This window comes from Catellatospora sp. KI3, from assembly GCF_029948125.1.
GTDB lineage: Bacteria > Actinomycetota > Actinomycetes > Mycobacteriales > Micromonosporaceae > Catellatospora.
Genome location: NZ_JASAMB010000023.1, coordinates 1 through 57,671, shown reverse-complemented (window position 1 = coordinate 57,671; position 57,671 = coordinate 1). Strand labels below are relative to the sequence as shown.

General features: G+C 72.4%; 45 protein-coding genes, 1 tRNA gene and 1 pseudogene (1 of these 47 running past the window's edge). 20 read left to right on the top strand and 27 right to left on the bottom strand.

From position 1 onward, the window contains the following. The 3 genes in view from QEZ54_RS29390 to QEZ54_RS29380 are tightly spaced (at most 50 nt apart) and all read left to right on the top strand, a layout consistent with a single transcriptional unit that may run on beyond the window. On the top strand, positions 1 to 325 hold the final stretch of the coding sequence (locus QEZ54_RS29390; RefSeq protein ID WP_281308037.1) for an MFS transporter. It extends 1,433 nt beyond the left edge of the window; the window shows 325 of its 1,758 coding nt (coding positions 1,434–1,758); the start codon falls outside the window, past its left edge; it ends in the stop codon at positions 323 to 325. A gap of 50 nt (positions 326 to 375) precedes the next feature. Continuing rightward, positions 376 to 849, top strand: coding sequence for a hypothetical protein (locus QEZ54_RS29385; RefSeq protein ID WP_281307983.1), 474 nt, complete (start codon positions 376 to 378; stop codon positions 847 to 849). Next, entirely contained in the window at positions 846 to 1,988 is a 1,143-nt protein-coding gene (locus QEZ54_RS29380; protein WP_281307982.1) for a M23 family metallopeptidase, read from the top strand. Before QEZ54_RS29385 ends, QEZ54_RS29380 begins: the two co-directional genes overlap by 4 nt. A gap of 611 nt (positions 1,989 to 2,599) precedes the next feature. On the opposite strand, the gene QEZ54_RS29375 is transcribed toward QEZ54_RS29380, so the two are convergent. Then, positions 2,600 to 3,109, bottom strand: a complete 510-nt coding sequence (locus QEZ54_RS29375; protein ID WP_281307981.1) for a hypothetical protein — start codon at positions 3,107 to 3,109, stop codon at positions 2,600 to 2,602. 154 nt (positions 3,110 to 3,263) lie between these two features. Beyond that, the gene (locus tag QEZ54_RS29370) at positions 3,264 to 3,422 is read right to left on the bottom strand and encodes a hypothetical protein (RefSeq protein WP_281307980.1); all 159 of its coding nucleotides are present in this window, start codon (positions 3,420 to 3,422) and stop codon (positions 3,264 to 3,266) included. Positions 3,423 to 3,513: 91 nt separating this feature from the next. Here QEZ54_RS29370 and QEZ54_RS29365 point away from each other — a divergent pair, with 91 nt between their 5' ends. The 3 genes from QEZ54_RS29365 to QEZ54_RS29355 all read left to right on the top strand — a co-directional run bounded on the left by QEZ54_RS29365 (position 3,514) and on the right by QEZ54_RS29355 (position 6,498). Further along, positions 3,514 to 3,795, top strand: a complete 282-nt coding sequence (locus tag QEZ54_RS29365; protein ID WP_281307979.1) for a hypothetical protein — start codon at positions 3,514 to 3,516, stop codon at positions 3,793 to 3,795. A gap of 232 nt (positions 3,796 to 4,027) precedes the next feature. Beyond that, positions 4,028 to 5,881 carry an FtsK/SpoIIIE domain-containing protein gene (locus tag QEZ54_RS29360; RefSeq protein ID WP_281307978.1) on the top strand — a complete coding sequence of 618 codons (1,854 nt, stop codon included), beginning with the start codon at positions 4,028 to 4,030 and terminating at the stop codon, positions 5,879 to 5,881. Beyond that, entirely contained in the window at positions 5,878 to 6,498 is a 621-nt protein-coding gene (locus QEZ54_RS29355) for a hypothetical protein (protein WP_281307977.1), read from the top strand. The genes QEZ54_RS29360 and QEZ54_RS29355 overlap by 4 nt, the downstream gene beginning before the upstream one ends. 4 nt (positions 6,499 to 6,502) lie before the next feature. Here QEZ54_RS29355 and folE read toward each other — a convergent pair whose 3' ends face one another. The 4 genes from folE to QEZ54_RS29335 form a co-directional block, all read right to left on the bottom strand. Further along, on the bottom strand, positions 6,503 to 7,147 hold the full coding sequence (gene folE / locus QEZ54_RS29350; protein WP_281308036.1) for a GTP cyclohydrolase I FolE: 645 nt from the start codon (positions 7,145 to 7,147) through the stop codon (positions 6,503 to 6,505). Then, positions 7,144 to 9,162: an ATP-dependent zinc metalloprotease FtsH gene (ftsH, locus tag QEZ54_RS29345; protein WP_281307976.1), complete on the bottom strand. Its 2,019-nt coding sequence runs from the start codon at positions 9,160 to 9,162 to the stop codon at positions 7,144 to 7,146. Before ftsH ends, folE begins: the two co-directional genes overlap by 4 nt. A gap of 295 nt (positions 9,163 to 9,457) precedes the next feature. After that, a complete protein-coding gene (gene hpt / locus QEZ54_RS29340; protein ID WP_281307975.1) occupies positions 9,458 to 10,021 on the bottom strand; it encodes a hypoxanthine phosphoribosyltransferase in 564 nt (187 codons plus the stop codon). Positions 10,022 to 10,025: 4 nt separating this feature from the next. Further along, entirely contained in the window at positions 10,026 to 10,148 is a 123-nt protein-coding gene (locus QEZ54_RS29335; protein WP_281307974.1) for a hypothetical protein, read from the bottom strand. 141 nt (positions 10,149 to 10,289) lie between these two features. On the opposite strand from QEZ54_RS29335, the gene QEZ54_RS29330 reads away from it, so the two are divergent. Next, the gene (locus QEZ54_RS29330) at positions 10,290 to 11,240 is read left to right on the top strand and encodes a helix-turn-helix domain-containing protein (RefSeq protein ID WP_281307973.1); all 951 of its coding nucleotides are present in this window, start codon (positions 10,290 to 10,292) and stop codon (positions 11,238 to 11,240) included. A gap of 217 nt (positions 11,241 to 11,457) precedes the next feature. Here the strand turns inward: QEZ54_RS29330 and QEZ54_RS29325 are convergent, their stop codons facing one another. Both QEZ54_RS29325 and QEZ54_RS29320 read right to left on the bottom strand, forming a co-directional pair. After that, positions 11,458 to 14,613, bottom strand: a complete 3,156-nt coding sequence (locus tag QEZ54_RS29325; protein ID WP_281307972.1) for a S8 family serine peptidase — start codon at positions 14,611 to 14,613, stop codon at positions 11,458 to 11,460. Between the two features lie 176 nt (positions 14,614 to 14,789). After that, positions 14,790 to 16,382, bottom strand: a complete 1,593-nt coding sequence (locus tag QEZ54_RS29320) for a gamma-glutamyltransferase family protein (RefSeq protein WP_281307971.1) — start codon at positions 16,380 to 16,382, stop codon at positions 14,790 to 14,792. Positions 16,383 to 16,450: 68 nt separating this feature from the next. Here QEZ54_RS29320 and QEZ54_RS29315 point away from each other — a divergent pair, with 68 nt between their 5' ends. Next, on the top strand, positions 16,451 to 17,497 hold the full coding sequence (locus QEZ54_RS29315; protein ID WP_281307970.1) for a zinc-dependent metalloprotease: 1,047 nt from the start codon (positions 16,451 to 16,453) through the stop codon (positions 17,495 to 17,497). A 164-nt stretch (positions 17,498 to 17,661) separates the two neighbouring features. Next, the gene (gene tilS, locus QEZ54_RS29310) at positions 17,662 to 18,693 is read left to right on the top strand and encodes a tRNA lysidine(34) synthetase TilS (protein ID WP_281307969.1); all 1,032 of its coding nucleotides are present in this window, start codon (positions 17,662 to 17,664) and stop codon (positions 18,691 to 18,693) included. A 55-nt stretch (positions 18,694 to 18,748) separates the two neighbouring features. Here the strand turns inward: tilS and dacB are convergent, their stop codons facing one another. Beyond that, positions 18,749 to 20,314, bottom strand: coding sequence for a D-alanyl-D-alanine carboxypeptidase/D-alanyl-D-alanine-endopeptidase (gene dacB, locus QEZ54_RS29305; protein ID WP_281307968.1), 1,566 nt, complete (start codon positions 20,312 to 20,314; stop codon positions 18,749 to 18,751). 391 nt (positions 20,315 to 20,705) lie between these two features. Between dacB and QEZ54_RS29300 the strand changes: the two genes are divergently transcribed. Beyond that, entirely contained in the window at positions 20,706 to 21,209 is a 504-nt protein-coding gene (locus QEZ54_RS29300; RefSeq protein ID WP_212828232.1) for an inorganic diphosphatase, read from the top strand. A gap of 71 nt (positions 21,210 to 21,280) precedes the next feature. Here the strand turns inward: QEZ54_RS29300 and eccCa are convergent, their stop codons facing one another. After that, positions 21,281 to 25,306, bottom strand: coding sequence for a type VII secretion protein EccCa (gene eccCa, locus QEZ54_RS29295; protein ID WP_281307967.1), 4,026 nt, complete (start codon positions 25,304 to 25,306; stop codon positions 21,281 to 21,283). Positions 25,307 to 25,441: 135 nt separating this feature from the next. Here eccCa and eccD point away from each other — a divergent pair, with 135 nt between their 5' ends. Both eccD and mycP read left to right on the top strand, forming a co-directional pair. Then, positions 25,442 to 26,890 carry a type VII secretion integral membrane protein EccD gene (gene eccD, locus QEZ54_RS29290; protein ID WP_281307966.1) on the top strand — a complete coding sequence of 483 codons (1,449 nt, stop codon included), beginning with the start codon at positions 25,442 to 25,444 and terminating at the stop codon, positions 26,888 to 26,890. A 120-nt stretch (positions 26,891 to 27,010) separates the two neighbouring features. Next, entirely contained in the window at positions 27,011 to 28,207 is a 1,197-nt protein-coding gene (gene mycP, locus QEZ54_RS29285; protein WP_281308035.1) for a type VII secretion-associated serine protease mycosin, read from the top strand. A 123-nt stretch (positions 28,208 to 28,330) separates the two neighbouring features. Here the strand turns inward: mycP and QEZ54_RS29280 are convergent, their stop codons facing one another. From QEZ54_RS29280 to QEZ54_RS29260, 5 genes are read right to left on the bottom strand one after another with little or no spacing between them, the layout of a single operon-like run. Then, complete coding sequence (locus QEZ54_RS29280) at positions 28,331 to 29,509, bottom strand: MarP family serine protease (protein ID WP_281307965.1); 1,179 nt, start codon at positions 29,507 to 29,509, stop codon at positions 28,331 to 28,333. A 4-nt stretch (positions 29,510 to 29,513) separates the two neighbouring features. Further along, positions 29,514 to 30,212, bottom strand: a complete 699-nt coding sequence (locus tag QEZ54_RS29275) for a CoA pyrophosphatase (protein ID WP_281307964.1) — start codon at positions 30,210 to 30,212, stop codon at positions 29,514 to 29,516. Next, complete coding sequence (locus tag QEZ54_RS29270) at positions 30,212 to 30,787, bottom strand: TlpA disulfide reductase family protein (protein WP_281307963.1); 576 nt, start codon at positions 30,785 to 30,787, stop codon at positions 30,212 to 30,214. The genes QEZ54_RS29275 and QEZ54_RS29270 overlap by 1 nt, the downstream gene beginning before the upstream one ends. Further along, the gene (gene nth, locus QEZ54_RS29265; RefSeq protein WP_281307962.1) at positions 30,784 to 31,530 is read right to left on the bottom strand and encodes an endonuclease III; all 747 of its coding nucleotides are present in this window, start codon (positions 31,528 to 31,530) and stop codon (positions 30,784 to 30,786) included. Before nth ends, QEZ54_RS29270 begins: the two co-directional genes overlap by 4 nt. Positions 31,531 to 31,540: 10 nt before the next feature. Then, entirely contained in the window at positions 31,541 to 32,683 is a 1,143-nt protein-coding gene (locus QEZ54_RS29260) for a CapA family protein (RefSeq protein WP_281307961.1), read from the bottom strand. Between the two features lie 313 nt (positions 32,684 to 32,996). Here QEZ54_RS29260 and QEZ54_RS29255 point away from each other — a divergent pair, with 313 nt between their 5' ends. Both QEZ54_RS29255 and QEZ54_RS29250 read left to right on the top strand, forming a co-directional pair. Next, positions 32,997 to 33,674 (top strand): Crp/Fnr family transcriptional regulator, encoded by a 678-nt coding sequence (locus tag QEZ54_RS29255; protein WP_120317442.1) that lies wholly within the window; start codon positions 32,997 to 32,999, stop codon positions 33,672 to 33,674. Between the two features lie 259 nt (positions 33,675 to 33,933). Next, a complete protein-coding gene (locus tag QEZ54_RS29250) occupies positions 33,934 to 35,109 on the top strand; it encodes a chaplin family protein (protein WP_281307960.1) in 1,176 nt (391 codons plus the stop codon). A 497-nt stretch (positions 35,110 to 35,606) separates the two neighbouring features. Here QEZ54_RS29250 and QEZ54_RS29245 read toward each other — a convergent pair whose 3' ends face one another. The 7 genes from QEZ54_RS29245 to QEZ54_RS29215 form a co-directional block, all read right to left on the bottom strand. Further along, on the bottom strand, positions 35,607 to 37,631 hold the full coding sequence (locus QEZ54_RS29245; protein ID WP_281307959.1) for a biotin carboxylase N-terminal domain-containing protein: 2,025 nt from the start codon (positions 37,629 to 37,631) through the stop codon (positions 35,607 to 35,609). Continuing rightward, positions 37,628 to 38,884, bottom strand: a complete 1,257-nt coding sequence (locus QEZ54_RS29240; RefSeq protein ID WP_281307958.1) for a carboxyl transferase domain-containing protein — start codon at positions 38,882 to 38,884, stop codon at positions 37,628 to 37,630. Before QEZ54_RS29240 ends, QEZ54_RS29245 begins: the two co-directional genes overlap by 4 nt. Before the next feature lie 154 nt (positions 38,885 to 39,038). Then, positions 39,039 to 39,977, bottom strand: a complete 939-nt coding sequence (locus QEZ54_RS29235; RefSeq protein ID WP_348650586.1) for a serine/threonine-protein kinase — start codon at positions 39,975 to 39,977, stop codon at positions 39,039 to 39,041. 3 nt (positions 39,978 to 39,980) lie between these two features. Then, a complete protein-coding gene (locus tag QEZ54_RS29230; RefSeq protein WP_281307957.1) occupies positions 39,981 to 43,625 on the bottom strand; it encodes an adenylate/guanylate cyclase domain-containing protein in 3,645 nt (1,214 codons plus the stop codon). Positions 43,626 to 43,632: 7 nt separating this feature from the next. After that, the gene (locus QEZ54_RS29225; RefSeq protein ID WP_281307956.1) at positions 43,633 to 44,334 is read right to left on the bottom strand and encodes an MBL fold metallo-hydrolase; all 702 of its coding nucleotides are present in this window, start codon (positions 44,332 to 44,334) and stop codon (positions 43,633 to 43,635) included. Positions 44,335 to 44,478: 144 nt separating this feature from the next. Further along, entirely contained in the window at positions 44,479 to 44,940 is a 462-nt protein-coding gene (locus tag QEZ54_RS29220) for a RidA family protein (RefSeq protein ID WP_281307955.1), read from the bottom strand. Between the two features lie 55 nt (positions 44,941 to 44,995). Then, entirely contained in the window at positions 44,996 to 45,154 is a 159-nt protein-coding gene (locus QEZ54_RS29215) for a DUF4177 domain-containing protein (protein ID WP_281307954.1), read from the bottom strand. Between the two features lie 195 nt (positions 45,155 to 45,349). On the opposite strand from QEZ54_RS29215, the gene QEZ54_RS29210 reads away from it, so the two are divergent. Genes QEZ54_RS29210 through QEZ54_RS29200 form a run of 3 tightly spaced genes read left to right on the top strand, consistent with a single transcriptional unit; the run spans position 45,350 to position 48,615 of the window. Next, positions 45,350 to 46,486 (top strand): hypothetical protein, encoded by a 1,137-nt coding sequence (locus QEZ54_RS29210; RefSeq protein ID WP_281307953.1) that lies wholly within the window; start codon positions 45,350 to 45,352, stop codon positions 46,484 to 46,486. A 26-nt stretch (positions 46,487 to 46,512) separates the two neighbouring features. Further along, on the top strand, positions 46,513 to 47,496 hold the full coding sequence (locus tag QEZ54_RS29205) for an ArsA-related P-loop ATPase (RefSeq protein ID WP_281308034.1): 984 nt from the start codon (positions 46,513 to 46,515) through the stop codon (positions 47,494 to 47,496). A gap of 9 nt (positions 47,497 to 47,505) precedes the next feature. Beyond that, positions 47,506 to 48,615 carry an ArsA-related P-loop ATPase gene (locus QEZ54_RS29200; protein ID WP_281307952.1) on the top strand — a complete coding sequence of 370 codons (1,110 nt, stop codon included), beginning with the start codon at positions 47,506 to 47,508 and terminating at the stop codon, positions 48,613 to 48,615. 67 nt (positions 48,616 to 48,682) lie between these two features. On the opposite strand, the gene QEZ54_RS29195 is transcribed toward QEZ54_RS29200, so the two are convergent. After that, a complete protein-coding gene (locus QEZ54_RS29195; protein ID WP_120317452.1) occupies positions 48,683 to 48,979 on the bottom strand; it encodes a WhiB family transcriptional regulator in 297 nt (98 codons plus the stop codon). Between the two features lie 491 nt (positions 48,980 to 49,470). Here QEZ54_RS29195 and QEZ54_RS29190 point away from each other — a divergent pair, with 491 nt between their 5' ends. After that, positions 49,471 to 51,993 carry a transglycosylase domain-containing protein gene (locus tag QEZ54_RS29190; RefSeq protein ID WP_281308033.1) on the top strand — a complete coding sequence of 841 codons (2,523 nt, stop codon included), beginning with the start codon at positions 49,471 to 49,473 and terminating at the stop codon, positions 51,991 to 51,993. Positions 51,994 to 52,060: 67 nt separating this feature from the next. Here QEZ54_RS29190 and QEZ54_RS29185 read toward each other — a convergent pair whose 3' ends face one another. Then, a complete protein-coding gene (locus tag QEZ54_RS29185) occupies positions 52,061 to 52,513 on the bottom strand; it encodes a GatB/YqeY domain-containing protein (protein WP_281307951.1) in 453 nt (150 codons plus the stop codon). 87 nt (positions 52,514 to 52,600) lie between these two features. On the opposite strand from QEZ54_RS29185, the gene QEZ54_RS29180 reads away from it, so the two are divergent. Next, positions 52,601 to 53,476, top strand: coding sequence for a metallophosphoesterase (locus QEZ54_RS29180; RefSeq protein ID WP_281307950.1), 876 nt, complete (start codon positions 52,601 to 52,603; stop codon positions 53,474 to 53,476). Positions 53,477 to 53,534: 58 nt separating this feature from the next. After that, positions 53,535 to 53,611: transfer RNA gene (locus QEZ54_RS29175), tRNA-Pro, on the top strand. A 99-nt stretch (positions 53,612 to 53,710) separates the two neighbouring features. Here QEZ54_RS29175 and QEZ54_RS29170 read toward each other — a convergent pair. The 3 genes and pseudogenes from QEZ54_RS29170 to QEZ54_RS29160 form a co-directional block, all read right to left on the bottom strand. Next, a complete protein-coding gene (locus tag QEZ54_RS29170; protein ID WP_281307949.1) occupies positions 53,711 to 55,240 on the bottom strand; it encodes a LacI family DNA-binding transcriptional regulator in 1,530 nt (509 codons plus the stop codon). A gap of 685 nt (positions 55,241 to 55,925) precedes the next feature. After that, positions 55,926 to 57,503, bottom strand: a complete 1,578-nt coding sequence (locus QEZ54_RS29165; protein WP_348650585.1) for a hypothetical protein — start codon at positions 57,501 to 57,503, stop codon at positions 55,926 to 55,928. Further along, positions 57,500 to 57,671 (bottom strand): annotated as a pseudogene (locus QEZ54_RS29160) (DNA primase); the annotation flags it as partial. The gene QEZ54_RS29165 and the pseudogene QEZ54_RS29160, both read right to left, overlap by 4 nt.

Sequence of the window (57,671 nt, the reverse complement as noted above, 5' to 3'; positions counted from 1 at the left end):
CCAAGCCGCCGACCGCAGCACGTCAGGCGTCTCGGCCGCGCCCGGCAGCACCACCAGCAGCTCCGTTCCAGAGGCCAGGCCTGAGCTCGCGGTGGCCGCCGAAGACAACGCCGCTACGGTCAGAGCCGAGGCCCGAGGGGGCACCGACCCGGTTCGGGTCGAGGCCTGGCGATCGGCGGATGTTCCGGACCACGAGCCGAGTTACTCGGTGTACCGGCCCGCCAGCGTCCCGCAGCAGGCCACGACCAGGTCGGAAGCTCGCACCGAGCCGTCCAGTGAGCCCGTTCGGCCCAGTCGGGCCGAGACCAGGTCCGAGTCGAGGTAAAAATGTCTTCCCGGATTCCTCTGCGGCCCCGCACCGTGGTGGCGCTCGGGTTGGCCGCAGTCGTCGCCCTCATCGTGATCATCGGAAAGCTTGTCGGTGGGTCGCCCGCTCCGCTTGCGAACGACCCACCGCCTGCCACCCAAGCTCCCGTCGACTCGGACGCCGGCGATGACGGGGTGGTGAGAATCGACCCCACGCCGAGTGCGCTCAAACCGAGCAGCGGCCCACAGGTTGTCTCTCTTGCCACGTCATTCGCGAAGAACTGGATACAGCACGACCGCTCCGCCGACGACTGGCTGGAAGCACTACGGCCCATGTGCACCGAGACGCTGACCGCCGAGCTCGACGGAGTGGATCCCGTAAGCGTGCCCGCCAGCCGCATCACCGGTGCCGCACATGTGGAGGCGCTAGCCGACTCCTACGTCGAGGTGGCCATTCCCATCGACGCGGGAACACTCCGGCTGCGCCTGGTCGCACCAGGCGGCAAATGGCTGGTGGACGGCATCGACTGGGAGCGCACATGAGTATCCCGCCGATCATCACCAACCCGATACGCGAGGGCAGCCGCCGACTTCTGCGACCATGGATCATCATCGCGGCGACCGCCACATTGGCCCTGCTGTGCTGCGGTGGGGCCATCACGGCTGTGATCTTCGGCGATTTCGCCACCAGCCAGTCCCCGCTTACCAACTCGCTGAACTGCGGTAGCACCAAGGCCGTCACCATCACGGGTCAGTTCCCGCGCATCGGCCCGTACGGCGAAGAGAAGATCCGGAACGCGGCCATCATCATCAAGACCGGTCAGCAGCTGAAGGTGTCACCTCGAGGCTGGGTGATCGCGGTGGCGACCGCCATGCAGGAGAGCAGCCTGACGAATCACGGCTTCCTCGGTAAGCGCAACGATCACGATTCGCTCGGCCTCTTCCAGCAGCGTCCCAGCCAGGGTTGGGGAACGCCGGAGCAGGTCATGGATCCCGTCTACGCGGCGACGAAGTTCTACACGAAGCTTATGAAGGTCAAAGGCTGGGAGTCGCTGCCCCTCACCGTCGCGGCGCAACGGGTGCAGATCAGCGCGTACCCGAACGCGTACGCGAAACACGAGCCCCTTGCTACCCGGATCGTCAACGAGTTGACCGACGGTGCTGCGCGGGCGGTCCTCGTCGACAACAAACTCCGCTGTGCCTCATTCGGGCAGATCGCCGCATCTGGCTGGACCGCACCTGTCAAAGCGTCGCTCAACTCACGCTTCCGCACGGCAGAGAGGCCCGCGCACAACGGAGTCGACCTGGGCGCCGCACGTCACACGCCGATTCGGGCAGCTGCCGCTGGCGTGGTCATCGTCAGCAAGTGCGACTTGGGCAACTGTGACCGGGATGGCTCGCTGAGTACCCCCGGGTGTGGCTGGTACGTCGACATTCTCCACGCGGACCAGGTGATCACCCGCTACTGCCATATGCAGAGTCGGCCTCTCGTTCGCGTGGGTGACCGGATCTCACCTGGGCAGATCATCGGAAATGTCGGTAACAGCGGCCACTCGACCGGGCCGCACCTGCACTTTGAAGTGCACCTTGACGGCGACCGTTCGCGCAACGGGGCCGTCGATCCCATCCCGTTCATGGCAGGAAAGGGCGCCGCGCTAGGCGATGGAGGTAAGGACGCATGACCGAAGCCGACTTCGCAGCATGGGCGGCCGAGTGGCGTACTCCTCCCGCACCGATCGTTCCCGTCCCCGCCATGTCCCTCCTCGGGAGCGGGGGCTCACTCCGCGGTGCACGCGTGATGATCGGACTGCCTGGACACGGGTGGCGTACCGAGATGCGCGGCGACGAGATCATTCGACAGGGTGCCCGGAGCCTGGTCCCCGTCCTTCCTGAGGCGGAGTGGTACCGGGCGGAGCGGGAACGCGTCGAGGTCTTCGCGGCCTTGGTGCCGGTGGAACGCGTCTGGGTAGAGACCATCAGTACAGCCGCCGAAAGACCGGCACCAGTTGACGGCCTACCGCTCGTATCACTCGACAATCCGCCCACCCGGGTCGCCGTTTCCGCCGAGACACTGGCTTCTCAGGCACCTGGCCAGCTGACAGGTCGTCGCGTGGTCCAGACCGGAAACGACGGCGAGCAGCGCGGCCTCCGCGCGGTTACCGAAGCCCACGTGGGAGCAGATGGATCAGCGCAGGTCAGGGTCGCTCAGGAACACGAATGGTACCGCTGGGCCGCCACTGGACAGGCCCCGGCGACGCGCGCCGTACCACTCGCTGAGCTCTGGCTCGAATAGTCACGGAACCAGGCTTGCCGATGGGCTCGGTTGTGCGCTTGGCTCGACGCCTCGTTCCGCAGAACAGACGCGCCAGCCGTCCTCATCCTTCAGGCCGAAGATCCAGCGCTGTCGACTACTGCTCTCCTCGGAGCCGTCCTTCAGCGCGGTGACTGACAGATCGGTCTGGATCCGCACCTCACCAGACTGGTCGACCCGCGTCAGAGCGCCCCAGCTGATGACGATCTGAACATTGAAGTCGTGTTCTCGCTGCGTCAGCTCTTGGACCAGAGAGTTGATCGGCGAAAGCGCACTCGCATCCTCGCACGCATACAGCTCGATGCCGACTGCATCCTTGTTCTGAAGCGCGGCCCGCAGATACTCGGCGACCACGACCTCAGGAACGGAACGGTCGATCTTGGTCGCCTGGTGATAGGTCACTACTGCGGCGACGCCCGCACCGACGCCACCGACGACAACCAGGATCAGTAGGCCCAGAAGGACCCTGCGCCAACCCCTCTGTCGCTCCATCGCACCACTCTCACTCGCAGCATCCACTCATATGAGTGCATGTCAGCCTGGCACACCGGGACAACAGACCGCTATCCACATAGCGAGGACGATCGCCGTCCACTCAACTGATGCGCGGCGTGCGATCGCATCGGCGGTCAGCATCCGTGACGACTCAGACCGACCCGCGGTTGAGCGACCCGGCCGCCCACAGTCCGCAGCAGCACATGACCACCAGCACCAGCGCGACCGCGACCGCCGCGAGCACCAGCCCCGCTGGCTTCTTAAGGAATCCGAGCAGTCGCGACGGCGGCTTCGGCGGCTGAGGCTGCATGACCGTCACCCTATGGCCAAACCGCCCCGCCGCATAGCGATCTCCCAACACACACCGATGTGTCCCCAGCACCTCCCGGTACGCTGGCACGGTGACCGATTTCGCCGAACTGGACGCCCTGTCGACCGAGCAGCTGCGCGAGCGCGCGTTCGCGAAGGCCCGCGAGGAGCGTGACCTCGGTTTCTTCTGGGACCTGTTCCGCCACCTCCCGACCGCCCCCGAGACCGAGGAGCGCGAACTCGCCGACATCGGCGCCGCCGTCGACGACGCCGTCTCGCTCTGGCGCGAGTTCACCGGCCACGACTACGGCGACAACGAGCCGCTGATCCGCGCCCGTTTCATCGACTACCTGTCGAAGAACGGGGCCGAGTAGCCGCCGCGCGGCCCTACTCCACCCCGTACCTGCGCGCAGCCTTTTCGGGATGTCGATCTGTCGCAAGTATGTGAAAGCCCTCCGCGCGTATGTGCGACGGGTGTAGGGTGCGCTGCGCTAACCTCCCCCGGGGGAGGACGCAGCGGAGGGCTTGGCGTTGGCAGGATGGAACGCGCGCATCGACCAGGCCGCTGGTCTGCACCGGCATGCGGCGGCTGTGGTTCAGGCGGCGATGTCGGCTTTGGACAGCTATCTACCGCCGCCGCGGACGGATCTGGCTGAGCAGCATGATCTGGCGGAGCGCCTGCGTGGCGCGGCCGCGAGACTGGCACCGGGCTGGCTGGGCGCGAGGCTGGACGGGATCTCCTCCGGCACCCCGCTGGGCGACCAGCGCCGGCCGGAGTTCGTCCGGGTCGGCACCGCCCGGCCGCTTGACGACGATCAGTTTCCGCTGGTGGTGCCGTTGCTGGGTACCGGCCATCTGACCTTCGGCGCGGACTCGCGCGACCCCCGGGTCGCCGGGGCGCTGCGGTCGGTGCTGCTGCGCCTGCTGGCGACCGCACCGTCGGGCACCCTGGTGGTACGGGCGGTGGACGCCGTCGGCGGGGCTCTGTTCGCGCCGTTCGGGGCGCTGGCGGACGCGGGTCTGATGCCGCCGCCGGTGCACGATCTGGCCGGGCTGCAGGCGGTGCTGGCCGAGGCGGAGCACTGGGTGCGGCCGAGCCGGCCGATCGCGCAGCGGCGGCCGACGGCGCGGCCGCGGCGGCGGGACTGCACGATGCTGCTGCTCATCGCGGCGCTGCCGTCGAACGTCGAGGGCGCCGAGCTGACCCGGATCACGGCGTTGGCGCAGGCCGGCCCGGCGGCGGGGCTGCACCTGATCGTGGCGGGCTGGCCGCCGCCGCCGCTGTCGCCGCACACCTCGCAGCCGTCGGCGCAGGCGCCTCTGCCGACGAGCACGCAGATCGTGCTGCGCAACCCGTACGCGCTGGTGGGGGGTGGTCCGTTCGCCACCCAGCCGCCGGGTGACGCGCCGAGCCCGACCTCGACGTGGCCGGGCCTGTCGGTGCCGGTGGAGTTGGACCCGGATCCGCCCGCGGACCTGGTGCACCGGGTGTGCCGCGAGCTGGCGGCGCGCTATGCGGCCTCGGGCCAGGTGCATCTGATGGACCTGCTGCCGGACCCGGACCAGTGGTGGGCGGAGTCGTCGGCGGCGGGCCTGTCGACGACCGTGGGGTTGGCCGGGGAGGCGCCGATCCCGCTGAGCTTCACCGAGCTGACGCCGCACTGGCTGGTCGCGGGTCGCGCGAGCGCGGGCAAGACCGCGTTCCTGACCAATGTGCTGTACGGCCTGTGCACCCGCTACGACCCCGACGAGCTGGCCCTGTACCTGCTCGATTTCGCGCGCGACGGCGCGTATGCGGAGTTCGCGCCCAGCGGCACCGATCCGGCCTGGCTGCCGCACGCGCGCGTGATCGGGGGCCGCTGCACCCGCGAGGCCGGGTTGGAGGTGCTGCGGGGCCTGACGGCCGAGCTGGACCGGCGGGTGGACCTGTTCGGGCAGGAGGGCGTGCCGCGCTTCGGCCAGTTCCGCGAGCTGGCGCAGCTGCCCCGGGTGGTGTGCGTGCTGGAGGAGTTCCCGGTGCTGCTCGCGGGCGACGATCCGGTCGCGAAGGAGGCGGTGGGGCTGCTGGAATCGCTCGCCCGCCGCGCCCGGGGGTACGGGATGCACCTGATCCTCAGTTCGCGCTCGGTGCGCGCGGTGGCGGACCTGCACGCGCGCCGGGATTCGGCGTTCGGGCAGTTCCCGGTGCGGGTGGCGCTGCCCGGCGGCGCGGACGTGCTGGAGGCGACCAATGACGCGGCGGCGTCGCTGCCGGTGGGCTGCGCGGTGGTGAACACGGCCGGGGGCCTGGGCGGCCCGCGCAACGCCACCCGGGGCCACGAGAAGACGGTGCGCTTCCCCGACCCGCACACCGATCTGCAGGTGCTGACGGCGCTGCGGCAGCGGCTTTGGCAGGCCCGGGACCTGGATTCGGATCCGCCGGTGGTGCTGATCGGCTCGAGCAGCGAGGAGATGGCATGAGCGAGCGGAGCGCTGCCTGGACCGAGTACCTGGCCGCGGCGCAGCGGCTGGACACGGTTCGGCGGGAGGCGGCCGATGTCGCGTCGGCGGAGGCGGCCGCGCTGGCCGCGGCCCGCGATGAGCTGCCGACGGTGCAGGCGCAGCTGAGCCTGCAGGCGAACCGGCTGGTGGCCAGCGCGGGCCGGGTCGGTGCCCCGGCTCCGGTGCTGCTGCCGGGCCCGTCGGAGCAGCATGTGGCGGCGCAGGCGGTGACGGGCGGTCCGGCGGTGGCGCTGGCCGCGCTGCGCCAGGCGCGGGCGACGCTGGAGGTCACGGACGGTTCGCTGGCGCGTTTCGGGGGTACGACCGGACGCGGGCTCCCGCGCAACCTGCTCATCTACGCCCCGCTCAGCCTGACCGTACTGGTGGTGCAGCTGGCCCTGGCGGGGTTGGCCGACGCCGGGGCGCGCCTGTTCTACCTGCTGGTCGGCGGGTTGTCGCTGGCGCTGCTGGCGTTCGCGACGGGCTGGGTGCTGGTGGGGCTGGTCTTCCCGAAGGGTTCGCGTACGGCGCCGCTGGGCGCGGTCACCTGCTTCGCACCGGTGCTGCTGGCGGCGGCGCTGTACGCGCTGGGCTGAGGCGTCAGCGGGCGTTGATGAGGGCCAGCGCCTCGGCGCGGGTCTTCGGGTCGGTCTTGCACAGGCCGCGCAGCGCGCTGGTGACCGTGCGGGCGCCGGCCTTGCGGATGCCGCGCATCTCCATGCACATGTGCTCGCACTCCAGCACCACGATCACGCCGCGCGCGGCGAGCTGCTGCTGGAGCAGGTCGGCGATCTGCGAGGTGAGGCGCTCCTGGACCTGCGGGCGGCGCGCGTACACCTCGACGAGGCGGGCGAGCTTGGACAGGCCGGTGATGCGGCCGTCGGTGCCGGGCAGGTAGCCGACGTGGGCGACGCCCTTGAACGGCAGCAGGTGGTGCTCGCAGAGGCTGAACACCTGGATGTCGCGGACCAGCACGAACTCGTCGTGGTCGGCCTCGAACGTGGTGGTCAGCACGTGCGTCGGGTCGACCCGCAGCCCGGCGAAGAGTTCGGCGTACGCGCGGGCGACGCGGGCGGGGGTGCGCTGCAGGCCGTCCCGGTCGGGGTCCTCGCCCAGGGCGATCAGCAGTTCGCGGATCGCCTTCTCGATCCGCCCGAGGTCGACGGCCTCCTCCACCGGAACACCGGTGAGGGAGCCGTCGACCAGACGGGCGGCGAGGTGGTCGAGTCCCTGCTCGCCGTTCAGTTCGTGCCCTCCGCGGCCGAGCCGACGGTGACCTCACCGTCGTTGCTGGCGGCGCCGTTCTCGCTGGCCTTCTTCTCCAGCTCGGCCGGGGTGAGCACCGGCGGCTGGGTGGAGGGCGTGCGCTTGCCGAAGCCGTTGAACGGGGCCATCGGCGGCCGCTTGACGACGCGGGCGCAGACGCGCGCCATGTCGGCGGTCGAGATGGTCTCCTTCTCGATCAGCTCCAGCACGAGCGCGTCGAGGACGTCCCGGTACTCCACCAGGATCTCGTACGCCTCGTCGTGGGCGAGCTCGATCAGGTGGCGCACCTCGGCGTCGATCTCGGCGGCGACGGAGTCGGAGTAGTCGCGCTCGTGGCCGTAGGACCGGCCCAGGAACGGCTCGTCGCCGCTGGTGCCGTACTTGACGGCGCCGAGCTTGGAGCTCATGCCGTACTGCGTGACCATGGCACGGGCCAGGGCGGACGCCTTCTCGATGTCGTTGCCGGCACCGGTGGTGGGCTCGTGGAAGACGAGCTCCTCGGCGGCCCGGCCGCCCAGCGCGTACGCCAGGGTGTCGATCATCTCGGCGCGGGTCTGGGTGTACTTGTCCTCGGTCGGCAGCACCAGGGTGTGGCCCAGCGAGCGGCTGCGGGACAGGATGGTCACCTTGTGCACCGGCGCGGAGTGCGGCAGCGCCCAGGCCACCAGGGCGTGCCCGCCCTCGTGGTACGCGGTGATCTTCTTCTCGTGGTCCGACATGACCCGGGTGCGGCGCTGCGGGCCGGCCACCACGCGGTCGATCGACTCCTCGAGCGAGTCGTTGCTGATGGCGCGCTTGTCCTGGCGCGCGGTCAGCAGCGCGGCCTCGTTGATCACGTTCGCGAGGTCGGCACCGGTGAAGCCGGGCGTGCGGCGGGCGACGGCGTCGAGGTCGACGTCGGGCGTGAACGGCTTGCCCTTGGCGTGCACCCGCAGGATCGCCTTGCGGCCGGTCATGTCCGGGGTGTCGACCGCGATCTGGCGGTCGAACCGGCCGGGACGCAGCAGCGCCGGGTCGAGGATGTCGGGGCGGTTGGTGGCGGCGATCAGGATGACGCCGCCCTTGGCGTCGAAGCCGTCCATCTCGACCAGCAGCTGGTTGAGGGTCTGCTCGCGCTCGTCGTGGCCACCGCCCAGGCCGGCGCCGCGGTGGCGGCCGACGGCGTCGATCTCGTCGACGAAGACGATGGCCGGGGCGTTCGCCTTGGCCTGCTCGAACAGGTCGCGGACACGCGAGGCGCCGACACCCACGAACATCTCGACGAAGTCCGAACCCGAGATGGAGTAGAACGGCACCCCGGCCTCGCCGGCGACGGCGCGGGCCAGCAGGGTCTTACCGGTTCCGGGCGGGCCGAACAGCAGCACGCCCTTCGGGATCTTGGCGCCGAGCGCCTGGTACTTCGCCGGGTTCTGCAGGAAGTCCTTGATCTCGTGCAGTTCCTCGACGGCCTCGTCGGAGCCGGCCACGTCCGCGAAGGTGGTCTTCGGGGTGTCCTTGCTGACGAGCTTGGCCTTCGACTTGCCGAAGTTGAGCACCCGGGAGCCGCCGCCCTGCATCTGCGACATGAACAGCAGCAGCAGGATGACCAGGATGGCGATCGGCAGCAGGCTCACCAGCAGGGAGAGGAAGACGCTCTCCTCGGTGACCTCGGTGTTGAAGTTCCCCGAGATCTTGCCGGCCTTCTTGGCCTCTTCGAGTCGATTGAACACCTGCAGCCCGGCCTCGGCCGGGTACTGCGCCTCGATCTTGTCGGTCTCCACATCGTCGAACTTGGCCTTGTCGGCCAGGTCGATGCGGATCGTCTGCTCCTTGTCGCGCAGCTCCACCTTCTTGATGGCACCCGCGCCGGCCTGGTCGATGGTGCTCAGGGCAACTGAGGTGTCCACCGGCTGGTAGCTCGGGCCGCTGGTGAAGAGCTGGCTGAGCAGGATCGCGCAGATGGCCACGATGAAGATCCAGAAGATCGGCCGGCGGAAGATACGCGTACGCTCCATGCTGTTACCGGACGCTTGATCGCGCCCGTGTCCTCCTGATCGATAGAGGCGGTCAGCTCACCGGGCGCGGCCCGGTCACTCGACGGTACACCGTAGAAACCTTCGGTTGAGTGATGCGTGGTGCCGATCGCACAACGTTCAGCGTTTTCTCAGCTCAGCTACCCACTATTACGGACAAATAGTACCGCTGTTCGCTGAGAGCGAATACGGGCACAAAGCATGATCGCCGATCCCGGTCCGAACCCGTGCGCAGACAGCAGGATTCGACCGCGAACGGCGATCGGCACCGCACCACTCAGCGCTGGTAGACCTCGGGCTTGAGGATGCCGACGTACGGCACCTCGCGGTAGCGCTCGGCGTAGTCCAGGCCGTAGCCGACGACGAACTCGTTGGGGATGTCGAAGCCGACGTACTTGACCGGCACCGGCACCTTGATCGCCTCGGGCTTGCGGAACAGGGCCACCACGTCGACCGACTTCGCCGACCGGGACTCCAGGTACTTCAGCAGCCAGCTCAGGGTCAGGCCGGAGTCGACGATGTCCTCCACCACGACCACGTGCTTGCCGGCGATGTCGCGGTCCAGGTCCTTGAGGATGCGCACCACACCGGAGGAGGTGGTGCCCTGCCCGTACGACGAGACGGCCATGAACTCCAGCTCCGCCGGCGGACCGCCGACGCGGCCCAGCTCCCGGGCGAAGTCCGCCATGAACATGACCGCACCCTTGAGGACGCAGACGAGAAGCAGGCCGTCGACCGACGCGTGGTCGGCGGCGACCTGCTTGGCGAGCTCGGCGGTCTTAGCGCGGAGCTCCTCTTCAGTGATGATCACACGGTCAATGTCCGCGTCGTACCAGCCCATGTGCCTAAGCGTGCCCGATAAAGGACCTCTGCCGCACGTCGGGGTCGGAATTGGTGACGATCATCCCCAGCTGGCCCGCGACACCGAGGACCAGCCAGAACACTACGACGAAGACGAAGATCTCCATGACGGCCTCACCGTTTCGAGAACTTTGATCAAGATGTGCACCGGTGTCGGTATCCAGTCTCCGCCGCAGGCCGCGCCGCCGACAGTGGCAGAGATGCCACTGAACATCGAATTACTGCCAATCGTGGGGTAGCGTGAAGGGATGCTGACGCGCGTCGCCGTGCTGGCGCTGGACCAGATCGCACCGTTCGAGCTCGGGGTGCTGTGCGAGGTGTTCGGCACCGACCGCACCGCCGACGGCTTCCCCGGGTACGAGTTCGCCGTGTGCAGCGTGGACGGCGGCCCGGTCCGTACCCGGTCGGGTTTCTCGATCTCACCGCACGCGGACCTCGCGCCGCTGGCCACCGCCGACCTGGTCGCGGTGCCCGCGCACCCGCTGAGCTGCGACGCCGCGCCCGCCGCCGTCGAGGCGCTGCGGGCCGCCGCCGCACGCGGCGCCTGGGTGATGTCGGTGTGCTCGGGCGCGTTCCTGCTCGGGCAGGCCGGGCTGCTGGACGGGCGCCGCTGCACCACCCACTGGAACCACGCGGCCCTGCTGCGCGAGCGCCACCCCACCGCCCAGGTGGTGCCGGACGAGCTGTACGTGCAGGACGGCCGGATCATCACCAGCGCGGGCACCGCCGCCGGCATCGACGCCTGCCTGCACCTGGTCCGCCAGGTGCATGGATCGGCCGTGGCCACCAAGCTCGCCCGGCGGATGGTCGTGCCGCCGCACCGCGCGGGCGGGCAGTCGCAGTTCATCGAGGCGCCGATCCCGGACGCGGTCGCGTGCGAGACGCTGCAGCCGCTGCTGGAGTGGCTGCTGCGGCACCTGGACCAGCCGCTCACCGTCGACGACCTGGCCGGGCGGACGCACATGGCGCCGCGCACCTTCGCCCGCAGGTTCCGGGCCGAGACCGGGGCGACGCCGCACGACTGGATCACCCACCAGCGCGTACTGCTGGCCCGGCGGCTGCTGGAGGAGACGGAGCTGACCGTGGAGTCGGTCGCCGCCCGCACCGGCTTCGGCGACTCGGCCACCCTGCGCCACCACTTCAACCGCCGCCTGGGCACCACCCCCCTCACCTACCGCCAGACCTTCCGCACCCGCTGAGCCCGCCCCAACGCGCCGTCGTTGGGTGCAGTTTCGGGGAAAGTGCAGGAATCTTGGCCCCCTTTCCAGCAGTTTCCCCGAAACTGCCGGGACCACCGCCCCGGGCGCGCGCCCCACGGGCGGGTGGAGAGTGAAGAAGGGCCCCTTCCACCTCGCAAAGCGAGAAGAAGGGGCCCTTCCTTACTGCGACGTCAGCCGCGCAGCGGCTGACGAGCACTCACTTCAGCACCACCGGCAGCCGGTTCCGCACCACCGTCGTCCCCGGCACATCCGGACTGGTCATAGCCGTCACCAGCGTCCCGTCAGCAGGCGTGACCCCCCGCAGCGTGACCGTGTACGACGCCACCCCGCCCGGGTGCCCGCCCGCGGACGCCACGCCCCGGTCGGCGGCCGGCGCCTCGGTCGACAGCACGCCCTTGCCCAGCGCGTTCTCGGCCCCCACGGCGAAGACGGCCGCGCCCTTCGGCAGTGCCTGCTCGTCGTACGCGAAGCGGATCTCCTCGCGGTCGCCGGTCGCGAGCCACGCCTGGAAGCGCTGGCCGTCCTCGGTGCCGAAGCGGTTCACCCGCCACTCGACGACGATCCACTTCTTGCCGTCGCGGGTCACCTCGGCCACGCGCACGCCGTCGGCCGCCGACCCGTCCAGGTCCGCCCAGTACGGCGCGAGCACGTTGTTGGGGCGGGCGGCCTCGTTCGACTTCGGCGGCTCGAAGCGGATGTCCTGGCCGGTGCCGCCGCCGACGACGAGGTAGCCGTCGGAGACCACGCCGATGCTGGTGTAGGCCTGTCCGGCGTACACGAACTCGGGCACCTCGTAGTTGATCAGCTCCTCGTCGCCGATCGCGTCCGGCGTGACGGTCAGCGGCCGCCAGAGCCGGTCGGACCGGTCGGACAGGGCGGGCAGGCCCGGCTCGATGCCGGGCAGGGTGGAGCTGTGCCGCACCTCGCCCTCCCGGCCGAGCCGCACCTCGCCGTCCACGTCGGCCAGGGCCAGGCCCTTGTCGAGGCGGGTCGCCAGCGACACCGGAGCCTGGTCGTAGCCGGTGTTGCGGGCGGTGACGGTGCAGTCGACGGTGCGGGCCAGCTGCACCTTCTTGGCGGTGCAGGCGCTGACCAGGGTGACCTGGCCCTGGGTGGGCCGGAACGCGACCGGCAGGTGCAGCGCCTGCCCGGTCGTCGGCGTGAGCCGGACCTCGCCGAACAGGAACCCGGCCGAGACCGCGCGGGAGTAGATGGTCACCGGCAGCGGCGCGGTCCCCCGAGCCGGGACGGTGACCGTCGGCGGGACGCTGATGGTGCTGCTGTCCGGCGAGGTCGCCGTCACCTGGTAGGTCAGCGCCTGGTCGGTCATGTTGCGCAGGGTGCGGACCATGGACAGGCGGCCCGGCATGATCGGCGCGTTGATCGAGGGCAGGTTGAGCTGGACCGCCCGGACCTCGTCGTCGGCCAGGGCGTACATGCGGTCGGCGGTCTCGGCGATGGTCACCCCGGCGGCGTCGGCGCGGTCGACCGCGATCCGGCCCGCACCCAGGTCCAGCGGACCGGCCCGGTCCACCCCGTTCTCGGTGACCACGTCGGTGACGGCGGTGGTCATCAGGGCCGACTTGAGCTCGCCCGGGGTCCAGTCCGGGTGCCGGGCGGCCAGCAGCGCCGCCGCCCCGGCCACGTGCGGCGAGGACATGGACGTGCCCGCGATGGCCTGGAAGTACTGCCCGGCCGGGCCGCCGGTGTTGTCGGCGGGCGTGGGCGTGTTGCCGGCCAGGATCTGCACGCCGGGGGCGGTCACGTCCGGCTTGAGCATCAGGCCGCCGGGTCCGCGTGAGGAGAACGCCGCCATCACGTCGCCGGTGCCGGCGACGGGGGCGCCCGCGCCGATCGTCGCGGTCGCGTCGGCATGGGCGTCGAGGAACTCCAGCAGCGCGGCGTCGGGCAGGTGCACCGTCGGCAGCCAGTGGTTGTCGGTCTCGGTGTCCTGGGTGGTCGGGTTGTAGAGCACCATGCCGACCGCGCCGCCGGCCTTGACGTTCCAGCCCTTCTCCACGCGCGGGTTGCCGCCGCGCTCGCACACCACGATCTTGCCGGTGAACGTCTTCGGCTTGGCCGCCTTCGTGCAGGCCTTGCCACCGGCGTAGCCCGCGACGGCGTCCGCGCGCACGATCGGGGCAGGCCCGGCCGCGCCGGTCAGCGAGGCGCCGCGCAGCGTCTGCGTCGCGTCACCGGCCCGCAGGACCAGGTCGGCGGCGAACTCCCGGCGCTGGGTCGACGCGGCCACCGTGGTCACCCACGGAGACAGGTGGTTGACCGTGCCCGCGGTCGGGCCGGAGTTGCCCGCCGACGCGGCCGTGAACACGCCCGCGGCGTACGCGTCGAGGAAGGCCATCTCCACCGGGTCGGTGAACGGGTCGGTGCCGCCGGAGACCGAGAAGTTGATGACGTCGACGCCGTCGCGCACCGCCTGGGCCACCGCCTCGGCCGAGTCCGACGACATGCAGCCCTGCTCGCCGCAGACCTTGTAGACGCTGACCCAGGCGCCGGGGGCGATGCCGTGGATCGGGCCGCGCTCCACCCCGAAGATCTTCGCCGAGGCCAGCGCGTTGCCCGCCGCGGTCGAGGCGGTGTGGGTGCCGTGCCCGTCGGAGTCGCGCGCGCTGCGGTACTTCTCCTTCGGGAAGCTCGACAGGTAGCCGTCCAGGAACGGGGCGCCGCCGATCAGCTTGCGGTTGCAGCGGAACACGTCCTTGCCCGGCGTCAGCGGGTTGTCGCCGAAGTCGCAGGTACGCCGGGTGCCGTCGGCCTTGGCCGGGGGCGCGCCGAGGACGCCCTGGTCGGCGAAGGACGGGTGCTCGGGCCAGGCGCCGGTGTCCAGCACGCCGACGATGACGCCCTGCCCGGCGCGGGACAGGTCGGCCGCGCCGGTCGGCCCGGCCGGGGCGAGCGCGTCGGCGCCGATGAACGAGCCGGACGAGTCGGTCAGCGGTTCGCGCAGCTCGTCGCGCTGCACCGCGACCACGTCCGGCAGGGCGGCGAGCTTGCGCACCTGGTCGGCCGGGAGGGTGAGGGACAGGCCGCCGTACACCGTACGCAGGGAGCGGCCGAGCTGGGCCGAGGGCAGCTGGGCGGCGAGGTGCTGGGCGAAGCGGCGTTCGCGGCCGATGAGGTAGTCCTCGTAGTCGCGTTCGGCCTTGCTCGCGCGCAGCCGCCGGCCGGTGACCGCGGGGCTGGTCGCGGCCAGGCCCGGCAGGCCGCCGGGGTAGCTGGCCACCGCGTCGTAGTCGAGTTTGACCAGGACCGGGATCCGCTGATGGCCGGTGCTGCCGAGCAGGCCGCGGTCGGTCCGGGCCAGCCGGCTCGAGGGCGCGCGGCCGACCGCCACCCGGGACTGGGGTTGCAGCTTGTGCGGGCCGGGCGGCGCCGCCGCGCTCGTACCCGCCGGAACCGCAGCTGAGCCCGCGACCAGCGCAAGCCCGCAAGCTATCCGGACAATCGTCGCTATTCTCACATCGCGTCAAACGACCCCGCGACCGGCGGGGACTTGGCCGGACCCCGGTCTCAGTACGCGGCGGCCTGCCCGTCGCCGCGCGGCTCCGACCCGGCCACGTAACCCGCGCCGTCGGGCAGGCACCAGATCGCCTGGCCCATGCCGAAGGTGGACCGGTCCTCGGCGACGGTCACCTCGTGACCGCGTTCGCGCAGGTCGCGGAGCAGATCCGGGTCGAACTCGGGCTCCACCTCCAGCTGGCGGGCGGTGTGCCAGTACCAGCGGGGGCGGGTCAGCGCGGCCTGCGGATCCAGGCCCCCGTCCACCGTGGACAGGACCAGCTGCAGGTGGCCCTGCGGCTGCATGTGCCCGCCCATCACCCCGAACGGGCCGACCGCCGCGCCGTCGCGGCAGAGGAAGCCCGGGATGATCGTGTGGAAGGGGCGCTTGCCGGGTGCGGCGACGTTCGGGTGCGCCGGGTCGAGGCTGAACCCGGCGCCCCGGTTCTGCAGCGTGAAGCCGTACTCGGGCAGCACGACGAACGAGCCGAAGCCCATGTACGTCGACTGGATCAGGCTCACCATCATGCCGTCGGAGTCGGCCGCGGCCAGGTAGACCGTGCCGCCGCGCATCGGGTCGCCGGGCGGCGGGTCACCGGCCCGGGGCCCGATCAGCGCCCGCCGCGCCGCGACGTAGCCGGGCGCCAGCAGGTCGGGCACCGGCCCGGCGTCGGGGTCGGCGACGTACGCGTGGGCGTCGGCGAAGCCGAGCTTCATCGCCTCGATCTGCTCGTGCACCCCGTGCCCGGGCAACCCGTCCAGCAGCGCGAACGCCTGCAGGGCGGCGACACCCTGGCCGTTGGGCGGCAGCTCGTACACGCTGAAGCCGCGATAGTCGGCGCGCATCGGCTCGACCCAGGTGCTCTCGTGCCGGGCCAGGTCGTCGGCGGTCAGCAGCCCGCCGGTGGCCGCCGCGTGCGCGGCCAGGGCGTGCGCGATCTCGCCGTGGTAGAACGCGTCGGCGTGGCTGCCGCCGATCAGCCGCAGCGCCCGCGCCGCCCCCGGGTTGCGGAACCGCTCCCCCGGCCGCGGCGCCCGCCCGTCGGGCGCGAACACGTCCGCCCAGGCCCGGCACTCGGCCCGGGTGAGCCCGCGGTGCAGGCGCACCGCGCGGTCCCAGCCCGCCGCGACCGTCGGCGACACCGTCCAGCCGTGCTCGGCGTAGCCGACCGCGTCGGCGAACAGCCGCTCGAACGGCACCCGGCCGAACCGGTCGTGCAGGTCCCGCCAGCCCGCCGGAGCCCCGGGCACCGTCACCGGCAGCCAGCCGCGCGACGGCGGCGCCACGGCGGCCCGCGCCTGCGCCGCACCCAGCGCGCCGGTCGGCCGCTCGCCCCGCTCGGCCAGCAGCTCACGGGTCAGCGCGGCCGGGGCTCGGCCGGAGGCGTTCAGGCCGTGCAGCCGCTGCCCGTCCCAGACCAGCGCGAACAGGTCCGAGCCGATGTCGTTGGAGCCCGGCTGCACCACGGTCAGGGTCACCGCCGCGGCCACCGCCGCGTCGACGGCCGAGCCGCCCTCGCGCAGCACCGCCAGCCCGGCCTGCGCGGCCAGCGGCTGGCTGGTGGCGACCACCCCGTTCGGCGCGTACACCGGCTGACGTCGCATGCCGTCGATCAAACCACGCGATCGCGCGACACGGGCATCAGGTGGAGTGACGCGGGTAGGTTCTAGGCATGGCACTCGTGGACTGGGACCTGGCCACCTCGGCCGCCGCGCGGTTCGGGCCGACCGGGCCGTCGGTCACCGCCGAACAGGCCAACGCGGCAGTGCGCGACCTGCGCGAACTCGCCGACGAGGCGGTGGCGCACGTGTCGGCGTACACCGGGCTCACCGCCCGGATCGACGACGCCCCGGTGCGCGTGGTCGACCGGCGCACCTGGGCCGAGGTCAACATCCGGGGTCTGCGCCAGGTGATCCACCCGCTCACCGACAAGCTGGAGGCGAAGGTCGGCGTCGTCGGCAGCGTCGTCGGCTCGAAGGTCACCGCGGTGGAGACCGGGGCGGTCCTGGGCTACCTGTCCGGCAAGGTCCTCGGCCAGTACGAGGTGTTCGCGACCAACCCCGGCCAGCTGCTGCTGGTCGCCCCGAACATCGTCGGCATGGAGCGCCGGATCAAGGCCGACCCGCGCGACTTCCGGCTCTGGGTGTGCCTGCACGAGGTCACCCACCGCACCCAGTTCACGGCCGTGCCGTGGCTGCGCGAGCACTTCCTCGGCGAGGTGCGCCGCTTCGTCGAGGCCACCGAGCCGCCTACGGCCAACGTGATCGGGCAGACGCTCCGCCAGGTCGAGGCCGCGGTCAAGGCGGCCCGCTCGGCCGCCGGGGACGAGCGCGGCACCACCCTGCTCGACGCCATGCAGACCCCGCAGCAGCGCGCCGTGCTGGACCGGCTCACCGCCATCCTCACCCTGCTCGAAGGGCACGCCGAGGTGGTCATGGACGGGGTCGGGCCGCGGGTCATCCCGAGCGTCGCCCAGATCCGGGCCGCGTTCGACCGGCGCCGCAACCCCGGCAACCCGGTCGAGCAGTACCTGCGCCGGCTGCTCGGCATCGACATCAAGATGCGCCAGTACGCCGAGGGCCGCGCCTTCGTGCAGGGTGTGCTCGACCGCGTCGGCATGGACGGCTTCAACAGGATCTGGACCTCCCCGCAGACCCTGCCCCGGCTGAACGAGCTCACCGACCCGGCCGCCTGGGTCGCCCGCGTCGCCACCCCCTGACCGCCCTGCCCATGGCCGCGCTGCCCCCCGCCGTCGCCCGCACCCGAACCGCCGTCACCGACCTGCTGCGACGGCTGCCCGCACCTCGCGACGTCCCGACTCGCGGCGCACAGCCACGCCACGGTGCCCGCGGCGATCACCCGTCGACGACAGCGGTGGCGTCGGTGCCCGGATCGTCCGCGCCGCAGGACACCCCGACGCGGCCCCGCCCGTCCGGACTCGTGCTGGTCGCGTGCTCGGGTGGTGCGGATTCGCTCGCGCTGGCGGCGGCTACCGCCTTCGTGGGGGCGCGCCTCGGCTGGCAGGTCGGACTGGTGACCGTGGACCACGGACTGCAGGCCGGATCGGGGCAGCGCGCCGAGCAGGTCGCGGCCTGGGCGCGCGAGCGCGGCCTGGACCCGGTCGAGGTCGTGGCGGTCACCGTCGGCACTTCGGGCGGGCCTGAGGCCGCGGCACGCGACGCCCGCTACGCGGCGCTGGCCGACGCGGCACGCCGGCACTCGGCAGCCGCGGTGCTGCTCGGGCATACCCGCGACGACCAGGCCGAGACGGTGCTGCTGGCGCTGGCGCGCGGGTCCGGGCCGCGGGGCCTGTCCGGCATGCCGGTCCACCGGGACCAGGCGGGGGTACGGTTCAGCCGCCCGTTCCTCGACCTGCCCCGCGCCGACTGCCGCGCCGCCTGCGCCGCCCAGGGCCTGACCCCGTGGGACGATCCGCACAACACCGACCCCGCCTACGCCCGCTCCCGGGTCCGGGCCGAGGCCCTGCCCGCGCTGGTCGCCACCCTCGGCGAAGGAGTCGTGGCCAACCTGGCCCGGACGGCGGGGCTGCTCGCCCAGGACACCGCCTACCTGGACGAACTGGCCGCCGCGGCGCTCGGCAGGTGCCGCACCGGATCGGGTCTGGCCGTGTCCGCGCTACGCGAGCTGCCCGCCGCACTGCGGACCCGGGCACTGCACGAATGGGCCGCCGGACTGGGCGCGCCGCGCACGGCGCTCGCACACCGGCACGTCGAAACCCTGGACGCACTGGTCACGGCCTGGCGGGGGCAGGGACCCGCCTACCTGCCCGGCGGCATCACCGTCACCCGAACCGCCGACATCCTGACACCCGCCCACCCCGCCGCGGCGGCCGCGTCCGGCCGCGATCACCCAACGGAGTCGGGTGCGGTTTCGGGGAAAGTGTTGGAATCATGACCCGGATTCCTGCACTTTCCCCGAAACCGCACCCACCCGGCGCGATCTTGGCGGGTCAGCGGCAGCCGCAGGCGGCCAGGGCGGCGGCGATCTTGTCGAGGGCGTCCTGGGCGGGGTAGCGGCCGCCGGGGACGTTGTCGGCGAGGATGGCGAAGGCGAGCATGCGGCCGTCGGCGGTCTGCAGGACGCCGGACAGCGAGTTCACCCCGTCGAGGGTGCCGCTCTTGGCGCGTACCAGGCCGTAGGCGGTCTTGACCTTGGCGAACCGGGGCAGCATGGTGCCGGACCAGCCCGCCACGGGCAGGCCGTTGAAGAAGTCGGCCAGCTGCGCGTGGTCCCCGCCGGCCGCCTTCACCAGCAGCGCGGTCAGCTGCTTCGGGGAGATCTTGTTGCGGCCGGACATGCCGGAGCCGTCGGACAGGTCGATCTGCGCGGGGTCCAGGCCGAGTTCGGTGACGACCTCCTCGATCGCGGCTGACGCCCCGACGAACGAGCCGGGCTTGCCCTTGGCCAGGGCCACCTGGTGGGCCAGCATCTCGGCCAGGGTGTTGTCGCTCTCGGTGAGCATCTGCTCGATCTGGCGCAGCAGCGGCGCCGACTGCACCGCGCCGAGCTGCGCGCCGGGCACGATCGCCACGGGTGCGGCGGACGCGGCGGCGCTGGGCTGGGCGGCCGGGTCGGTGGCCGGCGCGGGCGGGGCGACGCCCTTGGCCACGGCACTCGCGGGCAGGCCGAGCAGCTTGGCGAACGCCTCACCGGCGGCGCGCTCGGGGTTGGTGTGCCGTACGAACGGCATCTCGCGGTCCTTGATGTCGGTGCGCGCGCCGTTGATCATCAGGGCGGTGATCTTCGAGACGTTGCCCTCCTGCGGCGCGTCCGACGACCAGCCGGGGCCGGTCTCGGAGCCCGGGAACAGCGACCCGTCCGTGATCACCTTGGTGATCGGGGTGGTGCCCATCGCCTTCTTGACCTGCGCGGCGAGGGTGTCCAGCTGGGCCGCGCCCTCGTAGAACTTCTTGCTGTTGACGCCGAGCGTGGCGTCGCCCGCACCGATCAGGACGACCTCACCGGGGTTGGGCCCGGCCACCACGCGGGTGGTGATGCGGTACGTCGGACCCCGGGTGGCCAGCACCGACGCCGCGGTCACCAGCTTGGTGTTGGACGCCGGAGTGATCATCTCGGTCGGGTCGAGTTCGTACAGCACCTGGCCGGTGTGCAGGTCGACCACCGAGACGCTGACGTGGCTGCCCAGCGCGGTGCCGGTGACCAGCGGGCCGAGCACCGTGGTGAGCCCGGCGGCGGTCGGCATGGGCGCGTCGGCGGCGGCCGCGGCGAGCACCGCCGCGGGGGCGGGCTCGGCGGGCGCGGTCGGCGACGGCGACTGCCAGCCCGGGGCGGCGAACAGGTCGGAGACCAGGCTGGGCTTGGCCAGGCCGACGCCGACCAGGCCGAGGCCGAGCGCCGACACCAGCACCAGCGAGGTGGCGAGCAGGCCGCGGCGGCTCTTCTTCTTTTTCTTCTTCAGCCGGCGGTTGTGCGGCGCGGCCGGACGCTCGGCCGGGGCGGGACCGCCGCCGGGCGCGCCCGGATTGCCGCCCAGGCGGTGCGTGTCCTGGGTCACCTGGTCGTAGCTGTAGCCACCCCGCCGGTCGTAGCCCTGTGGATAAGCATCAGGCTGTGTATGGCCGGGCCACGGATTGTGCACATCCTGTGGATAACCACCCGGTCCGGGGCCCGCCGCCTGTGGATAAGACGGTGGATAGCCGTACATCCCCTGGTCCTGGGGTTGTGGATAACCTGGGGAGGGCTGCCACACGTACTCGCGGCCGTTCCACACCCATTCGCCTGGCGCGCCCGCGCCGCCCGGCGAACCGGCGCCGCCCGCAGGGTCGGCACCGTAATGTGAACCTTGCCTCCCCAACGGTGCCCTCCTTGGATGCCCGGACTCAGCCAGGCGAGACTAACTAAAATTCGCCAACGTCGGCGAACTTACAGGCCATTGGGAGTGTGAAATGGATTTCGACGTCACGGTTGAGATCCCTAAGGGGCAGCGCAACAAGTACGAGGTGGACCACGCGACCGGACGGATCCGGCTCGACCGCACCCTCTTCACCTCCACCCAGTACCCCGCCGACTACGGGTTCATCGAGAACACGCTGGGCGAGGACGGCGATCCGCTGGACGCGCTCGTGCTGGTGCAGGAGCCGACCTTTCCGGGCTGCCTGATCCGCTGCCGCGCGATCGGGATGTTCCGGATGCGCGACGAGAAGGGCGGCGACGACAAGGTGCTGTGCGTCCCGGCCGACGACCCGCGGCTGGAGCACCTGCGTGACATCCACCACGTCGCCGAGTTCGACCGGCTGGAGATCCAGCACTTCTTCGAGGTCTACAAGGACCTGGAGCCGGGCAAGAGCGTCGAGGGTGCCACCTGGGTCGGCCGCGCCGACGCCGAGGCCGAGATCAAGCGCTCGTTCCAGCGCGAGGTCGACCGCCTGGAGAGCGGCGCCGGCCACTGACCTGGTCTGCTCGCCGACTGACGTGACGATCGGCCGCCCGGCACCCCGGGCGGCCGATCGTCGTATATGCGTCAGTACGCCGGCAGGTCCGCCAGCTGTACCAGCCGCGCCCCACGCCGGGTGATCAGGCGGCCGCGCCCGGCCGTCATCCGCTCGTTGCGGAACGGGCTGCCGAACGGGGCGGTCACGTTGCGGTCGGCCGACATCTGCAGGTACGGCGCGTTCGTGGCGAGCACCCGCGACAGCGCCGCGTCGTACGACGCCCGGCTCCAGTTCACGTTCGACGCGGTGATCAGGTGCAGACCCACGTCGCGCGCCTCGAACAGGAACGGCTCCAGGTTGCGCAGCGGGTGCACACCCGAGGACACCACGATGTCGTAGTCGTCGATGATCAGGAAGAACTCGCCCCGGCCAGCCAGCCACGGGCGGCGCGGGATGTCCTGCGGGGTGACGTCGGCGGGCGGGCGCCGCTCGGCCATCTTCGCCGCGATCGCGTCCATGTAGTCGGCCACCTGGTCCAGGCTGGTGATGTACGCCAACTGGTGCGGCGTGGTCACCGCCCCGAGCAGGCTGCGGCGCGGGTCGACGATGAGCAGCTTCGCCTCGTCCGGGCTGTACCGCCGGGTGATCGTGGTCGCGAGCTGGCGCAGCAGCGTCGACTTGCCGCACTCGCTCTCGCCGAACGCCGACAGGTGCACGTCGGCGTAGAAGTCGACCGTGGCCGGGGTGAGATCGTCGGCCAGGCCGATCGGCATGGTCCACAGGTCGCCGCCCTCGACCGGCATCCGGTCGTACGCGTAGACGTTGGGCAGCACGCGCACGCGCGGGGCGGGGGCGCCGCTCCAGTGCTTGGCGATCTGCCGGACCAGCTCCTCCCGGTCGCCGACCTGGTCCACGTCGGGCCGCAGGGCCAGCGAGAACAGGCCGTCGGGGGTGCAGCCGAAGCCGGGGCGCGACGGCACCTGCGGCGCGACCCGGCGCACCCGGCAGATGGTGTCGGTCGGGTCGCCCAGGCGCAGCTCCAGCTTGGTGCCGAACTGGTCGGCGATGGCCGGGCGGAAGTCGCGCCAGCGCAGCGTCGCCGCGACCACGTGCACGCCGTAGGCCAGGCCCCGGGTGGTGATGTCGGTGATCACCGGCTCCAGGTCCTCGTAGCTCTCCTTGAGCGTGGCCCAGCCGTCGACGACCAGGAACACGTCGCCGTACGGGTCGTCGGCGAACCGCCCCGCCGCCCGCAGCCGCCGGTACGACGCCATCGAGTCGATGCCGTGCTCCAGGAACCGGGCCTCCCGGTTGTTCAGCAGCTCGGCGACCTCGCCGACGGTCCGGCGCACCAGCATCGCCTCCTGGCGACCGGCGACGCCGCCGACGTGCGGCAGCTCGCGCAGGCTCGCCAGGGTGCCGCCGCCGAAGTCCAGGCAGTAGACCTGCACCTCCTGCGGGGTGTGCGTCAGCGCCAGGCCGGTGACCAGGGTGCGCAGCAGCGTCGACTTGCCGCTCTGGTTGCCGCCCGCCACCGCCACGTGGCCGGCGGCGCCGTCGGCCAGCCGTACCCACTGGAGGTCGCGTAGTTGCTGGGCCGGCTTGTCCACGACCGCGACCGGCACGCGCAGCGCGCCGCGCAGCTCCGGGTTGGCCACCGTCAGGCCGCGCCCCTCGACCAGGCCGACCTGGCCGAACGCGAGGTCGAACGGGTCCGACACGTCCAGCGGCGGCAGCCACACCTGGTGCGCGGGCGGGCCCTGGCCGACCATCCGCTCGATCATGACGTCCATCAGGCTCTCGCCCGGCTTGACGTCCCACTTCACTTCCAGCTCGGTGCTCTTGGGGGTCTTCGGCACCGGCAGGTAGTGGTTGGTGAAGTCGTGCACGAACTGCTCGCCGTCGACGCGGCGGCGGGCCACCGCCTCCCCGGCCCGCTTGAACGAGCCCGAGACGTACGCGCCCTTGAACCGCTGCAGCGGCTCCGAACCGAACTTGAGGTAGCCGTGGCCGGGCGCCTTGGGCAGGTCGAACGCGTCGCCGACGCCGAGCACCGCGCGCGACTCCATCGCGGAGAAGGTGCGCAGACCGATCCGGTACGACAGGTGCGTGTCCAGGCCGCGCAGGCGGCCCTCCTCCAGGCGCTGGCTGGCCAGCAGCAGGTGCATGCCGATGGACCGGCCGACCCGGCCGATCTGCACGAAGATCTCGATGAAGTCCGGGTTGGCGGTCAGCAGCTCGGAGAACTCGTCGCAGACGATGAACAGCGAGGCCAGCGGCGCGAGCGCGGCCCCGCCCGTGCGCGCCTTCTCGTAGTCCTTCAGGTTGGCGAAGTTGCCCGCCGCCCGCAGCAGCTCCTGGCGGCGCAGCACCTCGCCGGTGATCGCGTCGCCCATGCGGTTGACCAGGTGGCTCTCGCCCTCCAGGTTGGTGATCACCGCGGAGGTGTGCGGCAGCCGGTCCAGCGAGGCGAACGTGGCGCCGCCCTTGAAGTCGACCAGCACGAAGTTGAGCTGCTCCGAGGAGTGCGTGGCGGCCAGGCCCAGCACCAGCGTGCGCAGCAGCTCCGACTTGCCGGAGCCGGTGGCGCCGACGAGCAGGCCGTGCGGGCCCATGCCGTCCTGCGCCGACTCCTTGATGTCGAGCTCGATCGCCGAGCCGTCCGGGCCCACGCCGATCGGCACCCGCAGCCTGTTCCGGTCAGCCCGCGGCGACCAGCCGTACGACGTGTCGAAGCGCTCCGGGTCCGGGATGCCCAGCAGGTCGGCCAGGCCGCGCTCGCCGGTCATAGCGGTGTTGCTGGCCACCGCGACCGCCGACAGCCGCAGCGGCGCCAGCCGCCGCGCGATCGCCTCCGCCTCGGCCACCCCGATCCGGTCGGCCGTGCCCACCTCGGCGACCGAGGCGGCGGTGATGGTGTGCAGGCTGCGCTCGCGACCACGCGTCTCCAGCACCAGCATGCCGCGGTCGAGCAGGCGCGGGGGCTCGGTGTCCAGGTCGAGCACGGTCACCCCGGCCAGGCCCTCGGGCAGCACCAGCTGGTTGGAGTCGGCCAGGTCGCCGCCGTCGAGCACCACCACCACGTGCGGCGCGGCGTCGGCGACGCCGAACCGGGCCCGCCCGGCGAGCACGCCGGACAGCAGCTCCTCCAGCTGGCCCGCCGAGGTGGCGAACAGCCGCACCGGGCCGAGCGCGTCGTTCTCGGTGGGGTGGTTGTGGTGCGGCAGCCACTTGGCCCAGTCCCAGCTGTCGCGCCGGTGCGGCGAGGCGCACACCGCGATGATCAGGTCGTCGGGGGCGTGGAAGACGGCCAGCTGCGCCAGCATCGCCCGGGCCAGGCCGTGCGCGTCGGTGCCGTCGCGGTGGTCGGTCTGGGCGAACCCGGCCGACCCGCCGAACACCCCGCCCTGGTACGTGCCGTCGGCGCGCTGGTTGTCGGCCCGGGTGCCGCCCTCGCTGCGCAGGAACACCCGCCCGAAGCCGCGGATCGACAGCGCCACCGGCAGGTCCGGCACCACCGAGTACGCGTCCAGGAAGCGCCGCAGCGCCCCGGCCGTCATCGGCTCCAGCTCCTCCAGCGGCCGCGTCTCCGGCGGGATCAGCGGGGTGGCCAGCGACTGCGGGCCGACGCCCACGCGCACGATGCCGAAGTCGGGGTCGCTGCCGCGCCGCTCCCACAGCCGGTGGCTGTCCACCGTGGACCACAGCCGCTGCGGGTCCGGGTGGCGGTAGAACAGGCCGATGCGCTGCTGCTGGACCGCGTGCCGGGCCCGGCGCCGCAGCGCGGCCAGGTGCCGCAGGTACTCGCGGCGGGCCGCCATCATCTCGGCCTTCTTCGGCTGGCCCGCGCCGTTCATCAGGCTCGCCGCGATCATGCCGAGGCTGGACACGCCCATCATGCCGCCGGCCAGATAGGACATCTTGTTGCTCTGGCCGTTGCCGACCATCATCGCCATGCCCAGACCGCTGCCGAGCATCGGCAGGATCATCATGGCCTGCTGCCACCGGCCGCCCGCTGCCTGCGGGATCTCCGGCGGGGCGTCGATGACCAGCTCACCGCCCGGGATCTCGGGAGCGGACCGCCGCGGCGCCCGCTTCACGATCACCGTACCCATGGCGACTCCTCCCCCAGGCGTTGACGCACCACAGGTTAATCGCTGCCGCTCACTTCCGCTGCGCCGGTGTGGACAGCTGTGGACAGCGACCGGTACGGGGTGACGCGTTGCGCCGCAACGTGGTAGACGTACCGGGTGAGCTACCCCTCGACCGCCGCCACGACGCCCTCGGCCGCCGGGCTCGCCCGGGTGACCGTGCACACGCCGCACCGCCGCGTCGACGTGGCGCTGCCGGAGCAGGTGCCGCTGGCCGAACTGCTGCCCGACCTGCTGCGCCACGCCGGGATGGGGCTTGCCGACGACGGCGAGCAGCACGGCGGCTGGCTGCTGCGCCGCGGCGACGGCTCGCCGCTGGACGAGGGCAAGTCGCTCAACCAGCAGGCGGTGCGCGACGGCGAGCTGCTGCACCTGGTCGCCGCGCACGCGGAGTGGCCCGAGCTGGAGTACGACGACGTCGTCGAGGCGATCGCCGAGGGCGCCCGCCGCCGCGGCGCCGCCTGGACCCCGGCCGCCACCCGCACCGCCACCCTGGTCGGGGCGGGCGTGCTGCTGGTCGCGGGGGTGCTGGCGCTGCTGCGCGGCGGTCCGCTGTGGACGCCCGGCGGCTACCTCGGCCTGACCGTGGCGGCGCTGCTGCTGGTCGGCGGGGTGCTGGCGTCGCGGGCGTACGGCGACGGCGTCGCGGGCAGCGCGCTGGCCGGATTCGCCCTGCCGTACGCGTTCGCCGGTGGTGCGCTGGTGCTCGGCGGCGAGGGCCCCGGCGGCTTCTTCGGCGCGGGCGGCTGGCTCGGCGCGGGGCAGCTGCTGGTCGGCTGCGTGGCGGTGCTGCTGTTCGCCGTGCTGGGCGCGGCCGGGGTCGGCCACGGGCTGCGCGTGTTCACCGCGGGCGGCACCGCGGGCCTGCTCGGCGCGCTGACCGCGCTGCTCGGCTCGCTGGGCGCGGCCGGTTCGGCGGCGGTGCTGGTCAGCGCCCTGGTGTGCGGCATCGGGCTGGTGCCGGTGCTGGCGATCCGGTTCGGCAAGGTGCCGGTGCCGTCGGTGACGCAGCTGCGGGCGCCGGGCGAGGCGGAGAGCCCGTACCAGCGGCGCGGCGGCGGCACGGGGCTGCCCGACCGGTCCCGGGTGTTCGCGGCGGTGGCCCGCTCGGAGGAGCTGCTGACCGGCATGCTGATGGGGTACGCGGTGCTCATGGCGGGGGCCAGCCTGGTGCTGGTCACCGCGGGCGGGCTGGCCGGGCGGGCCCTGGTCGCGGTCGCCGCGACGGCGCTGCTGCTGCGCTCGCGGCTGTTCGTGACGGTGCGCCAGCGCACCCCGCTGATCGCCGCCGGCCTGATCGGGCACGTGCTGCTGCTCGGCGCGGCGGTGTGGCTGGCCGACGGCGGGCCCCGGGCCTTCTTCGCCGTCGGCGCGGTGCTGCTGGCCCTGGTGGTGGTGCTGGCCGGGCAGACCTGGTCGCGCCGCTCCCCCTCGCCGTACGTCGGCCGCGCCGCGGATCTGTTCGATCTCCTCGTAGTGATCTCGGTCGTGCCCGTGGCGGCGTGGGTGCTCGGTCTCTACGGACTGATTCAGAGCTGGGCCGCCTGACATTTCTTCCGGCGGCGGCGAATCGCGTGTGAGAATGGCGGCACTGTGCCCAGACGCGCCCTCCTCGACCGCAGCGCCGTACCGCGTAACCCAGCGACGGCGCTGCTTCGTGTGTCCGGAGTGTTCACGCTGGTGGTGGCCGGGCTGGCGCTGACCGCGGCGGCACCGGCCAGCCCCGACCCGCTCTCGGTCGACCGCACCGGGGCGCTGCGCGCCTCCCGCGACTCCGTCCGCGACGACCAGTGGCAGCTGCGCGCCCTGGACGCCGCCGGGGCCTGGAAGCTGGCCAAGGGCGAGGGCGTCACCGTCGCGGTGGTCGACTCCGGCGTGTCGGCGCACCACCCGGACCTGACCGGGCAGGTGCTGGCCGGGCTGGACCTGGTCGGCAAGGGCGGTGACGGCAGCGACGACCGGGTCGGCCACGGCACCACCGTGGCGGCGCTGATCGCGGGCCGCGACGACGACAACCGCGGCGTGGTCGGCCTGGCCCCCGCCGCCAAGATCCTGCCGGTACGGGTGCTCGACGCGCAGAACCGCTACGACGACGCCCGGGTGGTCGCCGAGGGCGTCCGCTGGGCCGTCGACCACGGCGCCCGGGTGATCAACCTGTCCCTGGGCGGCGGCGTCGCCAGCGACGCGCTGGCCGAGGCGATCGACTACGCGTTCGCGCGCGACGTGGTCGTGGTGGCCTGCGTCGGCAACGTCAGCCCGGACGGGCCCTCCGACGTCTGGTATCCGGCCCGCGAGCCGGGCGTGCTCGCCGTGACCGCGGTGAGCCCCGGCGTGCAGCACAGCCTGTGGCAGGGTTCGCTCACCGGCGAGCAGGCGGTGCTCGCCGCCCCCGGGACCGACCTGGTCGGCGCCAGACCGGGCGGCTACTGGCGGGTGCAGGGCACCAGCTTCGCCGCGCCGCTGGTGTCGGCGACGGCCGCCCTGGTGCGCTCCCGCTTCCCGCACATGTCCGCGGCCGACGTGGTGGAGCGCCTGACCGCCACCGCGCAGGACCTCGGCGCCCCTGGCCGCGACGACCAGTACGGATTCGGCCTGGTCGACCCGGTCGCCGCGCTGACCGCCGACGTCGCCCCGGTGGAGAGCAACCGGCTGGACTCGGTGCCCCCGCCCGGCCGGGCCGGGTTCGGCGCCGCCCCCGGCGTCAGCCCGGAGCCGTCGCCCACACCGGAGCCCGGGCCGCTGGCCCCCGCCCGGCCGGTGCCCGCCCCGGGCCGCCGGGACCTGGCCGTGGCCGCGACCGGCGTCGTCCTCCTGGTCGGCGGCGCACTCACCCTCCTCCGCCGCCTCGGCCGCCACCGCGACTGACGCGCGCGCCGCCGCGCGTCGGGGCAAGGTCGAGCGTGCAGTTTCAGGGAAACTGCACGAAAGCGGCCCATGATTCCAGCACTTTCCCCGAAACTGCACCCACGCCGATGCCCGACGCGAGCGTCAGGCGCACTTGCCGGTGCCGACGGCGGTGGTGCGGGTGCGGCCCATCAGGGCGACGGTGCCGGCCTCGTCGGCGGTGACCGCGTAGCCGACGTTCGGGTCGTCGGCGGCGGCCGCGAAGATCACGCCCAGCACCTGCCCGTCAGCCGAGACCAGCGGTCCGCCGGAGTTGCCGCTGCGGACCAGGCCCCGGATGGTGTAGACCTCGCGGGTCACCGTGCCGTCCTCGTAGATGTCCGGCCCGGTGATGTCGCCGACGTCGCGGATGCGCGCCGACTGCGCGTTGTACGGCCCGTCGAGCGGGTAGCCCAGCACGATCGCGTCCGAGCCGGTGCGGGCGGGCGAGTTGGCGAACCGCATCACCGGCGCGGACAGGTCCGGCACGTGGATGACGGCGAGGTCGCGCTCGGGGTCGTACACGACGACCTTGCCGTTGAGCCGGGCCCCGTTGACCTCGACCCGGATGGTCCTCGTGCCCGCGACCACGTGCGCGTTGGTCATCACGTGCTCGTTGGCGAACACGAACCCGGAGCCCTCGATCCGGCGGCTGCAGCTCGGGGCGCTGCCCAGCACCTTGACCACGGACTTCTTGGCGTTCAGCACGATCTGCGAACCGGCCAGCTTCGGGTCGGGTGCGGGCACCTCCTTGACCCGGGTGGGCACCAGGTCGCCGAAGACCTCGGGGAAGCCGTTGGTGTCGACGGTCTCGCGCAGCGCCTCGGTCAGGTTCTTCGCCTCGCCCGGCATCACCTTGTCGATGACGCCGAGGACCATGCTGTTGCGCACCGCCTTGGCCAGCCACGGCTGGCCCGCGTCGCTGAGCGGCACCGCGACCAGCCAGGCGACCATCGCCACGGCGATGACCGACACGACGGCGCCGCCGAGGTCGTCGACGGTCTGCCCGGCCGGGTTGGTGATCGCCCGGCGCACCTTGCCGCCCCACCAGCCCGCCAGCGACTGGCCGAGCACGGCCAGGCCGAACACGGCGATCAGGGACACGATCAGCTTCAGCGCCCCGTCGGAGACGAGTCCGGCGGCGAGCGGGCCCAGCTGCAGGCCGAGCAGGGCGCCGCCGAAGAAGCCGGCGAAGGAGAGCACGCCCACGACGAAGCCCTGCCGGTAGCCGCTCATACCGAAGAGCAGCAGCAGGGCTAGCAGGACCACGTCGACGACCGACATCGGTTCAGCCTACGGAAGGGGGATCGGGGTTGCCACTAACTCCAGTGACGTGTGGCGGCACCACCACCTCCGGCATGCTCTCGATCCGGCTCGTGTCCCACGGACGGGTCCAGCCGCCCAGGTCCAGCAGCGCCGACAGGACTCCGGCCGTGAAACCCCAGACCAGCATGCCGCGGGCGTGGAAGGCCGGCCCGGTCCAGCCGCTGCGATGGCGTACCCGCACCCGGTGCGCCGGATCGGCGAGCTCGGCCAGCGGCAGCCGGGCCACGTGGGCCACCTCCTCCGGCTGGTGCGCGCCGACCGGGTGCGGCGCGTGCCACCAGGCCAGCACCGGGGTGACCAGGAAGTTCGTGACCGGGATCCACAGGGTCGGCAGCTCGGCCAGCACCGTGACGCTGCCCGGGTCGAGGCCGACCTCCTCCTGCGCCTCGCGCAGCGCGGTGGCGGCGGCGTCGGCGTCCTGCGGCTCGACCGTGCCGCCGGGGAAGGCGGGCTGACCCGCGTGGGTACGCAGGGTCGCGGCGCGCTGCATGATCAGCACGTCCGGCCCGGCGCCGGGCTCGTGCTCGTCGGCCAGCAGGATCAGCACCGCGGCGGGACGGCCGCCGTCCTCGGGCGTCGGGATGCTGGTGAAGTCGACGGCGCTGACATTGCTCAGGTTCTTGAGCAGCGGCTCCAGCCACTGCGGCGGCTTGCGGCCCATCAGGCGGCGCCGAAGTGCTCGTCGACCAGTTCGGCCAGCGCTTCGTCGGTGAGGATCGGCAGCGGGTGGACCACGGTGCTGCCGTCGGCGCGGAGGAACACCGTCAGCGGCAGCCCGAGCGCACCGAACTCAGCCTTGAACCGGCCTTTCCTGTCGTACAGGGTGGGCATGCTGATCTTCAGGTCGTCGGCGAGCCAGGCAGCCCTGTCCCGGTCGTCATCGCTGACCACGCCCAGCACCGGCACCCGCCCGGAGGCCGCCAGCCGCTGGAGCGCGGGCAGTTCCTCGCGGCACGAGGGGCACCAGGAGGCCCAGACGTTGATGACCAGCGGGCCGCGCAGCGCCGTCAGGCTGACGTCGCCGCCCCCCGCCATGCAGGCGAGGCTGAGGTGCGGCAGGGAGTCGCCGCCCACCCCGATGTCCGGCACGTCCTTGGCCGGCTGGACCGGTCCGTCCTGGGCGAGCCGGGTGCAGGCCGCGAACGGCTGCGGCACCGGTTCGCCGTCCGGCGCGGCGGGCCCGGTGCATCCGGCCAGCAGCGTCACGGCTGCCAGCAGCGTAAACGCGCGTCTCACGCGGCGGCCCCGATCCCGGCCAGCGCGGCGATCTCCGCCACGCGCGGACCCTTGAGCAGTTTGACCGCCTCCACGGGCGAGGTCGGGCCGGCGCCGTACGACGGGCACATCGGCGCGAGCGGGCAGGCGCCGCAGGCGGGCTTGCGGGCGTGGCACACGCGCCGCCCGTGGAAGATCACCCGGTGCGACAGCATGGTCCAGTCGCGCTTGTCCACCAGCGCCCCGACCGCGTGCTCGATCTTCACCGGGTCCTCCTCCGCGGTCCAGGCCCACCGGTTCACCAGCCGCTGGAAGTGCGTGTCCACGGTGATGCCGGGCTTGCCGAAGGCGTTGCCGAGCACGACGTTGGCCGTCTTGCGGCCGATGCCGGGCAGCGTCACCAGCTGCTCCAGGGTCCTGGGCACCTCGCCGTCGAACCGCTCGACCAGCCCTCGGCCCAGCCCCAGCAGCGACTCGGTCTTGTTCCGGAAGAACCCGGTCGGCCGGATCATCTCCTCCAGCTCGACCCGGTCCGCCCCGGCGTAGTCGGCCGCGGTGCGGTACTTCGCGAACAGGGCCGGCGTCGTCAGGTTCACCCGCACGTCGGTGCACTGGGCGGACAGGATCGTCGCGACGGCCAGCTCCAGCGGCGTGGTGAAGTCGAGCTCGCAGTGCGCGTCGGGGTGGATCAGCGCCAGCTCGCGCGCCATCCTGCGCACGCGCCGCTTGCGCCCCAGCTCGGTCTCCGGCTTCACCGCTGCCACGGCAGAGAGCCTACGTCGCGGGTGCCGCGATCGACCCGTCGGTGGAGACGCGCGCCCCGTTCGCGCCGAAGTCCTGCTCGGTCATCTGCTTCATCAGCTTGAGGGCGCGCTCGGCCTTGTCGGGCTGCGGGATGCCGTACGACCCGGAGAAGTAGGTGGACCGGAACCGCCCCGAGGCGAAGCTGCCGTCGGGGTTCAGCGACACGGTGAGCACGCCGCCCCAGCCGACCCGGTCGCCGCTGCTCAGCGCCCCGCCACCGGCGAAGTTGCCCAGGCTGTACGCGATCAGCCGCCCCTTGTAGAACTCGAGCCCGCGCACGACGTGCGGCCCGTGCCCGATGATCAGGTCGGCGCCCGCGTCGATCACCGCGCGGGCGAACTTCATCGGGTCGCCGCGGTTCTCGCCCAGGAACGTCTCGGTGCCCGGCCGGACGTGGCTCTTGTCACCGCCCTCGGCGCCCATGTGCACCTGCACCACCACGATGTCGGCCTTGGCCGCCGCCTGCGACACGACCTTCTTGGCCGAGGTGAGGTTGAGCAGGCTGTTGTTCCCCGAGTACGACGAGAAGCCCAGCACGGCGACCTTGACCCCGTCGACCTCCACGACCGTGATCTGGTTGGTCGCCCCGGTGTGCCTGAGACCGAACTTCTCCAGCGAGCGCTGGGTGTTCGTGTAGCCCGCGTTCCCGTAGTCCTTGCCGTGGTTGTTGGCCATGTTCAGCAGGTCGAACCCGGCGTCCTTCAGGTGCCCCGCGTACGAGGGCGGCACCCGGAACTGGTGGCAGTTGTTCTTCGGGCTGGGGCTGGCGCCCGGGAGCGGGACGGCCGGGCTCGGGTTGGCGGCCGGGCGCGGGCACTTGCCCGTGCCGGTCTCGTCGGTGATCGGCTGCTCCAGGTTGCCCATCACCACGTCGGCCGGCAGCAGCGACTTGATCTTGTCGAAGTAGCCCCTGCCGTCGTTGGGCGGCAGCTTGCCGGGGGCGTCGCCCATGACGATGTCGCCGGTGGCGGAGAGGCTGACGGTCCTGGCGCCGGCGGGCGCGGCGGCCGACGCGCTCGGCGCCGGAGCCGCGACCGGGTCGTGCCACTGGCCGACCTCGGCCGCCGAGTTCGTGGCGGTCACCGCGAGGGCGATCACTGTGACAAGAAGCACGACGCCACCCGCGGCCGAGGCGCCGGGCCGGGCGCGCAGCACGCTTCGCAGCCGAGCCGACACCGACGGTCGAACATCCACGGCCGTCGCAGCGACGGGGGCGGCGGGTCGGTCGGCGGCGGCGGGCTGGTCAGCGGGGGTAAGGGGTGCTGTCGACATCGCCGGGGACTCTACCCGCGGCGCGCCACCTGCGACATCGGTCGAGCGAAGCGGATTCTGGGGGTTGGCGTCCGGTTGGAGACCGGTTGCGCCTAGACTGACCTCGCGCGGCGTATGGCGGTCCCACGCACCCCGCGCCGATGGAGGTATGGCGATGGACGAGGTGCTGGCTCGCAGCGGAATCTTCCAGGGTGTCGACCCGGAGGCCGCGGAGGCGCTTGCCCGCGAGATGGAGACGATCGAGATCCGCAAGGGCGAGATCGTGTTCAACGAGGGTGAGCCGGGAGACAGTCTCTACATCGTACTCTCTGGCAAGATCAAGCTCGGTCGCCGCGCCGCCGACGGCCGGCAGAACCTGGTCTCCGTGATGGGGCCGTCCGACATGCTGGGCGAGCTGTCGCTGTTCGACCCCGGCCCGCGCACCGCCACCGCCACCGCCGTCACCGACGTGCGCCTGGCCCGGCTGCGCAAGCAGGCCCTGCGCCCGTGGCTGAACAACCGCCCGGAGATCGCCGAGCAGCTGCTGCGGGTGCTCGCCCGCCGCCTGCGCCGCACCAACGACGCGCTGGCCGACCTCATCTTCACCGACGTGCCCGGCCGCGTGGCCAAGAACCTGCTGCAGATGGCGGGCCGGTTCGGCACCCGCGACGGCGGCGTCCTGCGCGTGACGCACGACCTCACCCAGGAGGAGCTGGCGCAGCTCGTCGGCGCCTCCCGCGAGACCGTCAACAAGGCGCTGGCCGACTTCGCCTCGCGGGGCTGGCTGCGGCTGGACGGCAAGAGCGTCATCATCCTGGACCCGGAGCGGTTGGCCCGGCGCGCCCGCGTCTGAGCCATACCAAAACGGGATAAAATCGGGCATATAGTATCGCTGAAGTGTCGGGAACCTGTCCCTGACACATCAGCCCCTGGGTAGACCTCGTTGGTCAGAGTGGTCGCGAACCTCGCAAACTGCGCGCGGCTAGACGTGTCCACAGTGACCGATCGTGCGGTGACCCAGCGCCCCTGCCCGGGAGCATGGGACCACCTCTCACGCCGCCTCGATCGGTCGGTCGGAACGACTCCGACGATCGAAAGAGGTCCTCACCACTATGAACACGTGGGTTCGACGTTCCCTGAAGGCCGGTGCGCTCACCGCCGGCGCGGTCATGGCCACCGGCACCGCGGCGTACGCCGAGGCCAGTGTCATCAGTGCCGGCAACCACGGCATCCTGAACGGCACCCAGGTCTTCGCCCCGATCCAGGCGCCGATCAACCTGTGCGGCCTGGCCGTCGGCGTCGCCGGTGACGCGCTCGCCGGCTGCGAGGGCGGCAGCGCCGCCGAGCTGGAGGGCGTCTACGACGCGCACCTGATCAGCGCCGGCAACCACGGCATCCTCAACGGCACCCAGGTCTTCGCCCCGATCCAGGCCCCGATCAACGTCTGCGGCGTGGCCGCCGGGGCGCTCGGGTCCGCACTGGCGTTCTGCGACGGCGGCGCCTCCGCCGAGCAGCCCGGCCACCGCCCGACGCCGGGCCACCGCCCGATGCCGCTCCCCCGGCCCCGGCCGGACCACGGGCACGGGCACAACTGCGGCTGCGGCAGCCACGGCCACGACGGACACAACGGCCACGGCGGGTACGGCGGCCGCGAGTCGGCCCGTACCGAAGGGCTGCCCCTGGTCGGCAACCTGCCCCTGGTCGGCGGCCTCACCAACGGCGGCCTCCCGCTCGTCGGCGAGCTGACCGGCGGCGGCCTGCCGCTGGTGGGCTCGCTGGGCAACCTGCCGGTGGTCGGCGGCCTCACCAGCGGCGGCCTCGGCAACGGCCTGCCCGTGGTCGGCCCGCTGCTGGGCGGCCTGACCGGCGGCCAGCAGCGCACCGCGGCGACCGGGGCGGACGCCATCGACCTCGACGCCCTGGACGCGGTCGGCACCGTCGACCGCTTCGACACCGAGAGCGACGACGTCGACCACAGCAGCGGCGGCAACGGCGGCGGTACGGGCACCAACCCGGGCGGCGGCGGTGGCGGCAACGGCCACCACCCGACCCCGCGTCCCCGGCCCCGCCCGCAGCCCTGCGCCGACCACAACCACCGCCACGACCACGGCCGGCACGCCCGGCACGACCACGACGTGAACCTGATCAGCGCGGGCAACCACGGGATCCTCAACGGCACCCAGGTGTACGCGCCGATCCAGCTCCCGGTCGACGTGAGCGGCGTGGCGGTCGGCGTCCTCGGCGACGCGGCCGCCTGGAGCACCGGCGGCGCCTCGGCGCGGCAGTAGACCCCGGCCCTGCCCGCCGAGCCCGGCCCGAAACGACTTCTCCCGTCACTTCCGGACCGCGACCAGGCAGAACACTGCACCGCCTCGGTTCGGCGGGCAGGCCGGACAACGAACATGGCACCCCGCCACGTTCCATGCGTACGGACCCCTTTCGCTGAGTAGTCCGCACGCGACACCCGCACCACCCACGTCCCCCGAGGGACGGGCCACCTCCATCCGGCCCACCCCTCGGGGGACGTCCCTGTCCCCACACCCGACCCCACCGACCGACCTCACCGACCGAGTGCGCCGACCGAGTGCGCAGCGCGAGGGTGCAGTTTCGGGGAAAGTGCTGGAATCTTGGCCGCGATTCGCGCAGTTTCCCCGAAACTGCACCCTCGACCGGCCCCTAACCCGGCGGCGGGTGGCGGGGACGTTAAGAAGGGCCCCTTCTACGTCGCAAAGCGATAAGAAGGGGCCCTTCCTTACCTCGGGGCGGGGGTGGGCGCCCGGTGGCGTTACGCGGCGGGGGTGAGGACCGCCAGGAGGGCGCCGGCGGCGACCAGGGCGCCGGGGCGGACCGTGACCTGGGCGACGATGCCGTCGGCCGGGGCGTGCACCGGGTGCTCCAGCTTCATCGCCTCCAGGGTCAGCAGCAGGTCGCCGGCGCCGACGCGCTGGCCCGGCGCGACCAGCACCCGGCCGACCGCGCCGGGCAGCGGGGCGGTCAGCGCCCCCTCCTCCAGCTCCTGAACCGGCAGCGGGAAGCGCGGCAGCTGGCGCAGTGCCAGCGAGCCTTCGGCGCTGTCGACGTACGACATGGCGCCGACGCGGTGCACCTGCAGCGCCAGCCGGATCCCGGCCACGTCGAGCACCACGTCGTCGACGGTGGCGGAGACGACCGCGACGGGCGGGTGGTCGTCGAGCACGCCGACCTGTCCCAGCCCGGCCAGGTCGAGCTCCTCGGGGTCGACCGCGCGTACCCACCACTGGGCCAGCGCCCCGGTGCCGTCGAGGCGGTAGCCGACCTCGACCGGGCCGGCGGGGCCGTCGTAGACGACGGTCTGGGCGACGGTGGGGACGTTGCGCCAGCCGGACGGGATGCCGCGCTGGACGGGGGCCTGGGCGCGGCGTTGCGCCGCCGCGGCGAGGGCGGCGGCCAGGCAGCTCAGGCGGACGGCCTCGACCGAGGACAGCAGCGGCGCGAACACCTCGGGCTGGCGGTCGAGCAGGCCGGTGTCGATCTGGCCGGTGAGGAAGGCCGGGTGGCGCAGCACGCGTACCAGCAGGTCGCGGTTGGTCACCAGGCCGTGGATCCGGGTCCGGGCCAGGGCTCCGGCGAGCATGCGGGCGGCCTCGTACCGGGTCGGCGCCCAGGCGACGATCTTGGCGAGCATCGAGTCGTAGTGCACGCCGACGACGGAGCCGGCCTCGATGCCGGAGTCGACCCGGATGCCGGGCTGGAGCATGGGCCGGAACCGCCCCGACACCTCGGGCACCTCGAACAGGTGCACCTGGCCGGTGGCGGGCAGCCAGTTGCTGGCCGGGTCCTCGGCGCACAGCCGCACCTCGATGGCGTGCCCGCGCATCGGCGGGGCGCTCGGGAACGGCAGCTGGCCGCCCTCGGCCAGGAACAGCTGGAGGCGGACCAGGTCGAGGCCGGTGACCAGCTCGGTGACCGGGTGCTCGACCTGGAGCCGGGTGTTCATCTCCAGGAAGTAGAACTCGCCGTCAGGGCTGAGCAGGAACTCGACCGTGCCGATGCCGACGTACCCGATGGCCTCGGCGACCGCGACGGCGGCCGCGCACAGGTTCTCGCGCAGCTCGGGCGAGACGGCCGGGGACGGCGCCTCCTCGATGATCTTCTGGTGCCGCCGCTGGATGGAGCACTCGCGCTCGCCCAGGGTGATGGTGTTGCCGTGCTCGTCGGCGGCGATCTGCACCTCGATGTGCCGGGCCTGCTCGACGTAGCGCTCGCAGAAGACGGTGGAGTCGCCGAAGGCGCCGAACGCCTCGCGGCGGGCGGAGGAGACCGCCTCGCCGAGCGAGTCGGCGTCGCGGACGATGCGCATGCCGCGCCCACCGCCGCCGATGGCGGCCTTGACCAGCACCGGGAACTCGTCCACGGCGGTCGGGTCGGTCCAGCTCGGCAGGGTCGGCACCTCGGCCTCGGCCAGCAGCAGCTTGGCGTCGATCTTCGAGGCCATCACCGAGATGATCTTCGAGGGCGGGCCGACCCAGGTCAGCCCGGCGTCGGTGACCATCGCCGCGAAGTCCGCGTTCTCGGCCAGGAAGCCGTAGCCGGGGTGCACAGCGTCGGCGCCGGTCTTGCGGGCCGCCGCGATGATCAGGTCCCCGCGCAGGTAGGTGGCGCTCGGCGCCGAACCCGGCAGCTGCACCGCGTAGTCGGCCTCGGCCACGTACGGGGCGTCGGCGTCGGCGGAGGAGTGGACCGCCACCGTCTCGATGCCGACGGCCCGGCAGGTCGCGAAGATGCGGCGGGCCACCTCGCCCCGGTTGGCCACCAGCAGTCGACGGATCATGGGGTCACCTCTCGGTCGGCGGGGGCGGACCGGGCGGCCACCGACAGGCAGATGCCGAGCACGGTCCGGGTGTCGCGGGGGTCGATCACTCCGTCGTACGGGTCGGCCGACAGGTCGCCCACCGGCCAGGTGAACCGGAAGCCCGGCCCGGCCACCGTCCACGCGCCCGGCTCCGCGCCGAGCACCACGGTGATCCGCTCGGCCCGGCCCAGCTCGCGCAGCAGCAGCGCCGAGTGGTCGTCCGGCCCCGGCACGGGCGGGTTGGCCAGGACCAGCACCGGCATCCGGGCGGCGGCGGCCAGCCGGGCGAGCTCGGCACCCTTGGCCGCCGACGCGGTGTCGATCACGGCGTCGGTCCCGGCCAGCACCGCGACCCGGTGCCCGTGCACCGCGCCGAACCCGGCCAGCAGGCCCAGGCCCTGCTGCGGGCGGAACTCGTCGAAGTCGGAGCCGTCGAGCACCCGCGCCAGCACCTCGCGCGCGTCGGCGGGGCGGCCCGGGTCGGCGCTGGCCACGGCGAGCAGCTCGTCGGCCTCGTACCGCGGCGCCATGCCCTCGTCCGGCGCGGCCACCGGCCGGGACGTCACCAGCCGCCGCACGCTCTGCCGCAGCAGCCGCAGCGCGTCGCGGTCGTCCTCGGCGACGAGGTCGACCCGCACCGCCTCGGCCCGGCCGCGTACCACGATCGCGTGGTCGGACAGGTCGGGCAGCGGGGCCAGCCAGGCGTCCAGCGGCCCGAACACGGCGCACAGCACCGGCGTGGCCAGGCGGCTCAGCTGGGCCAGGCCGGGGTCGGGCGCGGCCGGGCGGCCCGCGTCCGGGGTCGCCTCCAGCAGCAGCACCAGCGGCAGCGACTGCCGGCCGGCCAGTTCGACGGCGCGGGCCAGTTTGCGCCGGCCGGTCTGGGCGGGGCCGCCGTCGCGTACCGTCGGATCGCTGGCGACCAGCATGCACTCGACGCCGTCGATGACGCCGACGGCCGTCACCAGCCCCGCGCCCGCGGGCTCGCCGCTGGCCCGGCCCGCCGTCGCGGCCAGCTCCAGCAGGGCGGTGTCGCTGTCCACCAGCAGTTCGATGCGTTCACGCGGCAGCAGCTTGCCGCGCGCGTGGTGGCGGGTGACCTCTTTCTCCCCGCCGCCGTCGCGGGCCTGTCCGTGCGCCTGCTCCAGCACCCGCAGCGCGGCCTGGGCGGTGCTCCGGTTGTCGAGGAAGGCGGGCGCGCGGGGGTCCAGCGCGGTGTCGAGCGTCGCCATGGTGAACCTGCTCTCCGGCTTGGTGACACCAGAGCCAACGAGCGGTCCGACACTGCCGACACGGAGGCGCGCAGAGTGCAGTTTCCGGGAGAGTGCAGGAATCAAGGCCCCGATTGCCGCAGTTTCCCCGAAACCGCCGCAATCGCGACCGGGGTTAACGCCCGAAGAGGTTGTCCAGGAAGCCACTCAGGCCGGTGCGGCGTTCGGGCTGCTGGGGGATGTGGACAGTGGGCTGGTCGGGGGCGGTCCCCTTGGCGTCGCGGGCTGGGGCCGACCGGTCGCCGGCATCCAGGTCGACGGCGGCGAGCAGCTCCTCAAGGGCGCGGGCGGTGGGGCGCTCGGCGGGGTCGTTGGCCATGCCCCGGCGCAGCACCTCGCACAGGGCGGGCGGCACGTCGGGCAGGTCGGGCACCGGCAGCGCGAACATCTCGATCAGGGTGAGCAGGCCGGGCGGGCTGTCCGGCTCCCAGCGCGGCGGGGTGCCGCGCAGCAGCGCGTACAGGGTTGCGCAGAGGGCGTAGACGTCGCCGGCCGCGGCGGGCTCGGCGCGGCGGAACGCCTCCGGCGGGGCGTACGCGGGAGTCATCACGTCGAGGGTGATGTCGGGGTCGCGCAGCTCGGCCAGGATGGCCAGGCCGAAGTCGGCCAGCGCGGGCTCACCGAAGTCGCTGATCAGAATGTTGGCTGGCTTGACGTCGCGGTGGACCACGCCGCGCTCGTGCGCGTCGGCCAGCGCGTCGGCGATCTTCACGCCGACGTCGCGCACCTCGTGCGGGCGCAGCGGCATCCGGTCCTGGTACGACCCCGAGTACAGCTCCATGATCAGGTACGGGTGGTTGTCCTCGGTGACCCCGGCGTCGAACAGGTCGGCCACGTGCGGATGGCCGGACATCTTGCCGGCCGCCCGCGCCTCGCGCAGGAACCGCGCCCGGTCCCGGTCGGAGTCGATGGTCCGGTTCTCGATCTTGACCGCCACCTCGCGGCCCACCGATCCCTGCACCGCACGGAAGATCGTCGCGTAGCCGCCGACGGCGAGCAGCGACAGATCGGTGAGTCCGGGAATCTTGGGCCCGGCTGCCGGGGTGTCAGTCACGCGCTAGACGGTAGCGCTTCGCCCTTCGCTCACGGCACCCCATGTCGCCAACGCAACGCTGCGTTCGCTCGCCTGCTGCGTCCCCTCGGCCAACGTACGCGCCTGAGCGGCCGCTTCGACGGCTTCGGCGTCGCGGCCCGCAGCGGCCAGCACCTTCGCGTACGCCACCGCCGAGCGCACCCGGCTGCGCACATCGACGGCCGGCAGTGACTGGGCCAGCTCGGCCGCGCTCAGCGCCGCCGCCACCTGCCCGTCGGCCAGCAGCGCCTCGCTGTAGAGGGCGATGCCCTGGCGGCGGGAGTAGAGCATGGACGGTCCGTGCGGCGCCGCCGCGATCGGGGCGAGCAGCCGCAGCGCCATCGGCGCGTCCCCGGCGGCCAGCCGGGCGGCGGCCAGCAGCGCGCGCGGGCCGACCCGGGCCGGATCGAGCACGCCGTACGGCGAGACCATGGTGAGCACCGAGCGGGCGTCGGTCTCGGCGGCCGCGCAGTCGCCCCGGTCCAGCGCCACGAAGCCGCGCACCGTCCCGGCCATGCCGACCAGCAGCGGGTGCCCGACCTTCTCCCCCTCCTCCAGCGCCTCGGCGAGCAGGTCCTCGGCGTGGCCGTACTCGCCCAGGCCGCGCGCCACGACCCCGCGCGCGACCAGCGCGAACCCGCGCCCCCAGACGTCCTTGGCGGCGGCGAAGTCGCGGTAGGCGCGCCGCGCCTCCCGGTCGGCCTCGCCCAGTTCGCCCAGCTCGGCGGCGGCGAACGCGGCCACGGCGCGCAGCGTGCCGACCGCCCATGCCTCGCCGACCCGCTCGCCGAACGGCAGGAACACGTGCGCCAGCCGCTGCGCCTCGGTCAGCCGCCCCGCGAGCAGCCGCGCGAACGCGGTGGTGCCGCGCAGCCAGGCCCGGCCCACCGGGTCGCGGGTCTCGGCGAACAGCCGCGCCGCGCGGGCCAGGGCCGCGTCGGCCCCGGCGAAGTCGCCCCGGGTGGTGGTCACCCAGGCCAGGTTCTGCAGCGACCAGGCCTGCGACTTGCGGTCGCCCGCGCTGACCGCGATCTGGTACGCCCCCGCGAACCGGCTGGACGCGTCGCCCAGCCGCCCGCTGAGGAAGTCGGCCATGCCCATCCGCCGCATCGCCTCGGCCCGCTCACCGGGCAGGTCGGCGTCGGTGGCCGCCTTCAACGCCTCCGACCACGACCGGTACGCGTGGTCGGGGTCGCCCTGCGCCACCTGCCCCCGGCCGGCCAGCAGCAGCGCACCGGCCCGCACCCGGGGGTCGTCGGCGGCGTCGGCGATCAGCTTCTCGGCGTCGTGCAGCGCCTCGGCGATCCGGCCGTACTGCAGCAGCGAGCGGGCGTGCACCAGCCGGTCGGGCAGCGGCAGCGCACCGGGGGCCAGGCGCGCGGCGCGGGCGCCGTACGCCACCGCCTCGGCGGGCTCGCCCGCCTGCCCGGCCCGGCGCGCGGCCCGGCCCAGCGCCGCCACGCCCAGCGGCGCGACCTGCCGGGCGGGCACGTCAGGGCGCAGCCGGACCGCGTCGGCGAGCCGGGTGGCCCGCTCGGCGTGGTCGGCCACGAACGAGTCGCGCATGTCGTCGGTGACCCCGGCCAGCGCGGGCACGGTCCGTCCGGACGAGACGGTGACCTGGGTCTGGCCGGGGGCGGCCCAGCGGGCCAGGAACGCGTGCCGGTCGGCCAGGTCGGCCTTGCCCACCCCGGCGTACGCGGCCTCGCGCAGCAGCGGCGTGGCGAAGGCGAACCCGCCCCGCACCCGGCGCAGCATCCGGCGCTGCAGCAGCTCGTCGACGGCCCGCTCCAGCTCGACCGCGACCACGGCGGCCGGGCGGCCGTCGCGGCTGGACCGGCGCTCGCGCAGCGCCTCCAGCGCCCCGGCGGGCACCGAGTCGCCGACCACGGCGGCGTCGCGCAGCACCGCGCGCGCCTCGACAGGCAGCGCGTCGATGCGGGCGGCGAGCACCGCGGCCAGGTCCCGGGAGAGCAGGGTCGCGTCGAGCGAGCCGGGGGTGAGCCGCCAGCCGGGCGAGTTCGGGGCGGCGGGCAGGCCGCGCTGCGCCCCGGCCTTGGTCAGCGCCCCGCGCTCCATCAGCAGGGTGACCAGCTCGGCCAGGTAGAACGGGTTGCCCTGGGCGGTGGTCAGCAGCCGGTCCTCGTCGGCCTGCGGCAGCCGCCCGCCCTTGAGGTACGCGGTGAGCAGCCGGGCCGCGTCCGCCCCGCGCAGCGGCGGCAGCGCCGTCGCCTCGGCGTCGGCGACCCGGGTCAGCTGCCCGGCCCGGCGCACCAGCTCCGGCCGGCCCAGCAGGATCACCAGCGCGGGCCCGGTCAGCTCCTCCAGCGCGAAACCGAGCGCGTCCAGGGTCTCCGGGGTGCCGTCGTGCAGGTCGTCCACGATCACGACCAGCGGCGACTCGGTGGCCAGCGCGTCGAGCAGCCGGGCCACGGCCACCGCCAGCACCGCGGTCTCCCGGCCGGGCTGCTCGGGGTCGTCGCCGGACACGCCGTGCCACTGGGCCAGCTCGTTCGGGTCGGCGTAGCCGAGCAGCGCCAGCAGCGCGTCGACGTCCACGTTGACCGGACGGCCGGGCTCGCTGCGCTGGGTGAGCCGGGTGGTGAGGCGGCGCAGCCGCTCCTCGGCGACCTGCCGGGTGACGGCGGTGTTCGGGTCGGCGGGCAGGCCGACGGCCAGCCGGACCAGGTCGGCCAGCGGCGCGAGGCGGCGGCGCTCGCCGTACGCGGCGCAGCGGACCGACAGCACCCGCGCCTGGGTACGGCTGGCGAAGCGGCCCGCGCTCACCTCGTACCCGTTGGCGAAGCGCTCGACCTCGCTGGCGAACCTGCTCTTGCCGATGCCCGCCTCGGCGGTGAAGACCAGCACGCGGGGCTCGTCGCGGTCGACGACCTCGGCCAGGCGCCCGGCGACCCGGCCGAGTTCGGCCTCGCGGCCGACGAACGGCCCCTCCTCGCCCAGCCCGGCCCGCGTGCCCCGGGCGTCGTGCAGCCCCAGCAGCTCGTACGTCTCGACCGGCTCGCGCTTGCCCTTCAGCCGCAGCGGCCGCAGCGTGCGCCAGCCCGCCACGGACTGGGTCGCCGCGACGGTGCGCGCCCCCGCGTAGACCGCCCCGACGGCGGCCGCGTCGGCCAGCCGGGCGGCGGTGTTCACGGTGTCGCCGATGACCGTGTACTCCAGCCCGGCCTGCACCCCCGCGACCACCGGTCCGGTGTTGACGCCCAGGCGCAGCCCGGTCGGGGCGCTGCCGCCGCGCTCGTCGTCGAGCACCCGGCGCACCGCCCGCTGCATCGACAGCGCGGCCCGCACCGCCCGCTCGGCGTCGTCCTCATGCGCCACGGGCGCGCCGAAGACGGCCATGATGCCGTCACCGGTCAGCTTGTCCACATGCCCGCCGAACGTCTTGACCGCCCCGGCCAGCGCCGACAGCACCCGGTCGGTGACCGCGCCGACCCGCTCCGGGTCCAGCTCCTCCGACCACGAGGTGAAGTCGGACAGGTCGCCGAAGAGCACGGTGACGACGCGCCGCTCGGTGGCGGGCAGGGTCGCCGCCGCGGGCAGGGCCGCGCCGCAGTGGTGGCAGAAGCGGGCGGCCGGCACCGGCACGGTCCCGCAGACGGGGCAGGTCATGGCGTCTTCACAGCTCGCTCAACGTCTCAAGGTAGGCAAGTTGTGCCCGGACGGTCCACTCGGCGGCGAAGCGGATGGCGGGGTCGACGTCGGCGTACACGATCTCGCAGACCTCGGTCGGGGTGCGGGCTCCCCGCGCGATCGCGGCCCGCACCTGGTCGAGCCGCTCCAGCCGGTGGGCGCGCAGCCACGCCGCGGCGGCACCGCAGTCGGGCAGCACCGGGCCGTGTCCCGGCAGACCCGGCACCGGGTACGCCGCGAGCAGGTCCAGACTGGCCAGATAGGCCGCGACGTCGCCGTCGGGCCACGCGACCACGCTGCTGCCCCGGCCGAGGATGGTGTCGCCGGTGAACACGACGCGCTGCCCGTCCCGCGCGGCGACGAAGCAGACCGAGTCGGCGGTGTGGCCGGGGGTCTTCAGCTCCGTCACCCAGCCGGGGACCTCGCCGACGGCCGCACCGGTCAGCGCGGCCAGCGGGGCGACGCCGTCGAGGTGGTCGGGGTGGCCGTGGGTGACCAGGATGCGGCGCACCGGGCCGGCATCCATGATCGCTTTGAGGTGGGCGGGCTCGTCCGGGCCGGGGTCGATGACCGTCCCGTCGTCGAGCAGCCACGTGTTGGTGCCGTCGAGGGTCATCGGCCCTGCATTGGGCGCCCTGACCAGGGTGACCCACCCCGGTAGCGCCACCGGTCCCACCTGCTGCGTCATGCCAGCGATGCTACTGAGCTTTCCGCGTACGCCCACCCCTCGGCGCTGTAGCTGACACAAGATCGCCGTTCGGGCGGCGATTCCGGCCCATCGGCGCGGCGCTCCACCCGAACGGCGACCTGGGCACTCAGGCGACCTGCCCGGTCAGTCGGCGATCTCGGCGATCAGCTCCACCTCGACCGGGGCGTTGAGCGGCAGCTCGCCCACGCCCACCGCCGACCGGGCGTGCCGGCCGGCCTCGCCGAACACCTCGCCGAACAGCTCGGACGCGCCGTTGACGACCCCCGGCTGGCCCGAGAACCCGGGCGCCGAGGCCACGAAGCCGACGACCTTGACGATCTTGACGACCTTGTCCAGGCCGACCAGCCACTCCAGCGCGGCCAGCCCGTTCAGCGCGCAGCGGGCCGCGAGCTCCTTGGCGTGCTCCGGGGTGACCTCGGCACCGACCTTGCCGGTCGCCAGCAGCTTGCCCTCGGCCATCGGGAGCTGGCCCGAGACGTACACGTGATTGCCGGTGCGCACCGCGGGCACGTAGGCCGCCACCGGCGGCACCACCTCAGGCACCTTCAGCCCCAGTTCGGCGAGCTTCGAGTACGGGTCAGACATCTTTGTCTCTCCTTGTTCGCTCTGTTCACTCCGCGGCCGCCGGCCGCGGCACGGCTCAGTCGGCCTTCGGCCGCTTCAGGTAGGCGACGAGCTGCTCCGAGTTGGGGCCGGGCACGACCTGCACCAGCTCCCAGCCGTCGGCGCCCCAGTTGTCCAGGATCTGCTTGGTCGCGTGGACCAGCAGCGGGACGGTCACGTACTCCCACTTCGTCATTGCCACAACCTAACGCCCGCCCAGCCGCCGCCCGCACACCCGACCCCGCGCCGCGTCCCTTCCGCGCCGCGGTTGTGGCCCGGGGGCGCTGGGAGCGGGGTCGGGGGCGCTGCGGGAATGTGCGGGATGCCGCTAAGCTGAGCCGCTGCGGGGCCGGTGTGTCGCGCCGCGCAGTGACGACCAGGGGGAGATCACATGTCGCAGCCGAACGACCAGCAGCCGCCTGTCGAGCCGGGCAGCTCGTACCCGCCCGCGGTCGACCCGTTCGCTGCCGGTCCGGTCGACTCCCCCACCGCCGCGCAGCCCGTGGTCCCGATGCCCCCGGCCGCCGCGCCGGTCGAGCCCACCGCCACGCTGCCGGTCGAGCCCGCGCCGGTCGCCGCGGCCCCCGAACCGACCCCGGTGCAGCCCACCCCGGTGCAGGCGGCTCCGGTGCCGCCGGCCGCGGCGCTGCCCGAGCCCACCGGGCCCGCTGTTCCGCTGCCGCCCGTGGTGACGCCGCCCGCGGCCCCGGCCGTGCCCGCGCCGCCGGTGGCGACGCCGACCGCGCCGACCGCGCCGGTGCCCCCGGTGGTCGCCCCGCAGCCGCCGTACACCGCGCCCACCGCCGCGTACCCGGTCTCCGGCCAGCCCACGAGCCAGCCGCCGTACACCGCGCCCACCGCGGCGTACCCCGTCTCCGGCCAGCCCGTGTCGGCCCAGCCGGGCTACCCGGCGACCCCGCAGCCGACCTACCCGGCCACCGCACAGCCGACCTACCCGACGGCCGCCTACCCGGTCACGGCCCAGCCCGTGTCGGGCCAGCCCGGCTACCCGGCGACCGGCCAGCCCTACCCGGGCACCCCCGGCTACCCGCCCATGCAGTTCCCCGGCGCCCCGGCGACCCCGCCGAAGAAGGGCCGCCTCGGCCTGGTGCTCGGGATCATCGCGGGCGTGCTGGTGCTGCTGTGCGGCGCCGGCGGCATCACCGCCTACTTCGTGCTGCGCAACACCGAGGGCATCGGCGCGCCGACGGCCAAGGAGGCGACCCAGAGCTTCCTCACCGCCGTGTACAAGAACGGCGACGCGACCGCGGCCGAGAAGCTGGTCTGCGAGGGCGCCCGCGACGGCAAGGAGATCGCGGCCAAGGTCGACCAGATCAAGGCCGACAAGGCGAAGCTGAAGAACCCCTCCTTCACCTGGGAGACCCCCAAGCTCACCGGTGAGGCGACGAGCGAGGCGACCGCCACGGTGACCATCAAGCTGGTCACGAGCGACGAGAAGATGTCGGAGCAGGACCTGACATTGACCCTCGTCAAGCACGAGGGTTGGTTCGTCTGCGAGGTGAAGTAGCCACCTGGCACCATCAACATGTGGTGCTGAACGACTCCCCCGACGGGCCGGCCGCTCGCAGTGCGCACGACACTGCCTGGCCGGCCCGTCTGCATGTGGTCACGGGCAAGGGCGGCACGGGCAAGACGACCGTGGCCGCCGCGTTGGCGTTCGCGCTGGCCGCGGGCGGGCATCGCACGCTGCTGGTGGAGGTCGAGGGGCGGCAGGGCCTGGCCCAGCTGTTCGAGCTCGAGCCGCTGCCGTACGCCGAGCGGCGGCTGCCCGACGCCGGTCCCGACGTGCGGCTGCTCGCCGTCGACCCGGAGGAGGCGCTGCTGGAGTACCTCGACCTCTTCTACCGGATGGGCCGGGCCGGGCGCGCGCTGCGCAAGCTCGGCGCGATCGACTTCGCCACCACCATCGCCCCCGGCCTGCGCGACGTGCTGCTGACCGGCAAGGTCAAGGAGGCGACGACCCGCACCGACGACGCCGGGCGCCGGGTGTACCGCGCGGTCGTGCTCGACGCCCCGCCCACCGGCCGCATCGGCCGCTTCCTGAACGTCACCGCCGAGGCAGCGCGCCTGGCCAAGCTGGGCCCGATCAAGACGCAGAGCGAGAGCGTGGCCGCGCTGCTGCGCTCGCCGATGACCTCGGTACACCTGGTCACCCTGCTGGAGGAGATGCCGGTGCAGGAGACGACCGACGCCATCGCGGAGCTGTCCGGGCTGAACATCCCCATCGGCAAGATCATTGTCAACAGCACCCGCCCGCCGCTGCTGGCCGACGCGAAGCTGACCCAGGCCGAGCTCAAGCGCGGACTGGTCGCCGCCGGACTGCCCGTCGACCGGCGTACGGTGACGACCCTGCTCGCCGAGGCGCGCGACCACCAGGCCCGGCACGCCCTGGAGCAGCAGCTGCGCGGCGAGCTCGCGGAGCTGCGCCGGCCGATGCTGGAGCTGCCGCTGCTGCCCGACGGCATCGACCTGGCCGGAGTGCGGCACCTCGCCGGGCTGCTGCGCGCCGCGGCTTAGGCTGAGCACATGCTCGACGTGGACGCGGTGCTCGGCGACCCCAGGGTGCGCATCGTGGTGTGTTGCGGATCGGGCGGGGTCGGCAAGACCACGACGGCCGCCGCGCTGGCGCTGCGCGCCGCCGAGAAGCACGGGCGCCGCACCGTGGTGCTGACCATCGACCCGGCCCGGCGCCTGGCCCAGTCGCTCGGCCTCACCGAGCTGGACAACACCCCGCGCGTGGTCGACGGCGTCGACGGGCCGGGCGAGCTGCACGCCATGATGCTCGACATGAAGCGCACCTTCGACGAGGTGGTGCTCACCCATACCGCGCCCGAGCGTGCCCGCGAGATCTTCGCCAACCCCTTCTACCAGGCGATGAGCTCCACGTTCTCCGGGACGCAGGAGTACATGGCGATGGAGAAGCTGGGCCAGCTGCGCGCGGGCGACCGGTGGGACCTGATCGTGGTCGACACCCCGCCGTCCCGCTCGGCGCTGGACTTCCTGGACGCGCCCGCCCGGCTGAGCCGGTTCCTCGACGGCAAGATGCTGCGGCTGCTGATGGTGCCCGCGCGGGCCGGCGGCAAGAGCATGTTCAACCTGGTCACCGCATCGTTCGGGGTGTTCTCCAAGGCGGTGCAGAAGATCCTCGGGGCGCAGCTGCTGACCGACCTGTCGGGCTTCGTCTCGGCGCTGGACTCGACCTTCGGCGGCTTCCGCGAGCGCGCTGAGCAGACGTACCGGGTGCTCCAGGACCCGCAGACGGCGTTCCTGGTGGTGGCCGCGCCTGAGCCCGACGCGGTGCGCGAGGCGAGCTACTTCGCCCGCCGCCTCGGCGCCGAGCGGATGCCGCTGGTCGGCCTGGTCCTGAACCGCGTGCACCGCTCGGAGCTGCCGGAGCTGTCGGCCAAGCAGAGCACCGAGGCCGCCGCCGAGCTGGCCGAGGAGCACGCGATGACCGCGCAGGCGCTGGAGGTGCACGCGCTGCTGATGCGGCAGGTGGCACGGGAGAGCACGGTTTCGACCGATTTTACCGACGAGTTCCCCGACGTCCCGGTCGCCCACGTACCGGCGCAGCCCACCGACGTGCACGACCTCACCGGCCTGCGCGCCGTCGGCGACGCCCTGGCCGCCTCCTAGCCGCCGCACGTGGGAGCCGCCGGTGACCAGTGGTCGCCGGCGGCTCCGTGCGTGGTGAGGTGTCGCCTCAGACGCGGACCAGCTCGCGGCGGTCCTGCTCCTGCATGGCGACCTCGAAGGCTCGTTTCCAGCTGGCCACGTGCGGGTGGCGGCGCAGCAGCGCGCGGCGCTCCCGCTCGGTCATGCCACCCCAGACCCCGAACTCGATGCGGTTGTCGAGTGCGTCCGCCAGGCACTCGTACCGCACCGGACAACCCCGGCAGACGCGCTTGGCGACGTTCTGCTCGGCTCCTTGTACGAACAGCGCATCCGGATCTCCGTTCCGGCACGCCGCGAGACTGGGCCAATCGTTGACCATGCCCATGTGTCCACGTCCCCCCTGACGTTCCCTACCGCTCGCGACCTGCCTTCTTCCGCAGCACAGACTGCTGCCGCGGAAGCGGGCACATCCCCCCGATGGTTCCCCCGAACCGACGCGAACGGCGTGCGTTACTCGCCCGCCCATCATGCTCCGTAGTCGGACGATTACGCAACGTTGTCAGCCAAAATGCCTGAAAAAGGTCTTAAACGGCGCATCTCATGTACGTGACCTGGGGTTGTGCGCGCCAAGGCGCGACACTCCGCGTACCGGTGGGCGGGGGCCCGGCCGGACACGGAGCGTCGCATCGCGAGTAACACATGAGCTGTCGGTGACATCCGGGGAGACATCACACGGCTGGCAACGCAACCACACGCCAGGGGTCGTGCGTCTTGGACAACGACGCATTCGCGCTCCGGTTGCGGCCCCGCGTGCGGCCGCCACGACGCGGTATGCGAGAACGAAAGCAGCTCACGTAACCTGAGGCGGTGACCCCCATGCGTAAGAGCGACCACAACCTTCTGGTGAACGCCGCATCCTTACTGATTTGCGGCCTCCTTGCCGGAGTGGTGGTCGCCGCGGCGGCCTTCCCCGCGGTGGCACTGTCCGGTCTGGCCGCGAAGGCCGGTGGCGAGGCGTTCGGCCAGCTGCCGGACGAGCTGACCGTCAAGACTTCGCCGCAGATCAGCTACCTGTACGCGTCTGACAACAAGACGCTGATCGCCACCATGTACGATGAGAACCGGCGCGACCTCCCCCTCGCAGAGATCCCGGACATCATGCAGAAGGCGATCATCGCGGCCGAGGACCAGAAGTTCTACGAGCACAACGGCGTCGACGTCATGGGCATCGCCCGCGCCTTCATCAACAACAACGCCTCCGGCGAGGTCCAGCAGGGCGCCTCGACGCTGACGATGCAGTTCGTCCGGCTGTCGATCTCGTACTCGGCGAACACCGCCCAGGAGGTCGTGGACGCCACCGAGGACACCACCAAGCGCAAGGTGCGCGAGATGCGCTACGCGATGGCCATCGAGCAGAAGATGGGCAAGGAGAAGATCCTCGAGGGGTATCTGAACACCGCCTACTTCGGCAACCGGGCCTACGGCGTCTTCGCCGCCGCGTCGGTCTACTTCGGCAAGGCGCCCAAGGACCTGACCGCCTCCGAGGCGGCCTTCCTGGCCGCGCTGGTGAAGTTCCCCGGCGACTTCAACGTCGAGACCGGCAAGGGCAAGGACGAGGCCATCGGGCGGCGCGACTACGTGCTGGACGAGATGGTGCAGACCGGCGCGCTCACGGCCGAGCAGGCCGCCAAGGCCAAGGCCGAGGAGCTCAAGGTCACCGGGAAGGTCACCCCGAACGGCTGCGTGCAGGCCATCGACAACTCCTGGGGCTTCTTCTGCGACTTCTTCCAGCGCTGGTGGAACGAGCAGGAGCAGTTCGGTGCCACCACGTACGACCGGGAGCGGGCGCTGAAGTCGGGCGGCTTCCGGATCCAGACGTCGATGGACGTGCAGACCCAGAAGGCGATGCGCCAGGCCATCACCCGCGCGCTGAGCAAGAACAACGAGCGCACCGGCAAGGCCTGGAAGTACAAGTCCGACGCGGTGCTGCTCGCCGCCGTCGAGCCCGGCACCGGCCGGGTGCGCGGCCTGGCCACCAACCGCAACTTCAAGATCGACAGCAAGACGAAGCCGCAGAACGGCCCCGCCTCGAACCCTGAGCTGGCCAGGAAGGGCTACAAGGGGTCGTACCCGAACACCACCAACCCGCTGATGTCAGGCGGCCCGGACATCGCGGGCTACCAGGCCGGCTCGGTGATGAAGATCTTCACGCTGGTCGCGGCCCTGGAGGCGGGCTTCCCGCTGGCCACGCCGATCCAGACCACGGCACCCTACGTGTCGCACATGAAGATCGACGGCGACCCGAACTGCGGCGGCTACTGGTGCCCGAACAACTCGGGCAACAAGGACTGGGGCCAGCAGAACATGTGGACCGGCTTCGGCCACTCGGTCAACACGTACTTCGTGCCGCTGTTCGAGATGGTGGGCGGCGCGAAGGTCATCGACGTGGCCAAGCGGCTCGGTCTGACCTTCTACGACAACCCCAAGCAGAAGGTCGACGACTTCTACCACTCGCAGCACCCGGACGACTGGGGCCCGTTCACCCTGGGCGCCTCCGACCAGACCCCGCTGCAGATCGCCAACGCCTTCGCCACGCTGGCCGCCGACGGCAAGTACTGCGCGCCGGTCCCGGTGGAGTCGATCACCAACAGCAACGGCGAGAAGCTGGAGATCGGTTCGCAGACCAACTGCAAGCCCGGCGTCTCCACCGACGTGGCCCGCGCCGCGATCGACGCGGCCCGCTGCCCCGTCGGCGACTCCTCGCTGTACGGCCGCTGCGACGGCGCCACCACGGCCGCCAACTCCAAGGGCATCATCGGCAAGCCGATCGCGGGCAAGACCGGCACCACCGACAACTCCAAGTCGGTGACGCTGACCATCACCACCAGGCAGCTGGCCATGTCGGGCTTCTTCACCGACCCGGACTGGGCGCAGGTCAACACGCACAAGATGTCGCACGACATCATCAACCCGGCCGTGCAGTGGGCCATGCGGGACGCGATGAAGGGCAAGGAGAGCGTCAACTTCCGCAAGCCCAGCAGCAACAAGCTGGTGACCGGCAACCTGATCAGCATCCCGTCGGTGACCTGCAAGCCGATCCCCGAGGCCAAGTCGATCCTGCGGGGCGCCGGCTTCGACGTCAGCGTCGCCACCAAGGAGATCGCCTCGCCGTGCCCCAAGGGCACCGCGGCGGGCACCGGTCCGACGGGCAAGACCGTCAAGGGCGCCATCGTGATCATCAACGTCAGCGACGGCAAGGGCGTCGCGCCCAGCACGCCCCCGGGCCCCGGCAACGGCGGTCCGGGCGGCAACGGCGGCAACGGCGGGAACGGCCGACGCGGGCCGATCATCCCGCCCCCGGCCAACCTGGCCGACGTGCTGCGCAAGCTGCTCGAATAGCACCTGCAGAAACGATCAGGCCCCGGCCGCCGCACCCGCGGCGGCCGGGGCCTTCGTCATCGAGCACTCAGGCGGCGAGCTGGCGCCGTACCTCCGCCGAGACCTTGCCGCCCTCGGCCCGGCCCGCCACCGCGGCCTGGACCGCCTTCATGGCCGGGCCCATCGAGCCCATGCCGCTGAAGCCGCCGGTCGCCAGCGTCTGCGTGACCAGGTCCACCAGCTCCGCGTCGGAGAGCTGCTCGGGCAGGTAGCGCGCCAGCACCTCCTCCTCGGCCCGCTCCTTGGCGGCCTGCTCGGCGCGGCCCGCGTCGGCGAACGCCACCTCGGCCTCGCGCCGCTTCTTCGCCTCCTTGGCCAGCACGGCGAGCACCTCGTCGTCGCTCAGCTCCCGCTTGGCCTTGCCCGCGACCTCGGCCACGCCGACCGCGGCCAGCGCCATCCGCAGCGTGCCGGTCGTCACCTCGTCGCGGGCCTTCAGCGCGGCCCGCATGTCCTCGGTGAGCTGCTCCTTCAGGCCCATGACGACTCCCTGCCCGGCTCGCGGTCGGCGCCGGACGCGCGACACGCAGTGTGCTTCCTCATGGGCGATGAAACTACCCTTAGGGACATGGGTCCGCTCGGGAAAATCGCCGTGGGCGCGGTCGTGGTGGGCGCGGGCGCGCTCGCGTACGGCACGCTCATCGAACGCAACATGTTCACCCTCCGCCGGTACGACGTGCCGCTGCTCGCCCCGGAGGCCGAGCCGCTGCGCGTGCTGCACCTGTCGGACCTGCACCTCACCCCCGGCCAGAAACGGAAGCAGCGCTGGGTGAGCGAACTGGCCGGGCTCGACCCGGACCTGGTCGTGGTCACCGGCGACAACATGGCCCACCCCGACGCCGTCCCCGGCGTGCTCGCGGCGTACGAGCCGCTGCTGTCGCTGCCCGGCGCCTTCGTCTTCGGCTCGAACGACTACACCGGCCCGGTCTGGAAGAACCCCTTCACCTACTTCCATAAGGACCGGGAGTACCGGCACGGCGTCGAGCTGCCCACCGAGGAGCTGCGCGCCGCGTTCCTGGCCGCGGGCTGGACCGACCTCGACAACGCCCGCGCCACCGTCAAGGCGGGCGGCCGGATGATCGACCTCGCGGGCGTGGACGACCCCCACATCGGCCTCGACGCGTACCCGGCCGGGCCCGCCGACCCCGCCGCGGCGGTGCGGATCGCGCTCAGCCACGCCCCCGAGCCCCGGGTGCTGGACGCGTTCACCGCCGACGGCTTCGACCTGCTGCTGTCCGGGCACACGCACGGCGGGCAGGTGCGGGTGCCGGGGTTCGGGGCGCTGGTGACCAACTGCGGCCTGGAGCGCTCGCTGGCCCGCGGGCTGCACCGCTGGGACGGGGCCTGGCTGCACGTCTCGGCCGGGCTGGGTACGCATCCGACGGCGCCGGTGCGGTTCGCCTGCCGCCCGGAGGCGACCCTGCTGACGCTCATCCCACGCTGAGGGGGATACCGGTTTTGGCGGAGCGGGGTGGGTCGGCTACTATTTCGGAGCACCGCTTCGGGGTATAGCGCAGCTTGGTAGCGCGCTTCGTTCGGGACGAAGAGGCCGTCGGTTCAAATCCGGCTACCCCGACCAAAGTAAGTGCAGGTCAGGGCGGGTCTTCCCTCACGGGAGACCCGCCCTGATGCGTTTCAAGATCTGATCTGGGAGAAATCTGGGAGAAGATCTTGAGGATTACCCGGTCAGCGGGCGCTCTCCACCCCCCTTCAGCAACTGGTCCAGGACGGCCACGGGCGACCCCGGACTCATGGCGCGGCGGGCAGACAGCGACGCGTGCCACACCTCAGTCAGATCCTCCATGAGCCGTTCGCGCATAGCCTGTGTCACATGCGAGTACCGCGCTTGAACCGACCCGTCCAGGTGCCCCATCCGCTCATCCTTGAGCTGTGACGGCGTACCCAGGCCATCCATGAGGGTCTTGTGGGAGTGCCGAGAGCCGTGGGGGGTGAGGCGTTCGGCGACCGGCGCCCAGCACGCGTCTGCCTTCTGTGACGCGTTCCTCCCGCGCACCGGGATGCCCGGCCACGGGTCACCCAGGATCGGCACCGGCCGGAGGTCACTACCTGCCCGCGTCGGGTACCGGCCCGTCGCGGCCGGATGGAACAGCCAGGTAGCGAACCCGCTGCGCCGCCAGTGAGCGGCCACTCCCCCGGACGCCGCTCCCCGCACGTAGCCCAGATCAGCTATGGCTGCCTGCACTTTCTCCCGTGTGGCTTCCGGCACGGTGTCCGGCCGGTTGAGCACGTTGGAGACCGTGCCGGTGGAGACTCCGGCTCTGCGCGCCACGTCGACCAGCTTGGCGCCTGGCGCCTGCGCGGCCTGGTTGGCTGCCCGATGACCGGTGAACGCATACCGGCGTCCGTGGCACTCGCATGGCTTGGGGCTGGCCGCTGCCAGGTGGTCGGCCAGCAGCCGACCATGCCAGTCCGGCAGGTCGATGGTGCGCCGGGAGTCGTCCTTAGGCGGGCACCGGTGCAGCTCGCCGGTGTCCAGCTCGTAGAGCTGCCACTCCACGCGCAGACTGCGCGCCCGCACGTACTCAGCCTCTAGCCCGACCAGCTCGCCGAAGCGAACGCCGGTGTAGCCCATGGTCACCACGGCCACGAACTCATCGTCTCTGCCCGAGAGCAGCGCCGCACGTTCGGCGATCAGCAGAACGCCCAATGCGTCCGTCACGGCCTTCTCCGGGCCTCGGCGCCCACCGCGCCCAGCTCTCTTGCCTCGCCCGCGCCGCTTAGCAGCCGGGTTGAAGTCGCGAATTCCCTCATCCACCGCGTCGGACAGGATGAGGTGCAGCGTTGCGCGCCAGGTCTTAAGGCTCGATTCGGCATAGCCGAGCGCACGTTCCGCCTTCTCCCAAGCCGCGACGTCGGGCGGCTTGATGTCGGCAACCGCCAGATTCTCAAACGTCGGTAGTAGGTGCTCCTCAATATGGCGCCGATAGTTCTGCATGGTCGATGCGGCCAAGTCCTGGAGTGCGTACCACCGGCTGACGAACGCGCCGAACGTCTCACGGCCCACGGCCGGATCACGCCATGTGCCTTTCCGTACGCTTGCCTCTTGCTCCTCGGCGGCTCGTTCCGCCTCCCGCTTGGTGCGAAAGCGGATTACGGCGCCGGTCTGGTCTTTGACGGATTCGTATTTGCCCGGGTCAGTCTTATACCGGCCGCGCCAGTAGGTTCCGCGATTTTCCGCGAAAGCCAAGGTTTCACCTCCGAGATAGAAGCGCCGCACGGAATCCGTGCGGCGCTAATCGCTGACCTAGGCGGCTTGCTTTAGATCGGGGGCGACTCTCGCCCGCCGCGGCGTACGCGCCCTCAGCGCGATTGCTGCCCCGTGATCGGCTCTGACGCACTGGCGGGAAGCTCCGGCGCCGACCGGTCGATTGATGGCGGGCTGGACTGCCGGGCGCTCGTACAACCTGATGATCTCGGCCACGTGCTCTCGCGTGAACTTGTACGCGCCTCCGATCCATGCGTACGGCACGCGCCGTTGGCGGGCCTGCTCTTTGACCCACCATTCCGAGCAACCCAGCATCTTGGCGACTTGGGCAGGAAGGTAGAGCGCGAGATCGTCTCGTGCGGCTTGCCGATTTGCAGAGCGTGCGATTGCCATGTCGTCTCTCCCGATGTCCGTTGGTTTGCGGGGAGGGCTGAAACATCTCCGCATCTCCGCATCTCCGCAAACATGCCGCCGAGCTGGGCGAATGCTTGCGGAGATCTTGGGAGAGGGGGTCGGTCATCTCCGCAAACGGGCTCCATCTCCGCAAGCAGAATGCGGAGATGCGGAGATGCGGAGATCGCCGACTTTCCCATCTCCGCAGAGTGTTTCCCCAGGTAGCGGAAGGTTTCTGCGGAGATGCGGAGATGCGGAGATGTTTCAGCAGGTCTTAACCGCCGTGCTGCTCCACCCAGAACACGGCCCTGTCGCCCCGCTCGGACTTCCCGGCGCGTACGACATGGTCGCCGCGCCACCGCCCGGCCTGCCCGGTGAGTAGCCGCCCGAGTTGCAGCGGGTTGGGCAGGCGACCGGTCCCGGTGACGATGAACTGCCCGTCCCATGGGTCGTCTTCGACGCCGCCGAGCTGTGTGGGTTCGGCATCCTTGCGCAGGTCAGCGGCCGTCATAGGTCGACCACCGTGGCGCTCATGCCAGGTGGTGAGGAACGCGCGCCAGCGCGTTTCGTCCTCGTCTATCTCCCGCACGCTGCCCGCGTTGGTCAGGAACCCGTCGATGCCGTGATGGGCCAGGAACCCGCCTAGGTACTGCGCCCAGGGGGTGAACTGGCGCATGCTCACCCCGGCGACGCGCGGGGCGCCTTGGCGGGTCCAGTCCAGGACCAGGACCAGCAGGTGCCACAGGACCGTCAGTTGGTTACGGGGAACGGTGATCCACTGGTCGAGGTGCGGGATGCCGAACGCGGCCTGGTCCCTCTGCTCGGGCCGGGGCATGTTCGGGTCGAGGTGCACCCGGACGGTGCGGGAGGCCATGTCTCCGCCGACCTGGAGGTTGTTGCCGGTGGCCATCCACAGCCGGTCGTTGACGGTGGCCAGGGTCCGCGACGCGCCCAACTGCCGGTCCGACCACACGCCGGTGGTGACGAGCTGGGCGAGGATCGCCGAGTCGATGACGGTGCCCTCGGCGAGGTTGTCCCAGATCACCACCCCGACCTGTTCGGCCAGTACGGCGGTGATGGACTTGCGCAGCTCCTCGTCGGCGTAGGCCCACGGGATGATGCGCTGGCCGTAGAGCATGCCCGGCCCGGCGGTCAGGATCGTCTTACCGCTGCTGGGCATGGTCGCGTCGATCAGCGCGAACGGTGTCAGCGACCGGGTGAAGTGCCGCAGGATTGGCGTGGCCAGCAGCGCGATGTAGTTTGCCCGATCCGCCGGCCCCGCCCACGGGAAGTCGCACAGGAACCGGTCGAGCAGGAACGAACGTGCTGCGGCTACCTGCTGTGGCGTGGGCGCCTCCGGCACCGGCGGCAGGGCGACCTTCGACGCGAGGTAGAGGCCGGTGGCCGGGTCGTAGCCGGGCTGCTGCAACAGGGTGCCGTCGCGGCGCAGGACCGGGGCGCCGATGATGCCCCGCAGCGGCGGCAGCTTCGGCCACGTCTTCCCGGCCAGCGCCGAAGCCAGCACCTCCCGCGAAGGCGTGGTCTCCTCCTCGTAGGTGACCAGCTGGCCCTGTTCGTCCTTGCGGGTCTTGGTCCGGTAGACGTGGGCGTGCTCGGCCAGCAGCCCGGCTAGGACGGCCGGGTTGAGCGGACTGGCCGACACCGGCAGCGGCGAGTCTTCGTCAGCGGCGACGCTGGGCAGGCCACCGGACACGGTCTCCATGTGGACCAGGGCGCCATCGGAGACGTAGGTGTCAGGCAGCAGCCCGTCACCCAGCGCTGCCTTGATGACCCGGATGCTCTCCGGACCGGTACCCACCCTCACCTGAGGCTTGTCGGCATCCCCGTTCATGCGGCCACCGTCCTCGGACGCCGCGCCCCAGCACGCAGGCCGGAGGCGATGGTGCGGGCCGTCTCCATCGGCCGCAGGCCGATCGAAAAGGCAGCCTGCGTCAGCAGGCCCTCTACGTCCTGCTCCCGCAGCGCGCCACCGGCCACCAGCTGGCCCAGCGCCACGGCT

Bases quoted from the DNA above. Each gene is read 5' to 3' on its own strand.
- QEZ54_RS29230 (WP_281307957.1), bottom strand. From the start codon at position 43,625: ATGACCTGCCCCGTCTGCGGGACCGTGCCGGTGCCGGCCGCCCGCTTC.
- QEZ54_RS29300 (WP_212828232.1), top strand. From the start codon at position 20,706: ATGGATTTCGACGTCACGGTTGAGATCCCTAAGGGGCAGCGCAACAAG.
- QEZ54_RS29210 (WP_281307953.1), top strand. From the start codon at position 45,350: ATGTCGCAGCCGAACGACCAGCAGCCGCCTGTCGAGCCGGGCAGCTCG.
- QEZ54_RS29320 (WP_281307971.1), bottom strand. From the start codon at position 16,382: ATGCGACGTCAGCCGGTGTACGCGCCGAACGGGGTGGTCGCCACCAGC.
- QEZ54_RS29255 (WP_120317442.1), top strand. From the start codon at position 32,997: ATGGACGAGGTGCTGGCTCGCAGCGGAATCTTCCAGGGTGTCGACCCG.
- QEZ54_RS29190 (WP_281308033.1), top strand. From the start codon at position 49,471: ATGCGTAAGAGCGACCACAACCTTCTGGTGAACGCCGCATCCTTACTG.
- QEZ54_RS29330 (WP_281307973.1), top strand. From the start codon at position 10,290: ATGCTGACGCGCGTCGCCGTGCTGGCGCTGGACCAGATCGCACCGTTC.
- QEZ54_RS29335 (WP_281307974.1), bottom strand. From the start codon at position 10,148: ATGGAGATCTTCGTCTTCGTCGTAGTGTTCTGGCTGGTCCTCGGTGTC.
- ftsH (WP_281307976.1), bottom strand. From the start codon at position 9,162: ATGGAGCGTACGCGTATCTTCCGCCGGCCGATCTTCTGGATCTTCATC.
- QEZ54_RS29185 (WP_281307951.1), bottom strand. From the start codon at position 52,513: ATGGGCCTGAAGGAGCAGCTCACCGAGGACATGCGGGCCGCGCTGAAG.
- QEZ54_RS29275 (WP_281307964.1), bottom strand. From the start codon at position 30,212: ATGGGCCGCAAGCCGCCGCAGTGGCTGGAGCCGCTGCTCAAGAACCTG.
- QEZ54_RS29315 (WP_281307970.1), top strand. From the start codon at position 16,451: ATGGCACTCGTGGACTGGGACCTGGCCACCTCGGCCGCCGCGCGGTTC.
- QEZ54_RS29180 (WP_281307950.1), top strand. From the start codon at position 52,601: ATGGGTCCGCTCGGGAAAATCGCCGTGGGCGCGGTCGTGGTGGGCGCG.
- QEZ54_RS29215 (WP_281307954.1), bottom strand. From the start codon at position 45,154: ATGACGAAGTGGGAGTACGTGACCGTCCCGCTGCTGGTCCACGCGACC.
- QEZ54_RS29375 (WP_281307981.1), bottom strand. From the start codon at position 3,109: ATGGAGCGACAGAGGGGTTGGCGCAGGGTCCTTCTGGGCCTACTGATC.
- QEZ54_RS29380 (WP_281307982.1), top strand. From the start codon at position 846: ATGAGTATCCCGCCGATCATCACCAACCCGATACGCGAGGGCAGCCGC.
- QEZ54_RS29165 (WP_348650585.1), bottom strand. From the start codon at position 57,503: ATGAACGGGGATGCCGACAAGCCTCAGGTGAGGGTGGGTACCGGTCCG.
- QEZ54_RS29250 (WP_281307960.1), top strand. From the start codon at position 33,934: ATGAACACGTGGGTTCGACGTTCCCTGAAGGCCGGTGCGCTCACCGCC.
- QEZ54_RS29200 (WP_281307952.1), top strand. From the start codon at position 47,506: ATGCTCGACGTGGACGCGGTGCTCGGCGACCCCAGGGTGCGCATCGTG.
- QEZ54_RS29355 (WP_281307977.1), top strand. From the start codon at position 5,878: ATGAGCGAGCGGAGCGCTGCCTGGACCGAGTACCTGGCCGCGGCGCAG.
- QEZ54_RS29220 (WP_281307955.1), bottom strand. From the start codon at position 44,940: ATGTCTGACCCGTACTCGAAGCTCGCCGAACTGGGGCTGAAGGTGCCT.
- eccCa (WP_281307967.1), bottom strand. From the start codon at position 25,306: ATGGGTACGGTGATCGTGAAGCGGGCGCCGCGGCGGTCCGCTCCCGAG.
- QEZ54_RS29360 (WP_281307978.1), top strand. From the start codon at position 4,028: ATGTCGGCTTTGGACAGCTATCTACCGCCGCCGCGGACGGATCTGGCT.
- QEZ54_RS29370 (WP_281307980.1), bottom strand. From the start codon at position 3,422: ATGCAGCCTCAGCCGCCGAAGCCGCCGTCGCGACTGCTCGGATTCCTT.
- hpt (WP_281307975.1), bottom strand. From the start codon at position 10,021: ATGGGCTGGTACGACGCGGACATTGACCGTGTGATCATCACTGAAGAG.
- QEZ54_RS29280 (WP_281307965.1), bottom strand. From the start codon at position 29,509: ATGTCGGTCGTCGACGTGGTCCTGCTAGCCCTGCTGCTGCTCTTCGGT.
- QEZ54_RS29245 (WP_281307959.1), bottom strand. From the start codon at position 37,631: ATGATCCGTCGACTGCTGGTGGCCAACCGGGGCGAGGTGGCCCGCCGC.
- QEZ54_RS29195 (WP_120317452.1), bottom strand. From the start codon at position 48,979: ATGGGCATGGTCAACGATTGGCCCAGTCTCGCGGCGTGCCGGAACGGA.
- QEZ54_RS29225 (WP_281307956.1), bottom strand. From the start codon at position 44,334: ATGACGCAGCAGGTGGGACCGGTGGCGCTACCGGGGTGGGTCACCCTG.
- QEZ54_RS29240 (WP_281307958.1), bottom strand. From the start codon at position 38,884: ATGGCGACGCTCGACACCGCGCTGGACCCCCGCGCGCCCGCCTTCCTC.